The organism is Microvirga sp. Mcv34, assembly GCF_024519725.1.
Classification (GTDB): domain Bacteria; phylum Pseudomonadota; class Alphaproteobacteria; order Rhizobiales; family Beijerinckiaceae; genus Microvirga.
Window position 1 is genome coordinate 114784 of record NZ_JALJRK010000006.1, and the last position, 56328, is coordinate 171111.

Annotated in this window: 53 protein-coding genes, 1 tRNA gene and 2 pseudogenes (2 of these 56 cut by a window edge); 17 read left to right on the top strand and 39 right to left on the bottom strand. The window is 62.3% G+C overall.

The window, feature by feature from the left end; genetic code table 11:
• Together OC446_RS05780 and OC446_RS05785 are read right to left on the bottom strand one after the other, a co-directional pair.
• A protein-coding gene (locus tag OC446_RS05780) for a LacI family DNA-binding transcriptional regulator (RefSeq protein WP_410055015.1) crosses the window boundary here: on the bottom strand, positions 1 to 241 show its 5' portion. The gene continues 830 nt to the left of window position 1, outside the view; 241 of the gene's 1071 nt are visible here — the first part of the coding sequence; it begins with the start codon at positions 239 to 241; its stop codon lies beyond the left edge, outside the window.
• Positions 242 to 434: 193 nt separating this feature from the next.
• The gene (locus OC446_RS05785) at positions 435 to 866 is read right to left on the bottom strand and encodes a response regulator (RefSeq protein ID WP_262028102.1); all 432 of its coding nucleotides are present in this window, start codon (positions 864 to 866) and stop codon (positions 435 to 437) included.
• Positions 867 to 1134: 268 nt separating this feature from the next.
• Between OC446_RS05785 and OC446_RS05790 the strand changes: the two genes are divergently transcribed.
• Both OC446_RS05790 and OC446_RS30995 read left to right on the top strand, forming a co-directional pair.
• Positions 1135 to 2175: a helix-turn-helix domain-containing protein gene (locus tag OC446_RS05790; RefSeq protein ID WP_262028103.1), complete on the top strand. Its 1041-nt coding sequence runs from the start codon at positions 1135 to 1137 to the stop codon at positions 2173 to 2175.
• Between the two features lie 125 nt (positions 2176 to 2300).
• The gene (locus OC446_RS30995) at positions 2301 to 2582 is read left to right on the top strand and encodes a response regulator transcription factor (RefSeq protein WP_410055016.1); all 282 of its coding nucleotides are present in this window, start codon (positions 2301 to 2303) and stop codon (positions 2580 to 2582) included.
• Between the two features lie 68 nt (positions 2583 to 2650).
• On the opposite strand, the gene OC446_RS05795 is transcribed toward OC446_RS30995, so the two are convergent.
• The 5 genes from OC446_RS05795 to OC446_RS05815 form a co-directional block, all read right to left on the bottom strand.
• Positions 2651 to 3397, bottom strand: coding sequence for a glycerophosphodiester phosphodiesterase family protein (locus OC446_RS05795; protein ID WP_262028104.1), 747 nt, complete (start codon positions 3395 to 3397; stop codon positions 2651 to 2653).
• Between the two features lie 12 nt (positions 3398 to 3409).
• Positions 3410 to 4330: an ABC transporter permease subunit gene (locus OC446_RS05800; protein ID WP_262028105.1), complete on the bottom strand. Its 921-nt coding sequence runs from the start codon at positions 4328 to 4330 to the stop codon at positions 3410 to 3412.
• Between the two features lie 2 nt (positions 4331 to 4332).
• Positions 4333 to 5244 (bottom strand): ABC transporter permease subunit, encoded by a 912-nt coding sequence (locus OC446_RS05805; protein ID WP_410055017.1) that lies wholly within the window; start codon positions 5242 to 5244, stop codon positions 4333 to 4335.
• 68 nt (positions 5245 to 5312) lie between these two features.
• A complete protein-coding gene (locus OC446_RS05810; protein ID WP_262028106.1) occupies positions 5313 to 6632 on the bottom strand; it encodes an extracellular solute-binding protein in 1320 nt (439 codons plus the stop codon).
• A gap of 35 nt (positions 6633 to 6667) precedes the next feature.
• On the bottom strand, positions 6668 to 8050 hold the full coding sequence (locus OC446_RS05815) for a sn-glycerol-1-phosphate dehydrogenase (protein WP_262028107.1): 1383 nt from the start codon (positions 8048 to 8050) through the stop codon (positions 6668 to 6670).
• A 246-nt stretch (positions 8051 to 8296) separates the two neighbouring features.
• Here OC446_RS05815 and OC446_RS05820 point away from each other — a divergent pair, with 246 nt between their 5' ends.
• On the top strand, positions 8297 to 9298 hold the full coding sequence (locus OC446_RS05820; RefSeq protein WP_262028108.1) for a sugar-binding transcriptional regulator: 1002 nt from the start codon (positions 8297 to 8299) through the stop codon (positions 9296 to 9298).
• Positions 9299 to 9317: 19 nt separating this feature from the next.
• Here the strand turns inward: OC446_RS05820 and OC446_RS05825 are convergent.
• The 3 genes and pseudogenes from OC446_RS05825 to OC446_RS05835 form a co-directional block, all read right to left on the bottom strand.
• Positions 9318 to 9407: pseudogene (locus tag OC446_RS05825) on the bottom strand (4Fe-4S dicluster domain-containing protein); the annotation flags it as partial.
• Positions 9408 to 9521: 114 nt separating this feature from the next.
• Positions 9522 to 11216: an alpha-glucan family phosphorylase gene (gene glgP / locus OC446_RS05830; RefSeq protein WP_262028109.1), complete on the bottom strand. Its 1695-nt coding sequence runs from the start codon at positions 11214 to 11216 to the stop codon at positions 9522 to 9524.
• A 25-nt stretch (positions 11217 to 11241) separates the two neighbouring features.
• A complete protein-coding gene (locus OC446_RS05835; RefSeq protein WP_262028110.1) occupies positions 11242 to 12162 on the bottom strand; it encodes a 1-phosphofructokinase family hexose kinase in 921 nt (306 codons plus the stop codon).
• Positions 12163 to 12348: 186 nt separating this feature from the next.
• Between OC446_RS05835 and OC446_RS05840 the strand changes: the two genes are divergently transcribed.
• The 4 genes from OC446_RS05840 to OC446_RS05855 all read left to right on the top strand — a co-directional run bounded on the left by OC446_RS05840 (position 12349) and on the right by OC446_RS05855 (position 16338).
• Positions 12349 to 12822, top strand: a complete 474-nt coding sequence (locus tag OC446_RS05840) for a PAS domain-containing protein (protein ID WP_262028111.1) — start codon at positions 12349 to 12351, stop codon at positions 12820 to 12822.
• Positions 12823 to 12943: 121 nt separating this feature from the next.
• Positions 12944 to 13765 carry a universal stress protein gene (locus OC446_RS05845; protein WP_262028112.1) on the top strand — a complete coding sequence of 274 codons (822 nt, stop codon included), beginning with the start codon at positions 12944 to 12946 and terminating at the stop codon, positions 13763 to 13765.
• A gap of 23 nt (positions 13766 to 13788) precedes the next feature.
• Entirely contained in the window at positions 13789 to 14967 is a 1179-nt protein-coding gene (locus OC446_RS05850; RefSeq protein ID WP_410055018.1) for an ABC transporter permease, read from the top strand.
• Positions 14968 to 14985: 18 nt separating this feature from the next.
• Complete coding sequence (locus tag OC446_RS05855) at positions 14986 to 16338, top strand: nicotinate phosphoribosyltransferase (protein ID WP_262028113.1); 1353 nt, start codon at positions 14986 to 14988, stop codon at positions 16336 to 16338.
• Between the two features lie 2 nt (positions 16339 to 16340).
• Here the strand turns inward: OC446_RS05855 and OC446_RS05860 are convergent, their stop codons facing one another.
• Positions 16341 to 17369, bottom strand: coding sequence for a hypothetical protein (locus tag OC446_RS05860; protein ID WP_262028114.1), 1029 nt, complete (start codon positions 17367 to 17369; stop codon positions 16341 to 16343).
• Between the two features lie 130 nt (positions 17370 to 17499).
• Between OC446_RS05860 and prs the strand changes: the two genes are divergently transcribed.
• Entirely contained in the window at positions 17500 to 19008 is a 1509-nt protein-coding gene (prs, locus tag OC446_RS05865; protein ID WP_262028115.1) for a ribose-phosphate diphosphokinase, read from the top strand.
• Positions 19009 to 19059: 51 nt separating this feature from the next.
• Here the strand turns inward: prs and OC446_RS05870 are convergent, their stop codons facing one another.
• The 4 genes from OC446_RS05870 to OC446_RS05885 all read right to left on the bottom strand — a co-directional run bounded on the left by OC446_RS05870 (position 19060) and on the right by OC446_RS05885 (position 21392).
• Entirely contained in the window at positions 19060 to 19578 is a 519-nt protein-coding gene (locus OC446_RS05870) for an Hsp20/alpha crystallin family protein (RefSeq protein ID WP_262028154.1), read from the bottom strand.
• 159 nt (positions 19579 to 19737) lie between these two features.
• A complete protein-coding gene (locus OC446_RS05875; RefSeq protein WP_315986482.1) occupies positions 19738 to 20370 on the bottom strand; it encodes an HPF/RaiA family ribosome-associated protein in 633 nt (210 codons plus the stop codon).
• A 9-nt stretch (positions 20371 to 20379) separates the two neighbouring features.
• Positions 20380 to 21030: a phosphoribosyltransferase gene (locus tag OC446_RS05880; protein WP_262028116.1), complete on the bottom strand. Its 651-nt coding sequence runs from the start codon at positions 21028 to 21030 to the stop codon at positions 20380 to 20382.
• A gap of 83 nt (positions 21031 to 21113) precedes the next feature.
• A complete protein-coding gene (locus OC446_RS05885) occupies positions 21114 to 21392 on the bottom strand; it encodes a hypothetical protein (RefSeq protein WP_262028117.1) in 279 nt (92 codons plus the stop codon).
• 232 nt (positions 21393 to 21624) lie between these two features.
• On the opposite strand from OC446_RS05885, the gene OC446_RS05890 reads away from it, so the two are divergent.
• The 3 genes from OC446_RS05890 (at position 21625) to OC446_RS05900 (ending at position 24693) form a co-directional block, all read left to right on the top strand.
• Positions 21625 to 23679 (top strand): NAD(+) synthase, encoded by a 2055-nt coding sequence (locus OC446_RS05890; protein WP_262028118.1) that lies wholly within the window; start codon positions 21625 to 21627, stop codon positions 23677 to 23679.
• A 192-nt stretch (positions 23680 to 23871) separates the two neighbouring features.
• Positions 23872 to 24189 (top strand): c-type cytochrome, encoded by a 318-nt coding sequence (locus tag OC446_RS05895; protein ID WP_262028119.1) that lies wholly within the window; start codon positions 23872 to 23874, stop codon positions 24187 to 24189.
• A 12-nt stretch (positions 24190 to 24201) separates the two neighbouring features.
• Entirely contained in the window at positions 24202 to 24693 is a 492-nt protein-coding gene (locus OC446_RS05900; protein ID WP_262028120.1) for a CDP-archaeol synthase, read from the top strand.
• Positions 24694 to 24781: 88 nt separating this feature from the next.
• On the opposite strand, the gene OC446_RS05905 is transcribed toward OC446_RS05900, so the two are convergent.
• Positions 24782 to 25342 carry a GYD domain-containing protein gene (locus tag OC446_RS05905; protein ID WP_262028121.1) on the bottom strand — a complete coding sequence of 187 codons (561 nt, stop codon included), beginning with the start codon at positions 25340 to 25342 and terminating at the stop codon, positions 24782 to 24784.
• Between OC446_RS05905 and OC446_RS05910 the strand changes: the two genes are divergently transcribed.
• Entirely contained in the window at positions 25335 to 25559 is a 225-nt protein-coding gene (locus OC446_RS05910) for a DUF6894 family protein (RefSeq protein WP_262028122.1), read from the top strand. The two genes, OC446_RS05905 and OC446_RS05910, sit on opposite strands and share 8 nt — an antisense overlap.
• Positions 25560 to 25589: 30 nt before the next feature.
• Here OC446_RS05910 and OC446_RS05915 read toward each other — a convergent pair whose 3' ends face one another.
• The 4 genes from OC446_RS05915 to OC446_RS05930 form a co-directional block, all read right to left on the bottom strand.
• Positions 25590 to 25805 (bottom strand): hypothetical protein, encoded by a 216-nt coding sequence (locus tag OC446_RS05915; RefSeq protein ID WP_262028123.1) that lies wholly within the window; start codon positions 25803 to 25805, stop codon positions 25590 to 25592.
• Between the two features lie 317 nt (positions 25806 to 26122).
• A complete protein-coding gene (locus OC446_RS05920; RefSeq protein ID WP_262028124.1) occupies positions 26123 to 26338 on the bottom strand; it encodes a hypothetical protein in 216 nt (71 codons plus the stop codon).
• Between the two features lie 356 nt (positions 26339 to 26694).
• Positions 26695 to 29439 carry a PAS domain-containing sensor histidine kinase gene (locus OC446_RS05925; protein ID WP_262028125.1) on the bottom strand — a complete coding sequence of 915 codons (2745 nt, stop codon included), beginning with the start codon at positions 29437 to 29439 and terminating at the stop codon, positions 26695 to 26697.
• A gap of 235 nt (positions 29440 to 29674) precedes the next feature.
• Positions 29675 to 30346 (bottom strand): helix-turn-helix domain-containing protein, encoded by a 672-nt coding sequence (locus OC446_RS05930; RefSeq protein WP_262028126.1) that lies wholly within the window; start codon positions 30344 to 30346, stop codon positions 29675 to 29677.
• Positions 30347 to 30710: 364 nt separating this feature from the next.
• Between OC446_RS05930 and OC446_RS05935 the strand changes: the two genes are divergently transcribed.
• Positions 30711 to 31448 (top strand): response regulator, encoded by a 738-nt coding sequence (locus tag OC446_RS05935; RefSeq protein WP_262028156.1) that lies wholly within the window; start codon positions 30711 to 30713, stop codon positions 31446 to 31448.
• Between the two features lie 63 nt (positions 31449 to 31511).
• Here OC446_RS05935 and fdhD read toward each other — a convergent pair whose 3' ends face one another.
• A complete protein-coding gene (gene fdhD, locus OC446_RS05940; protein ID WP_262028127.1) occupies positions 31512 to 32390 on the bottom strand; it encodes a formate dehydrogenase accessory sulfurtransferase FdhD in 879 nt (292 codons plus the stop codon).
• A gap of 195 nt (positions 32391 to 32585) precedes the next feature.
• Here fdhD and selD point away from each other — a divergent pair, with 195 nt between their 5' ends.
• Complete coding sequence (gene selD / locus OC446_RS05945; RefSeq protein ID WP_262028128.1) at positions 32586 to 33632, top strand: selenide, water dikinase SelD; 1047 nt, start codon at positions 32586 to 32588, stop codon at positions 33630 to 33632.
• A 67-nt stretch (positions 33633 to 33699) separates the two neighbouring features.
• Positions 33700 to 34032, top strand: coding sequence for a hypothetical protein (locus OC446_RS05950; RefSeq protein WP_262028129.1), 333 nt, complete (start codon positions 33700 to 33702; stop codon positions 34030 to 34032).
• Between the two features lie 57 nt (positions 34033 to 34089).
• Here the strand turns inward: OC446_RS05950 and OC446_RS05955 are convergent.
• From OC446_RS05955 to fdnG, 7 genes and pseudogenes are all read right to left on the bottom strand, one after another.
• A tRNA-Sec gene (locus OC446_RS05955) sits at positions 34090 to 34185 on the bottom strand.
• A 114-nt stretch (positions 34186 to 34299) separates the two neighbouring features.
• A pseudogene (gene selB / locus OC446_RS05960) lies at positions 34300 to 36246 on the bottom strand (selenocysteine-specific translation elongation factor); the annotation flags it as partial.
• Positions 36129 to 37529 carry an L-seryl-tRNA(Sec) selenium transferase gene (gene selA, locus OC446_RS05965; RefSeq protein ID WP_262028130.1) on the bottom strand — a complete coding sequence of 467 codons (1401 nt, stop codon included), beginning with the start codon at positions 37527 to 37529 and terminating at the stop codon, positions 36129 to 36131. The gene selA and the pseudogene selB, both read right to left, overlap by 118 nt.
• Before the next feature lie 2 nt (positions 37530 to 37531).
• Positions 37532 to 38449, bottom strand: coding sequence for a formate dehydrogenase accessory protein FdhE (gene fdhE / locus OC446_RS05970; protein WP_262028131.1), 918 nt, complete (start codon positions 38447 to 38449; stop codon positions 37532 to 37534).
• A gap of 40 nt (positions 38450 to 38489) precedes the next feature.
• Positions 38490 to 39185 carry a formate dehydrogenase subunit gamma gene (locus OC446_RS05975; RefSeq protein WP_262028132.1) on the bottom strand — a complete coding sequence of 232 codons (696 nt, stop codon included), beginning with the start codon at positions 39183 to 39185 and terminating at the stop codon, positions 38490 to 38492.
• Entirely contained in the window at positions 39185 to 40135 is a 951-nt protein-coding gene (fdxH, locus tag OC446_RS05980; RefSeq protein WP_262028133.1) for a formate dehydrogenase subunit beta, read from the bottom strand. Before fdxH ends, OC446_RS05975 begins: the two co-directional genes overlap by 1 nt.
• A gap of 11 nt (positions 40136 to 40146) precedes the next feature.
• Positions 40147 to 43230, bottom strand: coding sequence for a formate dehydrogenase-N subunit alpha (fdnG, locus tag OC446_RS05985; RefSeq protein WP_262028134.1), 3084 nt, complete (start codon positions 43228 to 43230; stop codon positions 40147 to 40149).
• 235 nt (positions 43231 to 43465) lie between these two features.
• Here fdnG and OC446_RS05990 point away from each other — a divergent pair, with 235 nt between their 5' ends.
• Positions 43466 to 44719, top strand: coding sequence for an MFS transporter (locus OC446_RS05990; protein WP_262028135.1), 1254 nt, complete (start codon positions 43466 to 43468; stop codon positions 44717 to 44719).
• A gap of 19 nt (positions 44720 to 44738) precedes the next feature.
• On the opposite strand, the gene OC446_RS05995 is transcribed toward OC446_RS05990, so the two are convergent.
• From OC446_RS05995 to OC446_RS06010, 4 genes are all read right to left on the bottom strand, one after another.
• Positions 44739 to 46133: a sensor histidine kinase gene (locus OC446_RS05995; RefSeq protein ID WP_262028136.1), complete on the bottom strand. Its 1395-nt coding sequence runs from the start codon at positions 46131 to 46133 to the stop codon at positions 44739 to 44741.
• Entirely contained in the window at positions 46130 to 46792 is a 663-nt protein-coding gene (locus OC446_RS06000) for a response regulator transcription factor (protein ID WP_262028137.1), read from the bottom strand. The genes OC446_RS05995 and OC446_RS06000 overlap by 4 nt, the downstream gene beginning before the upstream one ends.
• Complete coding sequence (locus OC446_RS06005) at positions 46792 to 47304, bottom strand: PepSY domain-containing protein (protein ID WP_262028138.1); 513 nt, start codon at positions 47302 to 47304, stop codon at positions 46792 to 46794. The genes OC446_RS06000 and OC446_RS06005 overlap by 1 nt, the downstream gene beginning before the upstream one ends.
• Positions 47305 to 47550: 246 nt before the next feature.
• Positions 47551 to 47847, bottom strand: coding sequence for a hypothetical protein (locus tag OC446_RS06010; RefSeq protein ID WP_262028139.1), 297 nt, complete (start codon positions 47845 to 47847; stop codon positions 47551 to 47553).
• Positions 47848 to 48433: 586 nt separating this feature from the next.
• On the opposite strand from OC446_RS06010, the gene OC446_RS06015 reads away from it, so the two are divergent.
• Positions 48434 to 49132 carry a hypothetical protein gene (locus OC446_RS06015; protein ID WP_262028140.1) on the top strand — a complete coding sequence of 233 codons (699 nt, stop codon included), beginning with the start codon at positions 48434 to 48436 and terminating at the stop codon, positions 49130 to 49132.
• A gap of 88 nt (positions 49133 to 49220) precedes the next feature.
• Here the strand turns inward: OC446_RS06015 and OC446_RS06020 are convergent, their stop codons facing one another.
• The 7 genes from OC446_RS06020 to OC446_RS06050 all read right to left on the bottom strand — a co-directional run.
• Complete coding sequence (locus OC446_RS06020; RefSeq protein ID WP_262028141.1) at positions 49221 to 50177, bottom strand: MBL fold metallo-hydrolase; 957 nt, start codon at positions 50175 to 50177, stop codon at positions 49221 to 49223.
• Entirely contained in the window at positions 50174 to 51382 is a 1209-nt protein-coding gene (locus OC446_RS06025; RefSeq protein WP_262028142.1) for an NADH:flavin oxidoreductase/NADH oxidase, read from the bottom strand. The genes OC446_RS06020 and OC446_RS06025 overlap by 4 nt, the downstream gene beginning before the upstream one ends.
• Before the next feature lie 32 nt (positions 51383 to 51414).
• A complete protein-coding gene (locus tag OC446_RS06030) occupies positions 51415 to 53145 on the bottom strand; it encodes an FAD-dependent oxidoreductase (RefSeq protein ID WP_262028143.1) in 1731 nt (576 codons plus the stop codon).
• 150 nt (positions 53146 to 53295) lie between these two features.
• Positions 53296 to 53985 carry an EthD domain-containing protein gene (locus tag OC446_RS06035; protein WP_262028144.1) on the bottom strand — a complete coding sequence of 230 codons (690 nt, stop codon included), beginning with the start codon at positions 53983 to 53985 and terminating at the stop codon, positions 53296 to 53298.
• 10 nt (positions 53986 to 53995) lie between these two features.
• On the bottom strand, positions 53996 to 54745 hold the full coding sequence (locus OC446_RS06040; RefSeq protein ID WP_262028145.1) for an SDR family NAD(P)-dependent oxidoreductase: 750 nt from the start codon (positions 54743 to 54745) through the stop codon (positions 53996 to 53998).
• 205 nt (positions 54746 to 54950) lie between these two features.
• Positions 54951 to 55808, bottom strand: a complete 858-nt coding sequence (locus OC446_RS06045) for an IclR family transcriptional regulator (protein ID WP_262028146.1) — start codon at positions 55806 to 55808, stop codon at positions 54951 to 54953.
• Between the two features lie 32 nt (positions 55809 to 55840).
• A protein-coding gene (locus tag OC446_RS06050; protein ID WP_262028147.1) for an ABC transporter ATP-binding protein crosses the window boundary here: on the bottom strand, positions 55841 to 56328 show its 3' portion. 235 nt of this gene lie beyond the right edge of the window; 488 of the gene's 723 nt are visible here — the last part of the coding sequence; the start codon falls outside the window, past its right edge; the stop codon is at positions 55841 to 55843.

Sequence of the window (56328 nt, forward strand, 5' to 3'; positions counted from 1 at the left end):
TCAGGCTCCGGGCCAGGCGATTGACCCGGTATCCAAGAGTCTTGGCCGCTTCCTGAACACGATGCCTCACATCGGCCGAGACACTGGCGCCGGGCGTGAAGGTGCGCGAAACGGCCGAGCGGGAGACACCGGCGAGCCGCGCCACGTCCTCAGACGTCACGAAGCTTCGCGCTGTGCGGTCACGTTTCAGATGGTCTTCACGATCCGAAGACGTCTCTGGGGGGGCTTGCTCCGCGTCCATTGATGCCCTGTGTGCGTTCGGCAGCTAATATTCAGCATGCCTCCGAACTGACAAGGGAAATCTATGCACACGCATTCAGCCCAGGCAAGCGCGCACGAGGCCGGCGCCACACGGGTCCGCCCCGGGCAATCGTTTGGCCAAGATCGGTTGAGGCAGACACCATTGTCGACGATGCTATCCCGAGGAACGACTGTCACTGCGTTGATCGCGGCTTCAAGGCACGCTCGACCGTTTCCACGAGTTCGGTGAGCCGGTAAGGCTTGGCGAGGAAAGGCACACCCACCGACACACACCTCCCGTGGCAGATCCGGGAGCGGCCGGAGGTGAAGACGATTGAGATGAGCGGCTGGAGCGACAAGGCGACCTGCGCGAGATCGAAGCCGTCTCGGCCACCCAGATCGATGTCGGTGAACAGAATATCCACCGACTCGTCCCTCAAGATGACCTCGGCCTCCTCTGCGCTGGCCGCCGTGAAGACCTCGTAGCCCGCTTCGATGAGGGCTTCGGCCGCAAGCTCTCCGATGATCAACTCGTCCTCGACGACGAGAACGCGCTGACGCAGTGACTTGGGAGCTGGTTTCTTCGCCGGCTTGGGGCGAGTCCAAGGGGACAGCATTGGAGCCATGTACGCAACCTCACTGAACACATCCGTGTGGTTAACGAACGATCGTGGCAGGTGTTCGAAGCAGAATTCGCCAAGTCAGGATATGGTCACCAAAGAGTTAACGATCGGCTCAACCTTCCAGACGCTGTGATATCTCGCGGCGACGATCTTGCCGGAGACAGAAATTCTATTCGATCCTGCGGACAATACGTATTCCTTTTCCACCACGCTCCATTAACGTTCCCGTTCGATGAACAACATCATATGATCCTGGGGTGCGCAATCGATCATGTCCGGCCTCCCATCCTTCTCGTTCGTCGGCTCTGCGGCCTCGTCCGCCGAAGAGGCATTCTGGACATGGCGCAGCATCACATCGCCCCTGTTCGACGTATCGATGCCCGATTCACGAGCCGTCGAGGCTTTCGAGGTCGAAGTCGACAGCTATCATCTTGGGCCGCTCGTCTTTGGAAGCGTAAGCGCAAACGCTCAGCGGTTCCATCGCTCGCCACGCACGATCGCCCGCAGTGGGATCGATCATTACGTGGTCCAGCTCTACTCGCAGGGCGGCTATGCTGGAGAGGTCGACGGCCAAGACATCCAAGTGAAACCAGGCGATATCAGCATTCTCGACCTCTCCCGGACATTGCAGACCCAAGCCGAGCGCTTCCATAACTTGAACTGCATCGTTCCGAGAACCATGCTGGAGCCACTTCTCAGACATCCTGACGGGCTGCACGGCACCGTGTTATCGGGCCGGACCGGGCTCGGCCATGTCCTCGGCACCTATTTGCAGACGATTTACAAGACGGCCGGCTCGTTGAGTGCAGAGGATGGGGCAGCCATCTCAGAAGCGACGGCCAGCCTGATCGCCGGCTGCTTCGGCCCCTCAGCCAATTCACGGGAGACGGTCGCGACGGCCAAGAAAGGGGCCCTGCTCCTGACGATCAAGCGTTACATTGAAGCCAATCTCGCTGACCCGGATTTGACGGTCGAGAGCATGACCCGCGAATTCCACGTCTCGCGGGCGACGCTTGTCCGCATGTTCGAACCCCTCGGCGGACTGAGCGGCTATATCCGGGAGCGCCGGATGTTCCGCTGCTTTGCCGAACTCACCTCTCCCTCTCCATCCCATCGCTCCATAGCGGATCTCGCGTATTCATGGGGCTTCGGGAACGAGGCGGCCTTCAGCCGAGCGTTCCGGCGCATGTTCGGCATGTCGCCTCGCGAAGCCCGCGCTGAAGGAACGCTGGCCCGGGTCGCCGTCCAGCGGCACAGGCCCGGTTCGAGCGGCCCGGCTGTGGCACAGTGGATCCGCGATCTGCAGATGTGATCGACCCTGCCGCCTTCGACCCGTCGCTTGAGGCATACGGCACAGAGATTGCGCCGACCTGCAAAGTGAAACACCCCGCCTGACGCTATAATACGTTGAAACAGCGTTGCTGGGGGGCAGCTGCCATGACAGGAAATCTCATCTGCCTTCGCTGCAAACGAAGGCACCGATCTCATATACAGTCCAGAACAGATGCGTCCTCTACCGCTCTGTTCCCTCAAGAAGCGCAAGTGCTTTGTCTCGTCGCGAGCGGCGAAACGAATTCCGACATCGCACGTGCCCTGTCCTTGAGCGAATGCGCCGTCAAGCAGCACGTCAAGTCTCTGCTCTACAAGGCACGGGCCCGAAGCAGGCCGGGCCGCTCCGCTCCTTTGCAGGATCCCGCGCGGTCTCAGCGCCGATCCTGACGCGACATTGCGTCGGGGGCTGAATCTTCGCCCGCCCGACCCACGCCCGACTGCGGCGTCCGCCCTACTCAAGCGCTCTGAAGGTCGGATTTCGCCCGCAGCGCGAGGTCGGGACGATCGGTCGTGATTTGCCGGACGGGCTGGCGAAACCAGTAGCGGAGATCGGCTTCTTCGTTCGGCACCCACGCACCGAGCCTATCCGCTCCGAACGCGTCGGTGAACGCTTGCATGGTATGGATCAGAAGGAATTTTTCAACCGCCACAAAAATGCCCGGGATAGCCTGGAGACGATCGATGGCTCGATTCAGCCCTCCCAGCATTTCGCAGGAGCGCCGATCGACGGAAGCCAGCACCGGGATGTCCGGATCGAGCCGTCGGACGGTCTCGAGCACCTCCAGCATGAAGCACGTCAGAATCGACCTCGTCTCGAGGCCGTGGCGATGCACGGCCTCCAGGACCTTGGCCTCCATGCCGGCATAGGCATTTCCAACGGCGTCGGTCTTCAGCTCGATATGAAGTTCGAGAGCGCTGCCGGCGAGCACTTGCAGGACCTGATCGAGGCTCGGAACGGTTTCTTGGCAGTCACGCAGGGGAATTGCCTGGAGTTCGGCCAAGGTCCGGGCGCCGACTGGGCCGGATCCCGTCGTGGTCCGTTCCAGCGTCGGATCGTGGATCACGGCGAGCTTGCCGTCCGCCGTCAGGTGAACGTCGAACTCGACGCCTTCCACGTCGAGCTCCGCGAGCCTCCGGAAACCGTCCAGGCTGTTCTCGGGCCACAGGTTGCGCGCCCCGCGATGACCGATGATCATGACCATGAAAATTCTGCCTTACTTGCTGCTGTCGACGAGACCGCGCACGAACCAGCGCTGCATGATGAGAACCACCAGAACGGGCGGGAGCATCACCAGGAGCGCGCCGCTCATCGCCACGTTCCAGGCCGGTTCCGTGTCCGAGCGCGGGATGAGATGCTTCACACCGATGACGGCCGTAGCCATGTCTTTCTCGGTCGTGAAGAGCAGCGGCCAGAGATACTGGTTCCACCCATAAAGGAACAGGATGATCGACAAGGCGATGATGTTGGAACGCGAGAGCGGCAGAAGGATCGTCCAGAAGAAGCGCATGGCCGATGCGCCGTCGAGACGCGCCGCTTCCAGAAGCTCCTCGGGAACGGTGAGGAAGAACTGCCGGAACAGGAACGTGGCGGATGCCGATGCAATCAGCGGCAGGATCAGCCCCTGATAGGTGTTCAGCATGTTCCATTCGAGGGCAATCTCGATCCGGTTGCCCGTGATCCACTCCCAGAGCCCCTGGATGTTGAGGAGATCGATCACCCATTGGACCGGCAGTGCCGCATTCGCGACGGCCTCGTAGGTCGGCACGATCCTCACCTCGACCGGAAGCATCAGCGACATGAAGATCAGCCAGAAGGCCAGGATGCGAAATCGGAACCGGAAATAGGTGATCGCGAAGGCAGACAGCAGCGAGATCGCCACCTTGCCGACCGTAATGCCGATCGCCACGATGAAGGAGTTCAGGAGGAGTTGTCCGAAGTCCGCCTTGATCCATGCGGTCGCCAGATTCTCCAGGAAGTGGCCACCGGGCAGCCACGGCATCGGCACCTGCTGCACCTCTTCCATCGTCAGCGAGCCGGCGATAAAGGCGAAATAGAGCGGCAGGCAGACCAGCACGATGCCCCCGAGGAGGATCAGATGGCAGATCGCCGTGAGAATGGGGGAGCGTTCAACCATGATCAGATGCTGTAATTGACCTTGCGTTCAACATACTTGAACTGCAGGAGAGTCAGGAGGAGAGCGAATGTCATCAGGAGAACCGACTGGGCCGCCGAGGACCCGAGATCGAGATTGATGAAGCCGTCCTGATAGACCTTGTAGACCAGGATGTTCGTGGCTCCGGCCGGACCGCCTCGGGTAACCGCGTCGATGATGGCGAAGGTCTCGAAGAACCCGTAGACGAAGTTCATGGTTGTAAGGAAGAAAAGCGTGGGTCCGAGCAGCGGCAGCGCAATCTGGAAGAAGCGCCTGATCGGCCCCGCACCGTCGACCGCGGCGGCCTCCATCAAGGATCTCGGCACGGCCAGAAGGCCCGCGACGAGAAAGATATAATCGTAGCAGATGTGCTTCCAGGACGCTGCGAGCACCACGAGCAGCATGGCATCGGAGCCATTGCGGTTGGGATCCCACTGGATCCCCAGCGATTTGATGAAGAACGCGATGGGGCCCACGGCCGGATTGAACAGGAACGCCCACATCACGCCCGCGATGACGGGTGCGATCGCATAGGGCAGCAGGATCACGCCTTTGTAAGCGGACTGGAAGCGCACCACCCGATCCGTCGCGAAGGCGAGAACGAGCGCGACAGTGATTGTTACGACGTTCTGTGCCAGAGTGAACCAGATCGTTACCCAGATGGAGTTGCGGTAGCTGTCGCTCGCGAAGAGCGCCGTGAAATTGTCCAACCAGACGAAATGAACGCTGGCCCCGAACGGATCCGTCAGCAGGAACGCCTGCATGAGGGCCCGGATGGACGGGATGAAGAAAAAGAAGAGAAGAATGAGGAGCTGCGGCAGAAGCAGCAGGGCCGGCAGGCCCGCGGTCTGAAAATGAGCATGTTTCAGACCGGGTTCGTGAGTGGTTGCGACCACGTCTAATCTCCGCTCGACAGACAGGATGCGGCACTGATCCGGATTCGGACCAGTGCCGCTTCGCTCGATCAGTACTTGCCTTTGTTGAGGCGCTCGTACTGGCGGAGAACCTCGTTGCCGCGCTTCACGGCGTCATCCATGGCCTGTTGCGCGTCCTTCTTACCGGCGAACAGAGCCTCGACTTCCTCACGCTGGGCGAACATGGACTGGGTGAAGTTGCCGAAGTGGAAGCCGAGCGAATTGTCGGTCGGCGTGCCGCGGTTGAGCTGCTGGATGGCGATCTCGCGTGTGGGGCTCTCCTTGTAGTACCCTTCCGATTTCGCCATCTCGTAAGCCTTGTTGGTGAGCGGGACATAGCCCGTCGCCTTGTGCCACCAGAGCTGCGTCTCGGGCTTCGCGAGATAGTCGAAGAAGGCCGCTATCGCTTTCTCCTCCTCCGGCTTGTGCCCCTTGATCACCCACAGGGCGGCGCCGCCGATGGTGCTGTTCTTCGGCTGCCTACCTTCCTCCCACGGCATGAAGGTCGCGCTCCAGGCGATCTTCGAGTTGCGCTCGATACCGCTATGCGCTGCGGTCGACGCGAAGTAGGTGGCGCATTTTCCGGACGTGAAGAGCTGCTCGGGGCTGAAGCCCTGGCCGGCAATCTGAAGCACGCCGTCATCGAGCCATTTCTTCAGGCGAGCCACCTGAGGCACCACGAGCGTCTTGTTGTAGACGAACTCCGTGTCGAGCCCATTGTAGCCGTTCGCCTGCGTGGCGTAGGGCTGGTCGTTGATGGCGCTGTAATTCTCGATGAGGCTCCAGTGATAATCCGTCGCCAGTGCCGTTCCGCACTCGGCCGCGCCGGATTTCTTGATGACGTAGAGCTGCTTCTCGAACTCGCCCCAGGTCTCCGCCGGCTTGTCGAACCCAGCCTTCTGGAACTGGTCCTTGTTGTAGAAGAGGATCGGCGAGGATGAATTGAAGGGCATCGCCGCGAGCTTGCCCTTGTAGGAATAGAACCCAGCCACAGGCTTGATGAAGTCGGACCAATCCACCTTATGGCCCGTCTTGTCCATGAGATCCTGCACCGGGACGATGGCGTCCGAGAGCAGCATGGTCATGAAGCCGCGCTCGTAGATCTGCACGATGTGAGGAGGACGCTTGGCCCGATAGGCCGCAATGGTGCTGTTGATGACTTCGTCGTAGTTGCCCTTGTTCACCGCGACGACCTTGTACTGGTCGTTCGACTCGTTGAACTTCTTGGCAAGCTCCTCGACGCGCTCTCCGTTGACGCCGTTCATGGCGTGCCACCATTGCACCTCGACGGGCTCGGCAGAGGCGGCACCGGACATGATCAGGGCCAGCGCTCCGACGGCGATGCGCGGTATCGTCTTGTCATTTTTCATTCTGATGTCCTCCCATTTGATCCTTCTCTCCCGCTTCAGGGCGTCGAGATAGCGATCCCCTGCCCTTTCGAACGCCTTCCCCAGAAGCCTCCTTCGGCCATGAGGGCGGCAATCCCCTTGTCGAGCCAGCCCAGATCATCGAGAAGATCCAGGATGGTGAAGCGCCGGCGGATCAACCGCGCGCGCCGACATTCCTTCGCCAGCTGCGCCAGCGGCACCCCGAGGTCGCCGGGATGCGCCGCGGCGCCGGCCGCGCGAAGCCAGGTTTCCATTTCGTCGGGTGCAATGCAGTACCGGCGCAACTCTTCGCGCAGCGCCGGCCAGTCGGCGGCGAGCGTCGCCAAGCGCTCGGCCCGGCGCGGAGCCCGCTCCATCTTGACCCGCATCTCCGTCCGCGCGGATTCGGCAATGTGCGGATCAGAGAATGCCGCTTCGATCTCGGCCTCCACCGCCTCGGGTGTGGACGCGGCGCCACGCGCTTGCGCGATGACGTTTTCATCGATGTCCTGCGCCAGGAACCACTCGTACAAGGCGAGGATCGCCACGGTCCCGATCCCCACGCAGGCGCCGTGCGCCGCAGGCTCGCCCTCGTAGGTGAGTCGTTCCATCTCCCAGACGTGCGAGATGAGGTGCTCGGCCCCGCTCGCCGGGCGAGAATTGCCATGAGCCTGCATGGCGAAGCCTGAGACGAGCAGGCCGTTCATGAGATCGCCCATGGCGGCAGAGTTGCCGGCGCCGATTGCGTCAGGCTGCGACAGCCATCCACGCACATTGTCCTGAACAAGCGCGAACGGCTCGGGATTGATCGGCTCCTCGCCCAGCAGGTCGGCCAGCTTCCAGTCCGCGCCGGCGACGATCTTTCCGGCCAGGTCGCCATAGCCCCAGCCCGCCATGCGGGCAGGAGCCCGCGCGATCACATCGAGATCGGCCACCACGCTGACGGGCGGTGCGCAGTCCAGCGTGCGCTTGAAGCCGTCGTCGAGCAAGGCGGCGCCCGAAGCGGCATAGCCGTCCATCGAGGCCGCCGTCGCCACGCAGATATAGGGAACACCGGCGAGTTCGGCCGCGTATTTCGTGAGGTCGTTGATGACGCCCGACCCGACGGCGACCGGAGTTGTTCCCTGCGCCTTGATCGCGCCGGCGATATCTCTCGCGAGGGCGGCATGAGGCTTCACCCGCGGGGCGGCCTCCAGAAGGACCGGAGCGACACTCGCAAGACCGGCCTGTTCCAGGATCGCGTGCGCATCGTAGCCGGCAGCCTCCATGGTATTGCGATCGCCGACGATCATCGGCGCGCGGCCTCCCGCGGCGCGTACCGCATCGGGCAGGAAAGCAAGCGCCGAAGAGGAGACGAACACCTGACGTGTCGTCGTCGCCTTCCGTACCGCCTCGTTGAGAACCTGCGCCTGACCTGCCATTGACCCCTCACTCGCGATACATTTGCATATTGTGTATTACAATTGTATGACGATGACAACGGGGTCCTGGCCCCTTGCTCCCGCCGGTGGATTCGTTCGATGATGGCGCCGATACCTTGTTCCACCCTCACGAACGCCTCGGGATGATCGGAATGCGTTGCACCCGATGGTGCGGCGGACCCGGCTCAGCGGGAGCGCCTTGACGGCTTGATACAGGCTTCGGACAATCATTGCAGGCGCGCGACCATGCTGAACACGGATGACAATTCTCTCGAGGCGCGGGTTGCGTGGCTCTACTTCATGGAAGGCATGACCCAGGCCGACATCGCAGAGAAGCTCGGCATGACGAGACTTCGCGTGAACCGGATGCTGGTCGAGGCGCGCACGAGCGGCCTTATCAGCATCACCCTCAATTCGCGCTTTGCCACCTGCGTTGAACTCGAACAGATCCTCATTAGCGAGTTCGGCCTGAAGGATGCCGTCATCATTCCGACGCCGGATGATCCGGATCTCGTTCCGGTCCTGCTCGGTCAGGCGGCGGGCGAGTATCTGTCGAATTTCCTTGAGACGAATCGCGTCAAAGGTCTTGGGCTTGGCTGGGGTGCGACCCTGCGCGAGACTATCCGCAACACGCGGCCGGGCCGCTATCCGGACTTGTGCGTCAACTCGATGATGGGCGGGCTGACGCACGGCCTGGAACTCAACACCTTCGAGACGGCGAGCAGCCTTGCCAACCGCCTGAACGCCGAATGCCAGTATCTGGCCGCGCCCATCTATGCTGGCAGTCCTGCGTCACGCGACATCATCCTGTCGCAGGACGTGTTTCGCGAGGCCTTCGAGCGCATTTCAGCAAACGATGTCGCGGTGCTCAGCATCGGCGATCTCTCCCTCCGCTCCCTGCTGATCCGCTACGGTCTGCCGCGGGATGTGCCCACCGACGAGCTGCTGGCGCTCGGCGCCGTTGGCGATATCCTGGGGCAGTTCTACGATGCTGAAGGCCACGTGATCGACCATCCGCTCAACCTGCGCGCCATCGCCTTGCCGCTCAGCGAACTCTCTCGCATTCCGACCGTCGTCCTCGCGTCCGGCGGGCGCAACAAGATTCCTGCCATCGCGGCAGCCCTCAAGGCCCACCTCGCCTCCGTGGTCATCTGCGACGAGACCACGGCCCGGACGGCGCGTGACCTTGTTCTGGCCGGCGACGCATCTAAGAGATCGCCGCCGGGGAAACGCCGCAGCCGCGGATAGACGGGCGCTCTGCACGCCTTCACATATTGACGTAGTTGAGTCCGCCGCCTTCGGGGGTGACCCAGGTGATGTTCTGGTTCGGGTCCTTGATGTCGCAGGTCTTGCAGTGGGGCATCTGACGTCGAGTCTCCAGGCATGCTCGCCGATCAAGCCTGCTTCTAAAGCCACGCTGGTCGATCCAGGTTAAAGCCGTATAAGACAGATCGACATGCGGCACACCTTATCACCGCAGATAGGCTTCGCTGGCATAGCGGCGCATCATGTGCTGGCTGTTGAAGATCGGGCCGATCTTGCTGATCGTCTGCTTCATCATCCAGATCCAGCGGGACCTGTCCTGGGCGTAAAGCGGGAGGACAACAGCTTCTAGTTTCTCGTACAGCGCGCGGGCGTGATCCTCGCGGGTTCCCTCGGGCCGGTGGTCGATACTCCAGCCGGTGATACCCTCCTCGCAGGCTTCAAGCCACCATCCGTCGAGAATGCTGAGGTTGAGAACCCCATTCAGCGCCGCCTTCATGCCGCTCGTCCCGGAAGCCTCCAGGGACGGCAGCGGCGTGTTGAGCCAGATGTCGCTGCCGGCCGTGAGCGTCCGGGCGATCTCCATGTCATAATTCGGAAGGAAGACGATGGGGACGTCCCGCAGATCGTCGATATGGCCGTGGATCTGCTGAATGAGCGCCTTGCCCCCTTCGTCCCGCGGATGAGCCTTTCCGGCGACGACGATCTGCAGCGCGAACTCGCGATGGAGCCGCCTCACGCGCTCCAGATCCATAAACAGTAGGTTCGGACGCTTATATCCGGTCATGCGCCGTGCGAACCCGATCACGGGCGCTTCGGGATCGAAGTCTATCCCCGACTGCCCCTTGACTATCTCCAGCAGGTCGCGCTTGGCCTCGCGATGTGCGTCCCAGACATTCCCGTCGTCGAGTTGATCGGCACGCGACAGGACTTCCGGTTCGTGGCACCAATGGGGAAGGATACTCTGGAACAGGCGCGCGAAGGCCGGATGTGTCCAATGCTCCACATGCACGCCGTTGGTGATCGCCCGGACGCGATACCCGGGGAACATCCGCCGGGTCGTCTCCGCATGACGCCGTGCAACGCCGTTGACATATCCGCTGAGATTCAGCGCGAGCCGCGTCATGTTCAGGCGATCCTCTCCTGCGAGGCTCTTCAGCTCGTCGAGCGCCACGACGTCGCCAAGGACACGCGCCACATCCTCATAGGCGAAGCGGTCATGTCCCGCCTCAACCGGCGTGTGCGTGGTGAAGATGCATTGCCGGCGGACAGGGTCGGTATTGTGGGGCCGGGGCTCGAGCGGGTTGTCCGAAGGAGCGCGAGCGTGGCGGCGCAGAAGGTTTAGCGCAAGCAGGGCGGCGTGCCCCTCGTTGAGATGATAGGTCTCGATACTGAAGCCGAGCGCCCGCAACATGCGCTCGCCACCGATCCCGAGAACGGCCTCCTGCCTGAGCCGGTCGCACTCCCCGCCGCCGTAAAGCCGGTCCGTGACGGTGCGATCTTGAGTGGCGTTCTGATCGAGCCGGGTGTCCAGGAGGATCACCGGCACCTTGTATCCGAGGGGCGATGCAAGCTCGTACAGCCAGGGACGTATCCAGACGTCCCGCCCCTCCAGGGTGACGGCGACCATCGCGGGAACCTGCGCGGTCCATTGTTCCGGCTCCCACGGATCGGGCCAGTCGATCTGGCGCCCCTCCCCGTCGATCGTCTGGCGCAGATAGCCGTCGCGGCTGGCCAGCGTGACGAACACCATCGGGAGTTCCAGGTCGGCGGCGGAGTGCGCCACGTCTCCGGCGAGGATGCCGAGGCCGCCCGCATAGGTGTGCATCTCGGGCCGCAGGGCGATTTCCATGCTGAAATAGGCAATCCGCGTGCTCGGCAGATAGCTTTCGATCACCGACACGGCCTGTCTCCTTATTCGCGCCTCCTCAGTCCGCCGTATAGAGACGCTCGACATCCTCCCGCCTACAAAGTTCTGTTCCCGGCGTCATCAGCGTCGCGGCGCCCGCGGCCATCCCCAGGCGGACAGCATGGCGAAGATCCATGCCCTGCATGAGCCCGAAGACGATGGCGCCGACCATGCAGTCTCCCGCTCCGACAGCGCTCCGCACCGGAACCCTGAAGGGCGCCAGCCGCTCAGCTCCTTCGGCGGAAACGAGAAGGGCGCCATGGCCACCGAGGGAAACCACCATGACTTCGCAGATGCCCCGTGCAATCAGGCTCTGCGCAGCGGCCACCTGCGAGGCTTCGTCTGGAAGGTCCTCACCGACCCATTCCTTTAGCTCACGAAGGCTTGGCTTCAGGAGATATGCTCCAGAGCGTATCTGGCGCAGCGCATCGCCCGACGTATCGAGCACGAGGCGCGTTTCGAGAGACTTCGCCAAATCGGCCACTTGCTGAAAGAAATCCGCGGGAACACCCGGCGGCAGGCTGCCACTGGCGACGATGAAGCGGGTCCCGTCGGCAAGGCGGGCCAGATGAGCGAGGCAAGCCCGCCATTCCTCCTCGGAAAGCTTCGGACCCGGCAGCACGAAGCGATATTGCTGACCGCTCCGCCGCTCATCGACCGTGAAGCTCTCGCGCGTCGTACCCGCAATCGGAACGCGACAGGAGAGAAGGCGCTCCCGATCCAGCAGGGTATCCAGAGCCGTTCCGGCCGCCCCGCCGGCGGGGAAAATCGCGAGCGCATCGCCGCCGAGCCTGCGGATCACCCGCGCCACGTTGATCCCGCCGCCACCTGGATCGTATCGCGGCGGTCCGCAGCGAATCTTGTCCGTCGGCATGACCGCGTCGGCGCTCGTGGCGATGTCCAGCGCCGGGTTCATGGTCAGCGTCACAACCTGCGGCATTCGGCGCCTCCCGTGTCGCGCATCGGCGGCTCCCACCGGGACGTATCCGCCGCAGGATGGACCGCTTCCGGCATCGGCGGAAGATGTAACATGCCACCCCCTCCTTAAGGATCGCCGGGTATGGAGTTAAAGAAGCGCATCGCTTGTTCTATGATGGACGCGTCCGCTTCGCTGCGAGAGGGTGCCATGGAAACCAACCCGGCCGCTTTTTCGATGCCCGCAACGCTGGAGCCTGAACTGGCTCGCCTTCGGATCTACTGGAAGGATCTTCTCCGCGGGGAGAACGCCATGCCGTTCTCGGACGACATCGACCTTTCCCAAATTCCCGAGCTCGCCAGCCGCGTCCTCCTGCTGCAGGCTTTCGAGAGCCCGGTACGCTTCCGCTTCGAGCACGCCGGAGAGCATGTGATCTCCCAATACGGCACCCCGTTGGAGGGGATGTTTTCGGACGAGGTTCGGCAGCAAGGACCGCTGCAGGAACTTACGCGACAATGCAGCGCCACACTCGCGAGGCGCGCGCCTACGTATTTCCGATCTGCCGTGGAAGAAAATCAGGCCGCTTATGCGCGCCTTCTCCTGCCCACTTGGGGTGAGGGCCATATCATGTTGCTCCTCGGCGCCGTGGTCGACTCTCCCGAGGCGGCCAGGGTGCAAGCATAGAGAGCTCTCGCCAAGCCAAGTTTGCGTTAAGTCAAAGTCGCGGATCTCGTTCGTGGCATCTTTCTCCTAAAGGGCAAGCGGCGATTGATCGGCAATCGGCGTTGCCTCGTGGGAGAGGAGCATGGCTCTCAAGGATCTGTTGGTCTTGACCGGCACCAGCATGGAAGCCGCTGGGACCTATGCCCTCTCGCTCTCGGTCACTTGCGGCGCCTGTTTGACCGCGGCCGTTCCGACCATCGAGCCCTCGCTTCCTCCCGGCCTGGCCGCCGAGTTGCCGGACGACCTTCTCTCTCGCATGAAAGACGAGGTCGAGGCTGCAGCGGGCAGGGCCGTCGAGCAATTCGCACAAGCCGCGCGAGAAGCCGACACATCGATCGATATCGTGAGATTCAAGGCTATCGCCGGAGAGGTCGGCTATTCCCTGAGCCAAGTGGCGCGCTGCTTCGATGCCGTTATCCTTCCGCAGCCAAATCCGGACGGCACCGACACGTCTGACATCATCGAGTCATGCCTCTTCGGCTCGGGACGCCCTCTCATCATCGTGCCCTATATTCGCGTCCGCCCTGACATCACTTCGATCCTGATCGCCTGGGACGGCGGACAACCGGCCGCACGAGCCGTTGCCGATGCTCTGCCACTGCTGGCGCTCGCCCGCCAAGTGGACATCGTCACCATCGGCAAGGGAGAAAATGGCAATTCCCATCTCTCGGGCAGGATCCTGGCCCGGCATTTGGCCCGGCATGGCATCCAGGCCGAAGCGAAGCGGCTTCCCGTCGATGAGATCGATATCGCGAACATGCTCCTGTCCCATGCGGCCGACATGGATGCCGACCTGATCGTGATGGGCGGCTACGGCCATTCGCGCCTGCGGGAGGTCGTTCTCGGCGGCACCACCCGAGAGGTCCTCCGCTCCATGACCGTGCCGGTGCTCATGTCGCACTGAACCGGAGAAGAGGAGCGAGCGCCATGACTCTCGAGGCTTCCGTTCCCCTTCAAGACCGGCTGGACAGCTCCGACCGTCGCCCACCGGAATGGACCTTGAAGCAGGACCACAAGGAGCCCTTGGTCGAACTCTCGGGCGACTGGAGCGCGGAACAGGCCTCCGCCATGGAACTCGCCTTAGCGGACGTGATTGCCGACGTCCGAGCCTCACCAATGACGTTCGACCTTTCGCGCATCGACCGTCTCGACACCGTCGGCGCCTGGCTCCTCGACCGCACCCGTCACGACCTCAAGGCCAAGGGCTGCACCCTTGTCTTCATCAAAGCCCGGGACGAACACGGCATCCTGCTCGATGAGGTGGATCACTATGACGTTCCTCCCAAGGCGGAGGTGAAGCGCCATCGGGCGTTCGATCTGCTGGCCGCTCTCGGCCATGCGGTCCTGGACCTGGGCAGGGATGTCCTCTCCGGCTTGGCGTTCCTGGGCGAGTTCATGATGAGCCTGGGGCGCGTCGTCCTGCAGCCGAGGCGGTTCCGGGGAACGTCCCTGGTCAACCAGCTTGACTTCGTCGCCTTGCGGGGCGTTCCGATCATGGCGCTGATCTCCTTCCTCGTCGGCGGCATCATCGCCCAGCAGGGCATCTTTCAGCTGCGCCAGTTCGGGGCGAGCGCCTTCGTGGTCGACCTTGTCGGCATTCTCGTTCTCCGCGAACTCGGCGTTCTGCTCACGGCGATCATGGTCGCGGGCCGTTCCGGGTCCGCCTTCACGGCCGAACTGGGCTCCATGAAGATGCGAGAGGAGATCGACGCGATCAGGGTCATGGGGCTCGATCCGATGGAGGTGCTGATCATCCCCCGCCTCCTGGCCCTGATCATCGGTCTGCCGATGCTGACCTTCCTGTCGGACCTGTCCGCGCTGCTCGGAGGCGGCTTGGTCGCATGGCTGTACGAGGGAATCGGCCCGCACGTCTTCATGGCGCGCCTGAAGGAGGCGATTGCCCTCAACACGTTCCTGGTCGGCATGATCAAGGCGCCCTTCATGGCCTTGATCATCGGCATGATCGCCTCCATCGAGGGATTTGCCGTTCAGGGATCGGCCGAGTCTCTGGGACGGCACGTCACGTCGTCGGTGGTGAAGGCGATCTTCATGGTGATCGTCGCCGACGGCCTGTTCGCCATGTTCTTCGCAGCCATCAAGTACTGACGCAGGATGCCCGGCTCCATGATGAACGAGCGCTCGCACGGTGGACATGCGCTCTTCACCGACCTCTACGAGCTGACTATGCTGCGCGCCTATGGCGAACTCGGCATGGACGCCGTTGCCGTGTTCGACCTGTTCTTCCGCAAGTTGCCCCCGCAGCGGAACTATCTTCTGGCCTGCGGCCTAGACCCCTTTCTGGAGGATCTGGAGAACCTCTCCTTCAGCAAGACGGACCTTGCGTATCTCGCGTCGAATCCTCTTTTCTCCAAAGCCTTCATCGACCGGCTTGAGAATTTCCGGTTCACGGGCGACGTACATGCAGTGCCGGAAGGAACGCCGGTCTTTCCGAACGAGCCGATCCTCGAAATCGTCGCGCCCATCAGCCAGGCCCAGCTCATCGAGACATTCGTTCTGAACCAGATCGGCCTCCAGACGATTCTTGCCTCCAAAGCGACCCGGATCGTCGCAGCCGCCCAAGGCCGTCCAGTGGTCGATTTCGGCGCAAGGCGCGCGCAGGGGCTGGATGCGGCGATCAAAGGCACGAGGGCCTTCTTCATCGCGGGCGCCGCCGCAACCTCGAACGTGGCAGCTGGACAGCTTTGGGGCATTCCCGTTGCGGGAACCATGGCTCACAGCTTCGTCCAGGCCTGCTCATCCGAGGCTGAGGCGTTCCGGAAGTTTGCCGAGGTCTTTCCCGACACCATCCTGCTAGTCGACACTTATGACACCCTGGCAGGCGTGAGGCGGGTCGTCGCCCTTGCAAGTGAGCTCGGTGCCGATTGTCGCATCAGAGGCGTGAGGTTGGACTCAGGTGATTTGGTGGAGTTGTCCAAGGGCGCGCGCTCCATCCTCGATGCAGCGGGCCTGCAAGGTGTCCAGATCTTTGCCAGCGGTGGGCTCGATGAGCATAGGATCGCCGAACTTCTCTCCCGGGGAGCGCCCATCGATGCCTTCGGGGTCGGAACCAGCATGAGCGTTTCCGATGACGCACCGGCTTTGGACATCGCCTACAAGCTTGTCAAGTATGCCGGTCTCGGCCGCATGAAGCTCTCGGCAGGCAAGCGCATGCTGCCGGGCCGCAAACAGATCTTCCGCACGCGTCGGAATGGCCTATCCCAGGGCGATGTCATCGGCCGCGCTCAGGAGAATCTCGCAGGCGTCCCACTCCTGCAGCCCGTCGTGAAGGATGGCCGGCGGATCGCACCTGTTCCATCTCTGACAGAGATCCGGGACCACGCCCGTCGCTCCATCACGCAACTGCCCGAGAGTCTCCGCATGCTCGAAGCATCGACTTCGCCTTACCCGGTCACGATCAGTGACGATCTTCAGGAGCATGAACGGGAGGTTCGACGGAGGATCTTGGCTCAGATCTAGCGTCAAAATGGTGAGGAAAGCGCCTGCTCCGCTAAGTCGAGATACTTCCCAGCCTGCGGCGCCCATTTTCGAGGTTCGCGTGGAACGGGATCCAGCAGGTGAGCGAGCGAAAGCCTCGCCCTCAAGGCTGCGTGCAGGGCCGTGTAGGGGCCGAGAAGATCGCGCGGAACCGCGTCCCCCATGAGAGCTGCGACATGGTCGGTCAGAGCGGGTCCAAACCATGGCGCCTCCAGATGGGCGCATTCCATGCTGAGGAATGTCAGCTCGTCATAAGGGTCGACCAGGCGCAGGTCGCGGTTGAATTCAAGGCAATCGAAGATGATGATGGGCTCCGTCAGACAAATATGTTCCGGCCTGAGGTCGCCATGGCCGTCGACGACGCAGCCGGCTTGCGTCCGCTCCCGCAACCGGGGGCGGATCCTCTCGAGAGCGCGATCAAGCCGGTCGAGAAGCGTTGCGGCCCTTGGTCGGTTCTCCCAGAGGTCGGGATGAAGAAGCACGGCGCGATTCTCCGCCATCTCATGCGAAAAATGTCGGAAAGGTGTTTCCGGATCGACCGAAGGATGCTCGGCCCGTCGATAGAAATCCGCCAGGACATGGGCCAAGCGGAGGACGTCGCCCGTCCCGGCTCGTCCCTCCTTCAAGCAGACGTCGAGCATGAGACCGGCAGGAAGGCGTTTCATCTCGACGACCCAATCCACCACCTCATCTTGTCCTCCCAGGGCCATCGCACCCGAAGCCGAACAGGTGAGCGGAACAACGCCCCGATAGATACCAGGTGCAAGCCGGAGGTTCAGTCGCACCTCCTCGCGGCAATACCGTTCTCGCGCCTCGAGGGACGTAAAGTCGAGATATGAATAGCGCACAGGTTTCTTCAGCTTGAACACTCTCTCACCAGCGAGGAAGACCCAGGACATGTGGGTCTCCTTGGCGACGACATGGTCCGAGCGAAAAGCATAGGACGACGGCCTGCTCAGGAACTGAACCTTCGCCTCGAGTGTCGGTGCGTTTGCGCAAGTCAGGGCTGTCATGTGGAAAACCACACAGAATGTTGTGGCCTGAACCTGCCAGACAAGGGACGGGCTTCCATGACCATTGTCAAAGTGAGGTTCGGTGAAAGCATCTAAATTCCTAGCATCACTCACTCCTGCGAGGCGGACCATGACGACCTTCGCGATGACGGACCCAGCCCTTCGAAGGCTCTTCGAGCGATTGGATTTCGCCCCACAACCCAAGGACGAGACACTCGGCTGGCTGTTCTCCTACTGGACGGAAGAACGCGGCAGCCGTATCGCGCCCACTCTCCAGGATATGTCCCTATCGGATCTCGGCGAGTTGGCCGCGAGTGCCTTTATCCTGCAATACGAGCCTGAGAGCGATGCACCGATCCTGATGTTCGGCGGGGTTGCATTCGAAACCCTGATGGGAGCATGCGATCCCGGAGTCGTCGTTCTCGCCAAGGCTCCACGACGACGTGGCGCAGCCAGGCTTCGGCGACTATCCGAACTCGTGCGGAATCGTGCCGAACCGGTTCTGGTCGAGTTCGAGACGCGGGCGCTCGATCACTCGCGCATGAGAATTGAAATGGTTCTTGCCCCGCTGTCTCAGGACGGCCGCACCGTCAGCGGGCTCTTCGGCGGCTTGGCGCTCCGGCCGGTCCATGCCGGACGACCAACTCACTTAAAAACATCGAGCAGTCCGACGAAGGCTCAAACGCTTCTGTTCGCGTTGAAATCGGCGGCCGATCTTGGAGAACGCATCGCGCACCATCTAGATCAGCCGCTTCAGCCGCACGAAGAACGCGACTTTGAAGACGGCGAGCATAAGACCAGGCCGCTCGTCGATGTGCGCAGGAAGAATGTCGATGTGATCGCAGGGCTTCATGGTGATTCCCATCAGAGCTCCAACGACCGGCTATGCCGCCTGCTGTTCTTCGTGGGAGCTCTGAAGGACGCGGGAGCCGAGCGGGTCAGCGTAGTGGCACCCTATCTCTGCTACGCCCGCAAGGACCGGCAGACGAAGCCGAACGATCCTATCACGACGCGTTATGTCGGCCAGCTCTTCGAGGCACTCGGAGCCGATCGGATCATCACCATGGAGGTGCACAACCTCTCCGCCTTTCAGAATGCCTTTCGGTGCAGCACGACCCATCTGGACGCCTATCGAGCATTCGCTCACCATCTTGCCACCGTGGCCGGCGGCGACCGGATCGCCGTTGTATCCCCCGATATCGGCGGCGCCAAGCGAGCCGAACTCTTCCGGCGGACGCTGGAGGATATGATCGGGCGTCCGGTGTCCAAAGCCCTTGCAGATAAGCAGCGCAGCATGGGCGTGGTTTCAGGCGATCTCTTCGCAGGCGACGTCGCCGGCTGCACGGCAATCATTCTGGATGATCTGATCAGCACGGGCGCGACGATGGCGCGGGTTGCGCAGCAATGCCGCGAGCGTGGCGCCAGGCGGGTGATCGTCGCCGCGACCCATGGTGTCGGTGGGGTTGCGGCGCTTCCCAACCTGACGCAGCCGTCCATCGACGCGGTGCTTCTGGCCAACACGATCCCTCAGACCCCTGACTTCGTCTCTGCCTTGGATGGCCGGCTGACTATTCTTGACGTCTCGGAGATCTTTGCACAGGTGTTGAAGGAAGCAATGTCCGACGACGCTCTTCCATGATCCGCGTTAGTGTCGGGAGGGCCCTGATCACAACCCTCCCGATGACCGATCTTACGCGGCTTTCACGTCGATCTTCTTTTCCTTCTTGGCCTCATCGGTCTTGGGAAGCGCAACCGTCAGCACGCCGTTCTTGAAGCTCGCCTCGATCTTATCCGCATTGACGCCTTCGGGAATCCGGAAGCTGCGCTGGAATGAGCCGTAGCGCCTTTCCGACATGTAATAATTCGCCTCCCTCTCCTCTCGTTCTTCCTTTTTCTCACCTGAGATGATGAGGCTGCCATTCGCCAGCTTAACCTCTATGTTCTTACCATCGATGCCTGGAAGTTCGGCCGTGACCTCATATCGGTCGGTGCGCTCGACGAGGTCGGCGACAGGCTCCATGCCGCGCCCCTTGCTCTGCCAGAGCCGTTCGATCTCAGGCATGCTCCACCGGGTCGGAAACCCGAAGTCCCGACCGAATTCCTCGAAAAGATTGTCCATCTCGCGACGCATCCGCTCAAGCGGAAGCCAACCGGCCTCAACCGGTGCCGTACGTTCTTTCTTAACGGGAAGTTTCGTCGTCTCAACCATAGGAAATCTCCAATGATGCATCCCAGCCCACAACTTCAAAAAGTTGCGCCGATCGGATCGACGCCACTTTGCGTTCAATCAATCTGAGATCACATTCGGGCATGCCCTGGATCCATCGCGGGCGCTCCCATGCTCCGATAGGGAGCCCATATGATCGCCTCAGCGAAGCCCATGCTTTCCGAGAAGCCTAACGGTGCTGGCCTGAGGACCTATGTCTCCTGCTTCTTCGGAGAAGACCACCCGCATCCCTGGCTTGAGTTGCCCGAAAGCGTCATCGAGAACGCTGTTGCGATTGAAGTAGATCTCGCGACCATCAACGGATTCGAGAAATCCATATCCATCTTCGAGATGCATCTGTCTTACGGTTCCCGTCGGCTGAGGCGCATGCGTCTTGATCTCACCCTGCATGTGCCGGACCGCATCCTGAAGCTGCCGTCGGGCCCGGTTGAAGGAATCGTTGATGGCGAAGGCGGCATCGGCGAAACGCTCGTCTTCATGTGGTGTTCGATCGACGGTAACCTCACGTCCTCCGGGCAAAACCAGATGGATGTCGACCTGGTATTGTCCACCTGTTCGCTGATGCTGGCCGGATCCTTTCATCACCACGCGACAGGCCATGATGCGATCGAAGAACTTCTCTAGATCTGCCATGCGCTCCTCGACCAAGGCGCGCTGCCTCGCCGTCGGATCGAAGCCCTGGAATTCGATTTGAGCCGGACCCTGCATAATGATGCTCCTGCTCCGTTGACACGGGAATTTTTGAAAGCATGGCCCTCCCGGGCCTGCCATCATTGAGGATTGTCAAGAAGCTCCGGGTGGGAATCGATTGAGGAGGGTGATGACCTCCTCGTCGGATATCTGCTGGAAATCGTCATAATAGTTGCCGATGGCTCCGAAGAACGCATGCTCTTCGAGGCAGATGAGATCATCGACCTCGTCCCGAAGCTCCGCGAGAGTGTCCGAAGGGGCTACTGGAATCGCCAGCACAAGCTGTCTCGGTTTGCGCCGTCGGACAGCCTGCAAGGCTGCGCGCGTCGTCGCCCCAGTGGCGATCCCGTCATCGACCACGATCGCCGTCCGTCCCGTGACGATCGCCCGTTCCCGATGCCCCAGATACCGTCTGCGGCGGCGCTCGATCTCGGCCATCTCGGCATCGCAGACGAACTTGAACTCCGTCTCGGCAATCCCTGAAAGCCGGATGACCTCTTCGTTGCGCACCACGATGGGCGTCTCGCCATCGACGACCGCCCCCATGGCGAGCTCGGGCTGTGAGGGCACTCCTATCTTGCGTACGATCATGAGGTCGAGCGGTGCGCTGAGAACAGCGGCGACCTCCGCCGCCACGGGAACGCCGCCCCGCGGCAGCGCCAGCACGACCGGATCCTGGTCACGGTATTTCCCGAGCGCAGAAGCGAGCTTGCGACCGGCATCGGATCGATTGGAGAACGGCATCGGATCGCACCTCAGTCACTTCCATGCACTCATCGGCCCAACGCACCGTGCAGACGCGGCCGATGACTGACTTTGGCAATCCGTCAGGTGAATTCAGCCATAGGTCTGCTCTTTGGCAATCGGCTTGGAGTCCAGCGAAAGATGATTCCCTGGTTCGTGCGAATGATCAGGCAATTGTGCCCCTCGGCGAACCAGTGGAGACGCTCCGGGGCAACATCGTTCGAGCAGAAGAGGCGCCGAATGTCGTCATGGCTGATCTGGACTTGGCCCCCGCTGGCAAGCAGGTCCATCCTGGCCTGAAGGTCCGAGAGGGTGAAATCCTTGATCATCGCGAATGCCTCCACGCGAATGAACATGAGCATGAAGCCTCGGCCTGGATCTTGCGTCTCGTCAATCTGATGGTGGAAACCGAGCAGGACAGGCTCCCCGCCCACCAGCGTGGCGGAAAGGCTCCGACACCTGTGGAACCAACCCCATGGCGGATTGGATTCCTTGTGCTAGTTACTAGCCTGTCACGTTGTACGGCGGGGCCCCCATCAACCCGATGGCCTGGGGCGGCCCTGTCCATGAGGGCCAACCCTGATCGGACGCGGAATGATCTCGTTCTTTACACCCTACCGTCATGATTTTGTCCGCATAGCAGCTTGTGTTCCGAGGATCGAGGTTGCGGATCCGGCCTACAATGTCGACCGTACTCTCGAGCTGCTGCGCCAGGGACACCAGGAGCGAGTCGCCTTAATGGTGTTCCCCGAGCTTGGCCTGTCTGCCTATGCCATCGACGATCTCCTGCATCAGGATGCCCTTCTGGAAGCCGTCGAACAGGGTCTGGCCCGCCTAGCCGAGGAGAGCGCCAGCCTCTTTCCGGCCTTCGTGGTCGGCGCTCCTCTGCGCCTGGACGGCCGCCTCTACAACGCCGCCGTCGTCATCCATGCCGGGCGCATTCTGGGGGTAGTGCCCAAGGCGTACCTGCCGAACTACCGCGAGTTCTACGAGCGCCGGCATTTCGCACCGGGCGCGGGCATCCGGGGGCAGACGATCAGCGTCGCCGGCCGTCAGATTCCCTTCGGGATCGACCTCCTGTTCCGCTCGACGGGCAACTGCGCCTTCACGTTCCATGTGGAGGTGTGCGAGGATATGTGGGTGCCGCAGCCGCCCAGCACCACGGCCGCCCTGGCGGGCGCCGAGATCCTCCTCAATCTCTCGGCGAGCAATATCACCATCGGAAAGGCCGAGGACCGGCGCCTCCTCTGCGGCTCCCAGTCCATGCGCTGCGTCGCTGCCTATGCCTATTCGGCGGCCGGCCCGGGGGAATCCACCACCGATCTCGCCTGGGACGGCCATGGCGGCATTTTCGAGGACGGGCAGCGGCTGGCCGAGACCGAGCGCTTTCCGTCGGGATCCACCATGGCGGTGGCCGATATCGATCTCGGGCGCCTGCGCCAGGAACGCATGCGGCGGGTCACCTTCCGTGATTGCGCCGACGAGCTGAAGGTCGTCCCGGGTGATTTCCGCATTCTCCCCCTTCATCTCGATGCGCCGGAAGAGACGCTGCCGCTGCGCCGGCCTGTCGAGCGTTTCCCCTACGTTCCTGCGGATCCCGCCAAGCTCGCGGAGAACTGCTACGAGGCCTACAACATCCAGGTCCAGGGACTCGCGAAACGCCTGCAGGCCACGCGGACGGAGAAAGTGGTCATCGGAGTGTCCGGGGGCCTCGATTCCACGCAGGCCCTCCTCGTCTGCTGCCGCGCCATGGACAAGCTCAACCTTCCTCGCACCAACATCCTCGCCTACACGCTGCCGGGTTTCGCGACGAGCGAAGGTACGAAAGGCAATGCGTGGGCGCTCATGCGTGCGCTTGGCGTCAGTGCGTCGGAAATCGACATCCGACCGGCGGCGCGGCAGATGCTGAAGGATCTCGATCACCCCTTCGCGGAAGGTGAGCCGGTCTATGACGTGACCTTCGAGAACGTTCAGGCAGGGCTGAGGACCGATTACCTGTTCCGGCTCGCCAACCACCACCGTGGCATCGTCGTGGGCACAGGCGATCTCTCCGAGCTGGGTCTCGGCTGGTGCACCTATGGTGTCGGCGACCAGATGTCCCACTACAACGTCAACGCATCGGTGGCGAAAACCCTGATTCAGCACCTGATCCGCTTCGTCGCCGGCTCGGGCGATGTAACTGCGGAGACAGCCGAGATCCTGCATGCGATCCTGGCGACCGAGATCTCCCCCGAACTCGTGCCGCAGGACGCCTCCGGGCAGATCCAGTCGACCGAGGCCATGATCGGTCCCTACGCACTGCAGGACTTCAATCTCTATTATCTCACTCGCTACGGCTTCCGTCCCTCCAAAATCGCCTATCTCTCCTGGCATGCCTGGAAAGATCAGGAAGCGGGTACATGGCCGCCCAACATCCCGGACATGTCGCGCCGGGCTTACGATCTCGGCGAGATCAAGAAATGGCTGCGGGTCTTCCTCAGCCGGTTCTTCACCAGCCAGTTCAAGCGTACCGCCATGCCGAACGGGCCGAAGATCTCATCCGGCGGATCGCTGTCGCCGCGCGGCGACTGGCGCGCGCCGTCCGATGCAAGCCCCGGGGTCTGGCTCGCCGAACTGGAGAGCGGCGTCCCCGATGCCGAGCCCTCATAATCGCAGACTGCATCGGCCGTCCTGAAGGGTTGCGAATAGTCAAAGTTGGATCGTGCTTTCCGGCGCATTTTAAATATCTCTCGACCTGATGATCGCTGAGGGACGAAAGATGCGCCGTTGCACACCACCATCCGCCCCGCTGACCATCGCGCCGAAGCCCGCCGGCTCGGGTCCACGGCAAGGGAGCCGCCCATGAACCGCGGGCTTGCCATCTTTCTCCTCATGATTCCGGCCGGCTTGCAGGCCCAGGAATCCGGCAATCCGGAAGCGGGCCTCCGCGTGGCCCGCGAGGCTTGCGCAACCTGCCATGCGGTCGAGCCCGGCCAGAACCAGTCTCCCCGCACGCAGGCGCCGACGTTTGCCCGGATTGCACGAGTTCCCGGCATGACGACGACCGCTCTGACAGTCGCCATGAGAACCTCGCATAAGACGATGCCGAACATCATGCTGGAGCCTGGGGAACTCCGGGATGTGACGGCTTACATCACGAGCCTGCACAAGCACCCGTGACGGTGGGGCTCCATGGGCGATCTCAGACTGAATCTCACCGTTCTCGTTCTCCTGGGAGCCGCCAACGGCACGCCGATTTTCCTCAAAAGGCTTATCGGGGATCGTTTCGCGGCGCCCCTCGATTTCGGCCTGATCTTATCGGACAGGCAGCCGTTCCTGGGATCTTCAAAAACGTTCCGCGGCCTTGCGGTGTCGATTGCCGCCACGGCGGCTGTCGCCGCGATGCTCAAGCTCGGCTGGCGATTGGGGGCAGAGATCGCGGCCATTTCCATGATGGGAGACATTGCCGCAAGTTTTCTCAAGCGACGTCTGGGGCTCGCTCCTCATTCGCGCGCTTTGGGGCTCGATCAGATTCCGGAGGCTCTCCTGCCCCTCGTAATCCTGAGAGGCCCACTCGGCTTGAGCGGGCTCGAAATCGTTCTTCTGGTAATGGCCTTCATTCTGCTGGAGATATGGCTGTCCCGCCTGTTCTTCATGCTCCACATTCGCGACCAGCCCTATTGATCCGCATGATGCTCGTAGCCGATTCCGCCGTCTATGACGTGTGGAGAAAGTGGCCTCTGCTGCTTTCTCCACCCATCTCTTGACGCGCCTAGACGGTGCGCGGAGCTGCCGCTCCGGCCGGTTTGAAATGCGCGGCGACCTGCCCGGCTCGGGAGAAGGCCTGCTGCATATCCGCCGGTGTCATGGCAAGCGTCGTCTTCAGGCTTGAGACGCCTCCCGTCGCGGCTGCAACGATCGCCGAGGTCGCAACGCCCTCGAACGGTCCTTCCGATACGATCATGAAATCATAGTCGCCGAAGGTCATGTAATAGGCCAGGAGCTTACCGCCCGATTGGGCGAAAAGTTCGCGTATCGCGCCCTCACGATCCTCAGGCTTGGCCAGCATTCCTCTAATAGCATCCGGCGAGAAGCGGCCTTGAGTAATGAAAATCGCCATATCTGCCTCCTTCTTTGCCGCCGATTTTATTCTTTGCCAGAGAAACCGATGTTGCGATTTATCAAGGGCTTTGAGAGCGAGGGCAGCGTTCCTGACTTGCAGATGCCACACGTGATCCAGGCGCCCGTCAGATTGACAAATGGCAAGGCCGTCGAAGCCGCGATCAGGTAAGTGAAACGAAGCGGTGTTGGGGGCGATGACATCTATGCCCAAGTACTTCTTCAATATTGTCCTGGACGGTCAGTCGACATTGGATGGGCTGGGCCAGTTCCTTTCGGATGAAGATGCCGCGCGAGCGCATGCCCGCCACCTCACCATGCTCCTCGCGGATCGTTGCCGCGATCCGATGAACAGCTTTGTCGCCGTGAGCGGGATGGATGGGCGCTTGGTCTTCAAGGTCGCGTTTCAGCCATCCGAACCGCAGACGTGAGGAGTCAAACAAGGTTGTCGACGAACATCGTCAAAAAATAACGCAGGGTGCGCCTCCCAGCGGAATGAAGGCGATCTTGCGCCCTCTGTCCCACAATTCGACAGCATTGCCGTTGGCATATTCCCGGGCCTTGCTGATCGCCTCGTCGTCGGTTTGGCAGGTCAGTGCGTGAGCGATCAGAATCCCACCGTTGGAATCGATCACATAGGCGCGGTAAACCGGATGGCGGGTGAGTGAAGCGTCCATGGCGACCCTCGACCACCAGTATACGGTGGAAGACAGTTCTGGTTCAACACTCACGCTTTTAAACTATGTTAACGCATGGTGACAGGCGCCAAATTGTCTCTATTGGCCTACCTCAAAAGTCGCATCCACGCGCCGAGTCATCCTCAGGCCCGTCGCACCGAGTGCCAACCTAAAAGTGCCGGCGTCGTGACGTGGCGCGGGCCCGCGCCGCTTCGCCTTGGGCAAGCGCGAGAACGGAGAGAACGACTGCAAGCATAAGCGGAAACATCATAACAGCTGAGGCAAGCATGAAGCCTCTCCTCTGGAATGGAGAGCCACTACGGGCTCGGGATTGTTATCGAGACGGCAATGCCGACGATTAGGGGAAGGCCGACGACGCGCCTGGAGTGCGGCTGGGGCAGAGACGCCTTTTCGACCAGGCCGCGACGGCTGTGCTGCGCCCCCGTGGTGTCCCTGGACCCTGCCAGGATGATACGTAGATAGGCCAAGGTCTCATCGTTGTCATTGAGCGCGGACGCATCGAAAACGGGCATGACAGGCCCCATTCAGATCGAGTGGACACGGGCGAGAAGATCAATGAAGCGGGGGAGCTGCCTCGTCCCCATCATCGAATAGGGCCGCAAGGGGCGCATGACGCATGACGCCGTCCACACGCATCTGAATTGCGCTTCGGCTGAAGGCAAGCCCTGTGGCGAAATCCGCGGCACCCAGGAGAACCGTCAACGCCAGGGCGGCTCGCGCACCTGCACCGATGAGAGAAATTGGACGAGCGGCATTCATGGCTGGCTCCCGTCTTGATCCATGGACCATAAAAGCCTGCTTCTGTTACGCCCGAACCGCACAGCCGTGAAATCGTGTACCGCTTTGTGACGGTTTGTAATAATTTGGCTTATGAATCCAAGGTCGCAAGAACCTCCCGCAGGGTCCGAGCCAGCTCCAGGGTGCTGTAGGGCTTCTTGAGCCAGCGTGCGTCGGTCGCCTGGCCACGCCGCACCACATCCGGTTCGGCATAGCCGGACGTGAACAGCACCTTGATCGCGGGCCGCCTGATCCGCACGGCCTCCGCCAGATCTGAGCCGGTCATTCCGCCGGGCATTACCATGTCCGTAAACAGCAGGTCGATCTCCGGATGAAGGTCAAGCAGCGCCAGAGCCGCCGGGCCGTTCGCGGCATCCAGCACGCGGTAACCGAGATCCTGCAGACGGGCCGCCGTCATCCGCCGCACCCGTGGCTCGTCTTCGACCAGGAGCACGGTCTCGTTCTGCCCCCGCAAGGCATCCATGGGGGGCATGGGTGCGGGCGGCTCCGCGGGTTCCTCCAGGACTGCTGCCCGTGGCAGGTACATCCTGATCGTCGTCCCGTGACCAGGCTCGCTGTAGATCGTCACATGGCCGCCCGACTGCTTGACGAAGCCATAGACCATCGATAGTCCGAGCCCGCTTCCGGCTCCGACCTCCTTCGTGGTGAAAAACGGCTCGAACGCGCGCTCCTGGATCTCCCTGGGCATGCCCGTTCCCGTATCGGTGACGGCCACCAGAACATAGCGGCCGGCCCGGACTTCCGGATGCATCCGGGCGTAATCGGCCTCGAGTTCCGCATTCTCAGCCATGATCGTCAGCCGACCGCCGGCCGGCATGGCATCGCGGGCGTTGATCGCCAGGTTGAGGATCGCATTCTGCAACTGGCTCGGATCGACCAAAACCTGCCAGAGGTCGCTGTCCGAACGGCTCCTTACCTGGATCGTCTCGCCCAAGGTGCGCCGCAACAGGGGTATCATTTCGCCCAGGAGATCTCCGACATCGGTCAGCTTGGGCAGCAACGGCTGCCGACGCCCGAAGGCAAGCAGCCGTTCGGTCAGCTGGGCGCCATGCTCCGCCGTCTCCCGCGCCTCCTTCACCAATTCCAATTCTCGGTCGTCGGTCAACCGCATCTCGAGCATCTCGAGATTGCCGAGTATGACGGTGAGCAGGTTGTTGAAGTCGTGCGCGACCCCACCGGTCAGTTGGCCGACAGCCTCCATCTTCTGGGCCTGACGCAGCTCCTGCTCGACTTTCTGGGTCGCCGTGAGGTCACGGATGAAGCCGGTGAACATGTGCTGTGCGCCCACCTTCACCTCGCCCACGGCGAGTTCCATCGGAAACACGCTGCCATCCTTGCGTTGGCCGCTGACGACACGCCCGATACCGATGATGCGCTTCTCGCCCGTCAGCAGGTAGCGCTCCAGATAGCTGTCATGTGCCTCCCGATAAGGCGATGGCATCAGCATGCTGATGTTTCGCCCGATGACCTCGTCAGGCAAATAGCCGAACAGCGCTGATGCTGAGCGGCTGAAGGACTCAACAACCCCCTTCTCACTGATCGTGATCAGGGCCTCCGGCACCGTTTCCAGAATGGAATGAAGCCGCGCCTCGCGCTCGTGAAGGATAGCTTCTGAATGCTTACGGGCCGTAATGTCGACGGCGGCGGCGATCGCCCCGACCACGGCGCCCGAGCGGTCCCGCAGCGGCGAGGCATTGTAAAGCAGGTCAACGCGCCGGCCATTCTCGAAGCAGCTCGCCCATTCCTCGTTACGCACTTCTTCCCCTCGGATTGCCCGTCGCAGCGGCGCCTGATCGAGCGTGACTTCCAAACCGTCCCGAAGGATACGGCGCTGGGATAGTTTTCCAGCTCCCTGATCCGCCAAGCCGAAAACGATTGGCAGCTCGAGCAACTCGGAGGCAAGCCGATTGGCCCTCACCTCGCGTAGATCGGGATCATAGGTGAACCAGACCGCTACCGGGGCGGTCTCGATCAGGGCCTCCCACTCCGTCATCCGCGCCTGTAGGGCCGCCTCGGAAGCCTTGCGTTCCGTAAGGTCAAGTACGAAGACCGCGAAGGTTTGACCATTGTTGACCGAGGCCAGTTTCAGGAGGACCGGGATGCGCTCGCCGTTGCGGAGGTATTCCTTCTCGTACATGGACGACACGCCATGGGTCCGCGCCTCGGCAATGGCCCGCTCGTCGGCGGCTAGCCATTCGGGCGGCGTGATCTCGTCCCAGCGCACGCGGCCTGCACGCAGATCCGCCAAAGAGCGCCCGATCAAGTCAAGATAGGCCTTGTTGGCCTCGATCACCCGGCCGTCGGCATCCGACAGGATTGCCCCGATGGGGATCGCCTCCAGTATGGTGCGCAGCCGGGCCTCGCTCGCCCGTTGCTCCTCCTCGGCATGCTTGCGCTCGCCGATATCCTCGACGATGGACAGACGGTAGGGACGCTCGGGATGGGCTTCCGTCAGGGAGGAAGTCACGCGAACCCAAGCAGTTGCGCCATTCTTGCGCAGATATCGCTTCTCGATCCGGTAGCTGGGGATCTCGCGCGCCATGAGTTGGTGGGCGAGCGCCAGCACACGTGGTCGGTCCTCGGGGTGTACGATCTCCTCGAAGCTACGCCCGATCAGCTCATCTCTGGCATAGCCGAGCAGGGCGCACACGGCGGCGTTCACGTCGAGCAGGAGGCCGTTGCTATCCACGAGTTCGATGCCGACGACGGCTTGGTCGAATACCAGTTGAAAGAGCGAGTGATCGCGGGCTTCGGTCGGATGACTCGCTCCTCCGGACGGATCCGACGGATACTGCCCTTCGACGCTCTGGCCCATGCGATCCGATCCCTGTCCCCGTCCCAAACTTTTCAGACCTAAAGCGAAATCGCCGCCGGGGTCCAAGTGGTCACCGGAGATTTCACATCAGCCCGGGTTTTATTGCCCGCCCTCTCCGGCCGGGTTCCAGACTAGAGCATCGGGCGAAGAAACGGACTTGCGCATTTGGGACAGTCCCGATGCTTTCCGCCCACAAGCGTATCATTGGATGTGGAAGGCATGGCCTTCCGGGCAATCAGTGCGGCCACTTGGCCGGAGTCCAAGTCGGAGCCTGCGGCTCGGCATCGTCGAACTCGCCTGCAAGATGCTGCAGATTCGTCATCCGAAGCAAAACGATCCTGTGGCGTCCTTCCAGAGCGACCAATCCATCACGCTTGAGCTTCGACAGGACACGGCAAACGGTCTCGATGGTCAGGCCGAGATAATCGGCGATGTCTTGGCGGGTCATCGGCAGTTCGATGGTCACCGGACGCCTCCGGTCGGCTCCTGTCCGACGGGCCGCCGATACTAGGAAGTGGGCGGTCCGCTCCTCGGCCCCGAGCTGCCCCAGCACGATGATATGCTGCCGGGCAGCGCGGATCTCTTCAAAGACCTTCGCAAGGAGCAGCGGCTGCAATGGCCTGACCTCCTCGCCCATCGCCCGCAGGCGGGCGCGGCTCAGACGCCGCAGCCGTACAGGCGTGACAGCCTCGGCCGTGTAGCAATACGTTCCCTCGCAGGAGAGACCGAGCGTCTCGCCGGCAAACCTGAAGCCCATGATCGCCCGTCGGCCATCGGGCAGGATGCGGTACAGGCGCAGGCAGCCCTCGACGATCTGGCAGATGTCGGAAGCCGTATCGCCCTCCCAGAACACCCCCTCCCCGGCCGCGAACTTGTCGGCCGGCTGGCCGGCGAACAAACAATCCAAGGTCAAAGGCTCCGTTGGCCCGTCGAACACCGAGGGAACTGCACTTCCAGCTGAGGGAAGGAGGTGGGAGGAGTACATGGGATGCTCCGATCACGATCCTGACTATCGTGATCAAAGCAGGTGAATGTCACATCCGTGCCGCTCTCCCGTACGATTATGTGTCGGCTTGTAACAGTCCGTAACGGGATCCTGCATACCGCCCCGCACACATCCATCGAAGACGGCTGCAGAGGTTGAATGGTGTCTCAGGGCCGACCGGCGGCTCGACCGTGGCAATTCAGGAGGATTCCCAGATCTCGGGTTCGTCGGATAACGTAGCGGCACCGACGTCAAGAGCGACGGAACTCACGGACCTTGGCCGGTGATGACAGATGCGCCGCATATTCTCATTGTTGATGACGATGCCAAAATCCGTCAGATGCTCACCCGCTATCTGACCGACGAAGGCTTTCAGGTCAGCGCGGCCGCCAATGGCGAGGCCATGCGGGAGTGCCTGGCCAAGGCGAGGATCGACTTGGTGCTTCTGGATCTGGTCCTGCCCGGAGAAGACGGCTTTCAGCTCGCCAAGGACGTTCGGGCGCGACCGAGCACGGTCAGGACCGGCATCATCATGCTGACCGGTCGGTCGGACATGGTCGACATGGTGGTCGGCCTGGAGGTAGGTGCGGACGACTACATCGCCAAGCCGTTTCATCTGCGCGAGGTCCTCGCCCGGATCAGAAGTGTCCTGCGCCGGACCCAACCATCCTTATCTGCGGAACCGGGCCCCATGGTCCGACAGGAAGCAGGCGAGGTCATCCGGTTCGACGGATGGCGGCTCGACCTGGGACGGCGTGAACTGAAAGCACCGGACGGCTCCGACATTGCGCTCACCACGGGAGAATTCGAGCTCCTGGCGACCTTTGCCCGGCACCCTGGCCGGGTACTGAACCGCGACCAGCTGATGGACCTGACTCGCGGGCGGCATTGGGAGGCTGTCGATCGATCTATCGATGCCCAGGTGGCGCGCCTGCGGCGCAAGATCGAGCCTGACCCTAAACACCCCATGCTGGTGAAATCGGTGCGTGGCGTGGGCTACGTGTTCACGGGACACATTCAGTAGATCCGGATTCGGCCTGAAGGTCCTCAAGCCGCTCCATTCCTTCTGAAGCGGTAGAAGCTGCGGTCACGCTTCCGGGCGCCTTCCAGAGGACGGCACACCGTCGACGCCGTGGATGCGTTCCATTCCATGAAAGACCGTCATGGAATCGCGACGGGCGATCCCGATGAGCGCAATGTCGAGATGTCGCGCCCGCTCCAAGGCAAGCGAGGTGGGCGCCGAGATCGAAACGAGAGTTCTCGCCCCGAAGGCGGCCACTTTCTCCACCAGCTCGAAGGAACAGCGGCTTGTGACGACGACGAAACCGCCGCCAGGCTTGGTGCCAGCCCGGCATGCCGCGCCGATGAGCTTGTCGAGAGCATTATGACGGCCGACATCCTCGCGGACGAAGCGGATCGTTCCATCGAGATCGGCCCAGGCGGCTGCATGGACCGCATGGGTCAATTCGTTGAGAGCCTGCCGGCGGTCGAGGCCGAGGAGAGCCGAATGGATCGCATGCAGGGCAACGACTGGTGCCGTTCCTTCGGGCGGTCCGGCCTGGGGCAGCGCCTTGAGATCGTCGATGCCGCATAACCCGCAGCCCGTCCGGCCCGACAGGGCGCGTTTGCGCGCGAGGTGCTCATGCAACCTGTCCGGAATCAGATCGACGGCGAGCCGAAGGCCGTGCTCGTCCGGCTCGATGCGGATGCCGCGAATATCCTGCGGATGTTTGATGACGCCTTCGGTCAGGCTGAAGCCTAAAGCGAAATCCTCCAAGTCGGAGGGCGTCGTCATCATGACGGCGAACGGAATTCCGCCATAGACGAGATTGACCGGCACCTCCGACGGAATGGCCCGTGCTCCGCGCGATACTCCGGTCCCATTGAAAGGGATGACCGTGATCGGCGCCTCAAGAGTGGTGGGATACACGGAACCCTCATTCTCCTGTTCCTGAACCGGCTTCATCGCCCCCCCTGCTTCCGAGCGCATTCACGGCCATTCATCGATTGCCTCCCCATAGGGGCATCGTACGTTTCGAAACGCAAGGATACAGCCCCTCGCCTAAGCGCCTCGCTTCTAGGGCAACGCCTGGGAGATCGGCGTGGTTGCCTTATGGGCAGGGACCTGAAACCATGATCTGGCAGTGGGAGGAGGACGGAGATGGATACACAGAATGTTCGGCTCAGTCATTTGTCACATGGCGGCGGATGCGGCTGCAAACTGGCACCGTCCGTCCTCCAGCAACTCCTCTCCGAACAGCCGGCGGCCGGACCGTTCCGCCAACTTCTCGTTGGCACCGAGACGGCCGACGATGCGGCCGTCTGGCAATTGGACGAGGAGACCTGCATCATCGCTACCACGGACTTCTTCATGCCGATGGTGGATGACCCTTTCGACTTCGGGCGTATCGCGGCCACCAATGCCATTTCCGACGTCTACGCGATGGGTGGCCGCCCGATCATGGCGCTCGCGATCCTCGGCATGCCACTGGGCAAGATAGCGCCAGCGACCGTCCGGAACATCCTAAGAGGCGGAGCAGCGATCTGCGCCGAGGCCGGCATTCCGGTGGCCGGTGGGCATTCCATTGACTGCCCCGAGCCGGTCTACGGCCTTGCGGTAATCGGAACGGCGAAGCCCGGTGAGATCCGCCGCAACAACGGTGCACAGGCCGGAGATGCGCTGATCCTGACGAAGGCCCTCGGCGTCGGGATCTATTCGGCGGCCTTCAAGAAGGACGCACTCTCGCCGGAGGCCTACGCGGAAATGATGAATTCGGTCACCCTGCTGAACAGGATCGGCGCGGAACTCAGCCGGGATCCCGACGTCCATGCCATCACGGATGTAACCGGCTTCGGCATTCTCGGCCACGGCCTCGAAATGGCCCGCGGGTCGGGCCTGACTCTGAGCATCGACCATGCCCGCCTGCCCCTGCTCGGGGAGGCGGCATCGCTTGCCCGGAAGGGCTATGTGACAGGCGCCTCGACCCGCAACTGGGACAGTTACGGAGATGGCATCCAGCTGCCTGACGACATCGAGTTATGGCAGAGGCAATTGCTCACGGATCCCCAGACCTCGGGCGGGCTCCTCGTCGCCTGCGCGCCGGGGCGGGCAGAGCATATTCTCGGACGCATCGTCGAGGCGGGCTATCCATCGGCCCGGATCATCGGCGACGCGGAGACGGGTTCCCCGAAGGTCAAGGTGATCTAGGTCCTGCCGGAACCCGCCGTGCCTCGCCACGTTGCTCCAACAGCTTAGCCAACAGGAGCCGGATGCGATGCGTGCCCCCCTGATCCTTTTCATTGCGGCCGTCGGCGTGTCGACACCGTGCTGGGCGCAGAGTGCAGCACAGAACCCCTGCCCGGAAGAGCCTGCGACCACGGCCGCCACGGCGCCCGATCCGAACAGCCAAGCCTCCGGCACCTCGCCCGGGACGGCAGGATCCTCCGGCTGGACGGGAGGCTTGGGCGGCTCCTATATCGGGACGGCTCCGAAGGGTCCCACTCCGCAATCGCCATCGGATCACCCGGCGACTGCGAGTGGTCTCGATCCGATGAAGAACGCCGCGGCGCCTGCCGCAACATCCCGCGGATGCACACCATCCCGTTGATCTCGGCACTGGCGACAGCTGTCAACGCCGTTCTTGCGGGAGGCCGCTGGGGAATGATGGCGGAAGAGAGTGGGAGTCGAACCCACCTAGGACCGGCTCGCGGCCCCACCCGGATTTGAAGTCCGGACGCCCCACCGGGGACGCCTCTCCTCCATGAATATCGTCGATTGGCGGAATCGCGCGGAAGAGATCCAGCCGATGGGGATTGATGCGACGAAGATCGCCGCGACGCAAGGTAACGCCGTGACGGTCGAAGAATTCCAGGATCTGGATGGCGACCTTACGCCCGTTCTGGACGCAGTCCCGGAATTGCGCCGCCGTGAATTGTCCGCCCGGCGCCTGAATGCCGAGATCCCGGATGATCCCGACCATCTCGGCCACCGTACCCCGCAGGAAGAAATGGTCGTGAGCGACCTCGTCGAGTTGTCCGAGGCGGCTCAGAAGTTTGCAGAGGCGCCGGATCTCGTTCTCCGGCACACCCATCAGGTCAGCGATGTCGCGCACGCGGGGAGGACGGAAGCGCTCTTCGCCCCCGAGAAGAGGCTTGATCGCATGCCATGTGTCCTCCTCCCGGTCGTCGAGACGCACCTCGTGCCACGGCAGGCGCACCCATGAGCCGTCGAGCCTGATCCTTCCGGTCGCGACGAGGGCCTGCAACGCAGCGCGGAAGGCCGGTACCGGCAGGCGCGGCTCGCATTGAAGGCGCAAGCGCTCGAAGCCGATACCCTGGAGATCCGGGTTCTCCCTGTGGAATGCATCGAGCCTGCCGATCAAGCCGGCCTCGAAGGAAATCCAATGCTCTCTTGCGAGGGCCAGAAGGGCCGGGCCTGCGGCAAGGCACACGCATCCGAGCCTGCCGGCGATGTCTGTCACGACGCCGAGGGGCATCGCTCGGTCCCGGGCGAAGGTCACGAGGTCGAAGAACCAGGGCTCAACCGAGGTCAAGCTCCTCATGGCGAGGACGGGATCAGCCTGCGCCAATGCGGAGATCTGCGCACGCCGCCCCTCGCCACGCCGGTGACGGGCGGGGGCCCGCAGGTCGATGAAGAACCCGCCGCCGATGGTCCGCTGAGCGGAGGTGTCGCGCACGACGAAACGGTCATGAACCGCAGCGGCGATCGGCCGGTCGAGGACGATCTGAACGATGCTGCTCTCACCCGGCTGCATGGGCTCATCCTGCAGAAGGACGATCCGCGCCCCGACCTCCGCGGCCGCATGATGCAGACGAACGGGAAACCATTGACCGACGGGTTTCCTCTCGCTCGGGAGAATGTGCAGGCTCGCATCGATCCGGTCGGTCGGCGCATGAAGTTCGGGTGCGAGCACCATATCGCCGCGGACAATGCTGTCCTTCGATATTCCCTCTCCGGCGAGATTGAGGGCACAGCGCTGCCCCGCAGCGCCTCGCTCGGCAGAACGGTTCTGGGCGTGGATCGAACGCACGCGGGCCGTGCGCCCCGAAGGGCTGACGACAAGCTGATCGCCGACGGTAACCGACCCGGAGAGAACGGTCCCCGTGACCACCGTGCCGGCGCCGGACAGGACGAAGCTGCGATCGACCGACAAGCGAAAGAGTCCCGCCTCATTCCGCTCCCTCTGCGTCGCAGATATTGACTGCAAGTGCAGCTTGAGCGTCTCGATTCCTTCACCGGTAACGACAGACACGGGAAGAATCGGACACTCCGTCAGAACCGTGTCTGCGAGAACATCGCGGATCTGCGCGATCGCCTCCGCGCGGCGCTCCTCACCGGCAAGATCCGCTTTGCTGAGCACGACGACGCCCCGGTCAACACCCAAGATGTCGATGATCGCCAGATGTTCGAGCGTCTGCGGCTTCACCGCGTCGTCGGCGGCAACCACAAGCATGACGAAATCGACACCGCTGGCGCCCGCAACCATCGTATGGACGAAGCGCTCATGGCCGGGCACGTCCACGAAGCCGATCACATCGCCGTTGTCCTGGGGCCAGTAGGCGAAGCCGAGATCGATGGTGATGCCGCGCGCCTTCTCTTCCTTGAGGCGATCCGCGTCGATCCCCGTCAAGGCTTTGACGAGGGCCGTCTTGCCGTGATCGATATGACCTGCCGTGCCGACGATCATGGGCCAGCCTCGAGACGTAGGGATGCAAGGTTGTCTCGGAATGCGTCCTCGTGCTCCAGGCACCGGAGATCGAAGACGAGCGCTCCCTCGGCCACGCGGCCGATCACAGGCCATGGCAAGCTTCTGAAAGCCGCGCTCAGAGCGTCAACCGCCCGCCCTCCACCTTTCGGCCGGATGACAATTCCGAAGCTCGGGATCGTGTCAAGCGGCAGCGCCCCAGAGCCGATCTGGCTTGAGCATGGCGCGCCTTCGACGACCGCGCTGTCACCTAGGATTTTTGCTAGAACAGGGGCGAGGCGAAAGGCCTGCTGCCGCACGTCTTCCACATTTCGCGCGAGGAAGCTCATGGTGGGAAGTCTCTGCGCGAGCCGGTCCGGATCGCGGTAGAGCCGCAAGGTCGCCTCGCAGGCTGCGAGCCTTATCTTGTCCACCCGCAACGCCCGCTTCATTGGATTGCGGTTGATGGCGGCGATGAGATCCTTCCGGCCAACGATGAAGCCTGCCTGCGGTCCACCGAGAAGCTTGTCGCCGGAGAACGTGATGAGATCCGCTCCCTCCTCCACGGCCTCTCGGACGGTCGGTTCCTTTCTGAGGCCGAACCGGGAGAGATCGACGAGCGTTCCCGAGCCGAGATCGTTGACGAAGGGCACGTTATGTCGCCGCGCGAGCTTCGCGAGATCGCGGGAGCCGACCTCCGCCGTAAAACCTTCGATGCGGTAGTTGGAGGTGTGAACCTTCAGGATGAGACCGGTTTCGGGCCCCATCGCATCCGCATAATCGCGCGGATGGGTGCGGTTCGTGGTGCCGACCTCGCGCAGGCGTGCTCCCGCCCGTGCCATGATCTCTGGCATGCGGAACGCGCCGCCGATCTCGATGAGTTCGCCACGTGAGACGATGGCTTCCCTACCCTGCGAAAGGGTATTGAGGGCAAGAAGCACCGCAGCTGCATTGTTGTTGACGAGGGTCGCATCCTCCGCGCCCGTCAATTCGCAGACGAGCGCGCGGATATGATCGTCCCGCTCCCCTCTCCTGCCGCTCGCGAGATCGAATTCCAGAGAAACGGCCTCGCGCATGGCGGCCGTCGCGGCTTTGACGGCCTCTTCCGCTAGAACGGCGCGACCGAGATTGGTGTGGAGCACCGTACCGGTCAGATTGAAGAGCGGTTTCAGCCGCGGTTGCGCCCGCGTATCGAGAAGGGCTATGACCGCAGAGACGATGGTCGCATCGTCGAACGCGATTCCAGGACGCATTTCCTCGCGCAGAACTGCAAGGGTATCACGAACGGCCTGCGTGGTTTCCGCACGTCCGTGCTGCTCGACGAGTGTCGCGACATCCGGCTGCCGCAGCACGCGATCGACCGAGGGAAGGTAGCGCAGAGAGGGAGCGGCCTCGGCCATCACTAAACTCCGAGCAGGAATGGATTGAAGCTCCCTCGGCGGTATTCTCCATCCTTCAAGAGAAGGTCGAGCGCGAGGCTGGCGATATCGTCAGCCACCGGGTCGAGAGCCATGTCCTTCTGCTGGTAAAGGATTTTGACATAGCCGCGGCAGGTATCGCAGCACTCCGCCTTGATCGTCCCGGCGCTCCCTTCAATCTCCTGGTAGCCGATCCCCTTGCCTGAGCCGCAGAGCACGCATTTCACACGAACGACGTTCCAGAGCGTCCCGCACAGGGAGCAGGAGCAATAGCGTGTCCCTTCGGCTTCCATCCATCCGACCACGAGGGACGAGGCCGGCGCGCCGCCGCAGCAGGGGCATGCACTGTCGCTGATCCGGGTGAGCTTATCCTTGTCGAGCCTTGCCGCCAGACGGGTGAAATGGACCTGCAATCCCGCCGCCACATAGACGTGCTCGGCGATGGCGTCGGCCGGGATGGAATCCGCGAGAACGTTGCGCACCATGATGCGAACCTCGTCCGGCGAGGCTGCCTTCACCCGCGAGAGAGCCGCTTGAGCCTCGTCCGGCTTGGCCAGGGGCGCGACCACATCGAAAAGGCGATTCAGGGTTGTGCCGATGACATCGTCGACGTCGACCTGATTGCGGTCGAGCGGCGGCATGCCGAATTCACGGGCGCGGTCGAGCGCGTCGGGAGGTGGAAGATCGGGCTCTGGCAGGCCGCCCTGAATGGCGCTCTGGGCCGCCGCGATGCCTGCTACGAAGCGCAGGTAAGGCGCAAGCTCGCTCGTCTGCGCCAACGACTCGAGGCGCTCCCTTCGCGCTTCGAACAATCGTCGCGGATCGGGCAGCCTGGCGAATGGAGGAGCGGGAACGCGGCCGATGGAGGCCGGATTGGGATCGACGGAACCTGGATGTGTCATGTAACCTCACGAACCGCACGGGTCACGTGTCATCATGCGCCTACTCGGCAGGCGTAGCCGGCTTCTTCACCTTATGACGCTCCGCCAGCTCCTTCAACCAGAGCCGGTGGTGCTTCCAGGCCCAGCCGCCCGTCACCGAGCCGCGCGTCATGGCCCTCAGCGTGCCCCGTGCCCAGATCGCCGCATAGACGTGGGCGATCCAGATGCAGATCAGCGCGATGGCGGTGAGTGAATGAACAAGCACCGCGACACGTTTCTGGGGAATAGTGGTCCAGTCGAAGAAATATTGGTCCCATATCGCAAGCCCGGTCACGATCAACGCGATAATGAGGAGAGACATGGCCCAGAAATTGAACTTCTGGATCGGATTGTAGCGACCGACCGGCGGCACCTTCTCCTCGTCGCCCTTGATCATGTCGCCGGCATGCGCGAGCCAGTCCCGATCCGCCTTCTCCGGCAGGTTGGCGCGCCAGAAGCGGATGAAAAGGCCCGCGAAGCTGAAGAACAGAACGACGCCGATCCAGGGATGCAAGGCCCGGGCGTTTTGCCCGCCTCCGAACAGGCCAGTCAGGAAGAACAGCGAGGGATGAAAGAAGGCGAGACCGGACAAGGCAAGAAGGATGAGCGATATCGCCGTGATCCAGTGATTGGCCCGGGCGGCCCGATTATACCGATCGACCACGACCGGATTGCCGGGATGGATCGCATCCTCCTTCTCGATGCTCGTCTGTGCCATCAGGTTTTCTCCTTCACGAGATCCTCGGCCTTCTCCTCATCCTCCCGCGTGACTCGGTTGGGGCTGACCAGCGCCGAATGGAGAACGCCCGCCGCCGCAGCGAGCCCCAGGGCGGCAAAGCCGAGATACTTGGCCATTCCCTTCCAGGCATTCACGACGGGGCTGACCTTCGGATCCTTCGGCAGGTTTGCGTAGATCTCCGGTTGGTCGTTGTGATGCAAGACGTACATCACATGCGTTCCGCCGACACCCGGCGGGTCGTAGAGGCCGGCATTGTCGTAGCCTCGGGATTTGAGATCCTCGATCCGGCTGTCGGCCAGCTTCTTCATGTCGTCCTTCGTGCCGAAGGTGATCGCGTGAGTCGGGCAGGCCTTCGCGCAGGCAGGCCCTTGCCCCACGGCGACGCGGTCGGAACAGAGGGTGCATTTATAAGCCGTATGATCGACCTTGGAGATGCGCGGAATGTTGAACGGGCATCCCTTGATGCAGTAGCCGCAGCCGATGCAGTTCTCATGCACGAAATCCACGATGCCGTTGGAATACTGCACGATGGCTCCGGGCGCCGGACAAGCCTTCAGGCAGCCGGGGTCCTCGCAATGCATGCAGCCGTCCTTGCGGATCAGCCACTCGAGATTGCCCGTCTGCGGATTGTCCCACTCGGTAAACCGCATCAGGGTGAACATGTCCGGCGTCAGGTCATGCGGGTTGTCGTAGACGCCCGTGTTGGTCTCGATGGCCGGATGGGTATCGTTCCACTCGATGCAGGCCGATTGGCAGGCCTTGCAGCCAATGCACTTCGACACGTCGATGAGCTTCGCGACCGGCTCCAGCTGACGCGCGGGCGGCGGCACCGTCGAGGCTGAGCGGCGCACGAGATCCCGCTCCGTCAGGTTTGTGTTGGTCGCGGCGACCGGTGGGTTACTGGTTGCGGTGTGAGGACTTGGTTCCATTCCGCTTCTCCTCAAACCGAGACCGGTGCCGTCGTGGGCTCGATATTGACCAGGAATGCCTTGTATTCAGGCGTCTCGATATTGGCATCTCCAACGAAAGGCGTGAGAGAGTTCGGCCCCCAGCCTTTTCGTGCCTGGCCCGTAAAGCCCCAATGCAGCGGAATGCCGACCACATGAACGGACTTGCCGTCGCAGATGAGAGGCTTGATCCGCTTCGTCACGACGGCCTTGGCTTTCACCTCGCCGCGCTTGGACCAGACCCGCACCCACGATCCGTGCGCGATCCCCTTTTCCGCCGCGAGCTGCTCGGAGATCTCCACGAAAAATTCCGGCTGAAGCATCGCGTTCACACGATTGTGCTTCGTCCAGTAGTGGAAATGCTCCGTCAGGCGATAGGATGTCGCCGCATAGGGGAACTCCTCCGACGTAGCGAACTGCGCCACGTCGCTCTGGAAGATCCGCGCGACGGGATTGCCCCGGATCTTCGGAGCGATCACGTTGGCGATCGGAGCCTCGAACGGTTCGTAATGCACCGGGAACGGCCCTTCCCGCATGAGACCGCGGGCGAAGAGACGGGACACCCCCTCCTGGTTCATGATGAAGGGACCGACCTCGTCGGGCTTCGCAGTAGGCGCGATGTCCGGAACGTCGTAGCCGGACCATTTTGTCCCGTCCCAGGCGATCAGCTTGCGCGTCGGATCCCACGGGTTGCCCTGCAGGTCCGCCGAGGCGCGGTTGTAGAGAATGCGCCGGTTGAGAGGCCAGGAGAACGACCAGTTGGGATAGGCGCCCGTATCGTCCGGATCGGTATTGTCGCGGCGGGCCATGTTGTTGCCGGCCTCGTTGAAGCAGCCGGAATAGATCCAGCAGGCACAGGCCGTGGTGCCGTCGTCGCGCATCACCGAGAAATTGACGAGCTGCTTGCCCTTCTCCAGCACGACCTTGGCCGGATCCGCCGGATCGGTGAGGGCTTCGACAGCGTAACCGTTGAGCTCCTTAGCGAGCTCTTCCGGAGAAGGCTCTTCCAGATCCTGGTAGTTCCAGGTGAGATTGAGGATCGGATCCGGGAAGGCTCCGCCTTCCTTCTCATAGAGCGCGCGTAGGCGCCTGTAGATCTGCGCCATGATCCATGTGTCGTGCTTCGCCTCGCCGGGAGGGCTGCCGCCCGCCCAGTGCCATTGCAGCCAGCGGCCCGAGTTGACGAGCGCGCCCTCATCCTCGGCAAAGCACGTCGAGGGCAGCTGGATCACCTCAGTCTGGATCGAGGACGGATTCACATTGTTGTACTCGCCATGGTTCTCCCAAAACCGGGACGTTTCCGTGTCCAGAGGATCCATGGTCACGAGCCACTTCAGCCGCGACAGTGACTCCGTGATCTTCTGGCGGTTCGGGAAGGCCAGAAGCGGGTTGAAGCCCTGGCAGAAGTATCCGTTCACCTTGCCTTGGTGCATCATCTCGAAGGTGCGCAGCACGTCATAGGCCGGTACGTCGAGCTTGGGCAGGTATTGGTAGGCGAACTCGTTCTGCGCCGTCGCCGCATCACCCCACATGACCTTCTGGAAACTGACGAAGAACTTCTTGTAGTTCTGCCAGTAGCTGGTCTGGTTCGGCCGCAGCGGCTTGAACGCACGGCTCGACATGTAGGTCGCGAAGTCGGTCTCCCGCTCTACCGGAATGTTCAGGTAACCCGGGATCAGGTTCGACATCAGGCCGATATCGGTGAGGCCCTGAATGTTCGAATGGCCACGCAAGGCATTCATGCCGCCGCCGCGCACGCCGATATTGCCAAGGATGAGCTGCAGCATCGCCATGGATCGGATGTTCTGCGATCCCTTAGAATGCTGCGTCCAGCCGAGCGCATACATCGACGTCATGGTCTTGGTCGGAGACGAGCACTCCGAGATCATCTGCGCCACCTTCAGGAACTTGTCCTTGGGCGTGCCGCAGATGCGCTCGACCATTTCCGGCGTGTAGGTCGCCACATGGGCCTTGAGCAGGTTCCAGACGCAGCGCGGATTCTGCAGCGTGTCGTCGACCACGGCAAAGCCGTCCGGCCCGATCTCGTACTCCCAGGTCGAGCGGTCGTAGTCACGCTTGTTCTCGTCGTAGCCCGTGAACAGGCCGTCGTTATAGGCGAAGCCCTCCTTCACCACATAAGCCGCATTGGTGAAGGCCTTCACGTATTCCCACTGCACCTTGTCGTTCTGGATGCAGTAGTTGATCACGCCGAGCAGGAAGGCGATATCGGTGCCCTGCCTGATGGGTGCGTAGAAATCGGATACCGAGGCCGAGCGCGTATAGCGCGGATCGACGACGATCAGCTTCGCGCCGCGATTGGCCTTCGCTTCCGTGACCCATTTGAATCCGCACGGATGCGCTTCAGCGGCATTGCCGCCCATGATGACGACGAGATCCGTATTCCGAATATCCGTCCAAGAGTTGGTCATCGCGCCACGACCGAAAGTTGGGCCCAGACTGGACACCGTGGGGCCGTGTCAAACGCGCGCCTGATTATCGAATGCGACGATTCCCGTGCTGCGGACGACCTTGTAGGTCAGCCAAGCTGTTTCGTTCGTGGTGGCCGAGGCCGCCAGGAAGCCGACCGTCGTCCAGCGGTTGACCGGAACGCCGGCCGCGTTTGAGGCAATGAAATTCGCGTCGCGATCGTCCTTCATCAGCCGGGCGATGCGGTCGAGCGCCTGATCCCACGAGACCCGCTCGAACTTGTCGGAACCCGGCTTGCGGACCATCGGGTATTTCAGCCGGGTCTCTGCCTTCACGAAATCCTTGAGGGCTGCGCCTTTCGGGCAGAGAGTGCCACGGTTCGTCGGGTGGTCGGCGTCGCCTTCGATATGGACGATCTCGGCCGTTTCGCCTTTCCGAAGGTCTCCCTTCGAATACATGATGATGCCGCAGGCCACGGAGCAATACGGGCAGGTATTGCGCGTCTCCATCGTGTTCGTCAGCTTGAAGGGCCTGATGGCCGCGGCCTGAGCCGCCTCAAGATCAGCGAACCCGAAGGCTCCCATCGTAGTCCCGGCAACACCCACGCCTGCAGCCTTGAGGAAGCCGCGTCGTGAGAGTTCCATGTTCATGGTAACCCTCCCTTTGATTTCGCACTGCAACAACTTCTCTGCTTAAAATAGGTTAGTTTCGAACATTTCTAGTGTCAAACATCGCGCCCTGAAACGACCCGTCCAGCGCATGAAGCTCGGCTTGCGTGGGACGCATCGGATCGGACCGGCATCGGCAAAAATGTCAGGTCCCCTTTTCCATCTGATGCGCTAGAGAGGCTCACGCCATATCCAAACAGGGGTTAGGGCACTCGCAATGGGGTCAAGGGGCTGGGCGGCTTTCCGCCATCGGGATTTTCGGTTGTTCTGCGCGGCTCGGTTCGCCATGGCGCTTGCCGTGCAGGTCCAGACCGTCGCCGTCGCGTGGCTCGTCTACGACTTCAGCGGCTCCGCGCTGAGCCTCGGCCTTGTCGGGCTCGCGTCGTTCCTGCCCACAATGGCCCTCGTGCTCGTCACCGGCCTCGTCGCGGACCGGTACAGCCGACGGAGGATTCTCCTTCTCGTCTTCTCGGCGATGACCCTGACCTCCCTCGGCCTGTTGGCACAGGTGAACGCGGGGGTGCCGAGCCTCTGGCCGATCTACGGCCTTCTCGTCACGTTCGGCGCCGCCCGAGCCTTCGGCAATCCCGCCGCGCAGGCGATCGTTCCGGCCCTGGTGCCCACGGGCGATCTGGCGAATGCAATCGCCTGGAACTCTTCCGTCATGCAGGTGGCCACCATCAGCGGTCCGGCGGTTGGAGGCATTCTTTACGCGGTTCATCCGACAGCACCGTTCCTGGGATCTGCCGTCTGTTTCGGGCTGGCGGCTCTGCTCATCACCGCCCTGCGCCTGCGCCCTGCCGAGGCCAAGCGCGAGCCTGTGACCTGGTCCCGCCTCGTGGCGGGTCTCGTCTTCCTGCGCACGAGGCCACTGCTGCTGGGCGCGATCTCCCTGGACCTTTTCGCCGTTCTCCTCGGGGGAGCGACGGCCCTGATGCCCATCTTCACCCGTGACGTGTTCCATGTCGGGCCATGGGGTCTTGGCCTCCTGCGCTCCATGCCGGCCGTCGGGGCCGTCACCATGGCCGTCGTGCTGGCCCACTCGTCCCTTCTCACCCGCCGCGCAGGTCTACGCATGCTGCAGGCCGTCGGCATCTTCGGACTGGCAACCATAGGCTTCGGATTGTCCAAGAGTTTCGGCCTGACGCTCGTGCTGCTCGCGATCCTAGGCGCTGCCGACATGGTCAGCGTCGTCGTGCGCCAGACTCTCGTTCAGGCAGAGACCCCGGACGAGTTGCGGGGGCGCGTGGCCGCGGTGAACACGGTGTTCATCGGCGCCTCCAATGAGCTGGGCGAGTTCGAGTCGGGGACGCTGGCTTGGCTGATCGGGGCTCCCGCGGCCGTCGTTCTCGGCGGCATCGGGACCTTCACGCTCGCGATTCTCTGGCGCTTCTGGTTCCCCGACCTCGCCCATCGGGACCAGCTCGTCCGCAGCGAAGTGACGAGGAGCGCCGAACCTCAGAAAGCATAGCGGTTCAGCGTCATCCTCTTTAAGAACTCATCGACACGGCGCTCTCCGACGGCACGGGGACCTGCCCCGGCCGGCACAGGGGAATCTCGAATACGATGCGGCAGCGCCCATTGCCCTTGATATCGACGTTCGTCCCGTACTCTGCCAGAATATCTTCCACGATCCCGAGGCCTAGCCCGCTCGAGTCCGGATCGGAGCGCGCCGGCACGCCGCGCTCGGGCCTCTCGCCGCGAGCATGGCCGGAGAAGCCCGGTCCGTCATCCTCGACGCTGATCCGGGCCTTGTCGCCCAACCTCGCGGTCTGGACCACGACCCGGGTCTTCGCCCATTTGCGAGCATTGTCGAGCAGATTGCCCATGACCTCGCCGAAATCATGAGGATCCATGTCGACGGCCAGATCCGCCGGAATATCGGCTTCCCAGATCAGCCGCTCGCCTCTGGGCATGTGCTGCATCAATCGCAGGAGGCGAGCGATGGTCTCGCCCACCTGCGTATAAGCGCCGCAGCCCACGGATGCGCCACTCGTCTGGGCCCGCGCGACCTCCCGCTCGACATGGGTGTAGATCAGCTGCAGCTGCTCCTGCATGCATCCTGCCACATCCTGCAGGCCAGCCTGCTTGAGCCGCCTCACCTCCGCGCGAAGAATGGTCAACGGCGTCTTCAGACCATGCGCCAATGCACCGGCGCGGTCTCGAGCCTTGCGGACGAGATCTTCCTGTCGGTCGAGGAGCTTGTTGATACTCTCGACGAGCGGCTCCACTTCGACGGGAAAGCGTTGCGTCATGCGCCGGATCTGGCCCGTCTGGACGGCACTCAGTTCTTGCCCTACGGCCCGCAAGGGGCGCAGACCCAGCGAGAGCTGAAGCCAGGCAAAGAGGACGAGCACCGCGGCAATCGGGATGAGGACTCGTGTAACATCCCATCCGAAAGCTTGGCGCAGCTCGACGACCTGCCCGTGATCGAGGGCGACGGACAGGTTGACGCGGCGAGGCCCCTGCTCACCGTCCACCGTGACCTCCCGCTCGATCACGTAGAGCTCTGATCCGTTGGGTCCCTCGATCTCGAAAGCCTTATCACGGTCGGCATCCTCACGCGGGCCAGACAGGGGGAGTTCCTTGTCCCAGAGGGAACGTGACCGCATGATCGAGCGGCCGCCCTCGGCGACCTGCCAATAGGCCCCGCCATACGGCTGGTGATAGCGCGGATCCGTCAGCTTCTGGGCTATCCCGCCCTCCCCCGCCGTGCCGAAGGCCGTGGCAAGTTCAGTCCAATGGATGTTGAGATCCTGCTCCACATAGCGGAGCACCTGCCGCTCGAAGAACACAACGAGGGAGGCTCCAGCCACCGCAATCGTGACGAGGGTGGATGTTACGGCGACGACGAGAAGCCGCAGCCGGATGGAATTGCAGATCATGGCGCAGGCGTCTCCATGATGTAGCCGTGGCCGCGCCGGGTTCCGATCGTGTTCGTCCCGATCTTGCGCCGAAGCCTGGCCACGAGTGCCTCGACGGCATTGCTTTCCGGCTCGTCGGAACCGTACACATGCTCGACGAGCTCACTTTGGGCGACGACGCGATCCCGGTTGTGGGCCAGATATCGGAGCAGGCGGAACTCGAGGGGCGACAGCTCAACGGCTCTTCCATTGAGCATCACCCGCAGCCGCCGCGTGTCGATGCGCAAGGCGCCGATCTCGATCAGCGGCGTGACGTGACGCCCGACCCGCCGCAGCAGGGCAGCCAGCCGGGCCAGCAACTCCTCCATCTCGAACGGCTTGGTCAGGTAATCGTCGGCACCGGCATCGATGCCCTCCACCCTTTGCAGCCAAGAGCCCCGGGCCGTCAGCACGAGGATCGGGACGGTGCTGGCCTCGTCCCGCAGCCGCCGCACCACGGATAGGCCATCGAGCTTCGGCAAACCCAAGTCCAGGATGAGTGCATCGTAGTCTTCGGTGGAAGCTCGGAACCAGCCCTCCTCCCCATCGCGAACGACATCCACCACATACCCGGTGCCGGCCAGGGCATTCTGGATGTCGCGGGCGATGGCCGGCTCATCCTCGACGAGAAGAACCCTCATTAGCGTCTCCGGATCTGGAGGATCTGACTGTTGCTGGCATCGACGACCACCTCCTCATAGCGCCGATCTCGGGTGAGAATGAGAAACTCATAGCGCCACTGGCCGCTCCAGGATTGCCGGAGATCGACCTCCAGGACTTGACCTGGAACGGCTCGCGAGACATTCGGCAGCACCGTACTCAGGGCGAGGGCCCAACCCTGCGAGACGGCCTCACGGGCACTCTCGGACGAGGTCCTGCCCCAGCCGCGTTGGGCAGCTTCATCCCCGCCGCGCCCCCGGCCTCGTCCGCCATCATCGCCGCCCTGGCCCTGGCTCCCGTCATCGCCGCTCCGGCCACGTCCTCCGTCATCTCCGCCTCCCCGGCCGCTGTTGTCTCCGCCCCCATGGCCGCCGCCCCCTCCTCCACCGCCGCCATTGCCATCCTTGGCGAACACGGTGGAAGGCCAGGAGCCCTCCAGAGCGGTGAACGCCAAAGTAGCCGCGAACATGAGGATGAGGTGACGTCGGATCATGAAATCTTCCAAAGCGATCCAGCATAGCACGGCGAACCTGATATTTCGCTGACATCACCCATCAGGTTCGCATGCCCGGTTCCGTTCAGATTGCTCCTGCACCGGCGCTGATCTGTCGCGTCGGATGAACGGAGGAATAAGATGTCGAAGCCAATCAAGAGCGGACCGAGCGTCCTGGTCCTGGGTGCAGTTCTGGCGTCGCTGACAGCCGCGATCGTTCCGGCCGCCATCGCAAGTGCCTATTTGTCACCGGCACTGGCACGTGACGGCGGGCGCGGAGGAGACGACAGCGGCGGTCGAGGCGGCCGTGGGAGCGACGACAACAGCGGCACCAGAGGTGGAGATGACAGCGGCGGGCGCGGAGGACGCGGCGGAGACGACCATGGACGCGGCCGGAGCAGCGATGACGGCGGCAACCGCGGCGATCCCGGACGCGGTCGCGGTCGCGGAGCGGACGATGGCGTGGGCAGCAGCCGTGAGGACAGCGCACGCAATCACAGCCGAGCCGACGACCGGTCTCGGACACGAAACGAGGATCGACACCAGACCCGGACCCGCACACGCGGAAAGGACGATCTCGCCGAAATGCGTCAAGTGCGGGGACGCGGGGCGGATGACGCAGGCGTTTCGGAGAACAATGGGGGGCGCCGGGACCGAGACAGGCGCTTCGAGCCGGGAGATGACCGCAGGATCAATGGCCGGTAAATGAGCCGGAGCGGTTCGCGTTCTGACGGAAGCGCAACTTCTTCGGAAGCTCGCGACCGCTCCACTCAATCTCAGCCTCTGGATTTTGTTTGAACCCTCGTCCGAAAGTTATCCCCGAAAGCATGGGAGGGGTGTTTAGACGAATGTGATTTACATGACTGACCAACTGACAGGTCAGCCGCTACGTTTTCTGGACCCGTGGGGGTGTAAGCAGTCCAATTCCGGGTGGCGCAAATAATAACCAATATGTCGATTTCAAGCACGCGACTTAGAACCAACCTTTAATATAAAAAATATGTAGTATTAACCAAATTTATACATATTAACATGATGGAATTTAACATAAATTAAATTGATCGAGTCGAATACCATCATCCTAAGATTGCACAGTACATGTCAGCTCCAAATTTCCTGGAGAAAAGTCATGGACGCACATATTTTGCTCGACAGGCTGATCTCTGATCCTGCAGCAACTTTAAAATCTTTGCTGATTATTGGCCACCTCATAGGATTGATCCTTGGCCTTGGAACAGCAACATTGCTCGACATATTTATTGTCAAATTCATTATTCGCAGAATAGTCAGCGAAGATCACTACACCGTAATTAGTTTTTTCTCAAAAATAGTTGTATTGGGCTTAATAATTCTCTGGATGACAGGTATAGGATTCCTCGTTTTCTACAGCTATTTCGATCCTATCAAGCTGTCCAACCAGAAAATCTGGGCCAAACTTATTGTCGTCAGCGTTCTCACCCTGAACGGCCTCTTCATTCATCGGACAGTGTTGCCGCTGATCCGTGAGAATATCGGGCGCATGCTCTTCGATGGGTTCAGCTCAGGCCAACGCTTTTTACTGTTAACCTCTGGTGGAATTTCGGCAACGTCCTGGTATGTCCCCTTCATCCTCGGGGCCTTCCCTCAATTCAACTTTCTACCGGTGTTGCCAGTCGTGCTGATCTACGTGGCCATACTCCTGACCGTTATTGCAGCAACTCAACTCTTTACTCTGATAACCACACCTTACGACCGCTCTGTGATAGCTTCCCACGCTGGCGAGGGTTCCCGGAAACCTCTGGCTGCTCTTTCCCAAGGCAATTCCGGCGTCCTAACGTCACGGGCGTAGCGCTCCTGAGACAGTCCCTTCAGCAGGTCGTGGCCGCGGCTCGTCCGCACGAGAGAGGTGCGCACCTCTCTCGTGCAGCTCGAAACATTCAGCCCTGGAGCTGAGCCCACATGTCGCGGTCGCGTTCGGCGGTCCAGATGACGGGATGATCGATGCCGGAGGCTTCGTCGAAGGCGCGCGAGACGTTGAAGGGCAGGCAATGTTCGTAGATGGCGAAATTGCCGAATTTCGGATCCATAACGTCGCGCGTGGTGGCAAAGGTTTCCTTCAGGGAGCGCCCGCGCGCCACGGACAACTCAGCCGCGCCATAAAGCGTGTTGACGAAGTCCCGCGTCATCGCCACGGCCTCGCGCACCGCCTGGTCACCCTGCAACGCATCACCCCGGCCCGGCGCGATGGCGTTGGGCTGGAAGTCGAGGATGGCATCGAGCGTCTGAGGCCATTCGCGCAGGTGAGCGTCGCCGCAATAGCAGGCCGAATGATACTCGACCAGATCGCCCGTGAACATCACCTCGGCATCCGGCACCCAGGCGACGATATCACCGGCCGTATGACCAGCACCAAGATGGAACAGCTTGACCTCGCGCTTTCCTAAGAACACCGACATGCCGCTTTCGAAGGTTAATGTCGGCCACGTCAGGCCCTCGGGAATGCTGCTCTCGCCGCGGAACAGGCGCGGGAAGCGGCCGATCTCGGATGCCTTGTCCTGCTCGCCGCGCTCGACGATGAGATCGTAGGTGGCGTTCGACGCGATGATTCCCTGGGCCTGATAAGCGGATGCGCCGAGCACGCGCACGGCATGGTAGTGGGAGAGAACCACATACTTGATCGGCTTGTCGGTCACGGTACGCACGCGGGCGATCACGTCCTCGGCCATGGCAGGCGTGGCCTGGGCATCGATGACCATGCAGCCGTCATCACCCACGATGATGCCGGAATTGGGATCCCCCTCGGCCGTGTAGGCATAGAGATCCGGCCCGATCTCGGTGAATGACACCGTCTTGGCGGCCATGTCCCCCGTAGAGGCAAATGCTTTGGCACTCATTGTCCTGTTTCTCCCAGCTGATGGCCGGAGCCTGTGAGGCTCCTGACGCTGTTGTCGGTAAACTTGAGCTTCTTCATGAGTGGGGCTCGCTTTGCAAGCCAAGGGCCATGCTGGATCGGCCAATCCTCGAACCCATCATCATGCCCGAGCGCGTGAGCCGCGTGGTGAGGCCAGTAAGGATCGTAAAGAGCCTGCCGGCCGATGGCAATCAGGTCCGCCTTGCCGTCCTGGAGGATTGACTCGGCCTGTTGGCCGTCAAGGATGACGCCGACGGCCTGGGTCATGACATTGGCCTCACGGCGAATACGTTCCGAGAATGGAACCTGGAAACCGAGGCCTCGCGGCACGTTCATGTTGCGCGTTTCGTCCGAGAGCCCGCCGGAGGAGCAATCGATCACATCCACCCCGATAGCCTTGAGCTCTCGGGCAAACACGATGGAATCTTCCAAATCCCATCCGTCTTCGGTTCCGTCGACGGCCGAGATGCGCACGAAGAGAGGCTTCTCTTCCGGCCAGGCAGCCCGCACGTCGGCGGCGATCTCAAGACCGAGCCGCATGCAATTCTCGCGCGAGCCGCCATACTCATCTTCACGATGATTGGAGTGTGGCGAGAGGAACGACGCCACGAGGTAGCCGTGTCCGAAATGCAGCTCCAGGACATCGAAGCCGGCCCGCTCCGCGCGCTCGGCGGCATCGACGAACATCCGCCGGGTTGCGGCGATCTCGTCGATGCTCAGCTCCTCCGGCACGGACCATTCCGGCCCGGCCGCGATTGCGCTCGGGGCGACACGCCGCCACGGCTCGCCTGTCTCCTGCAATTGCTCCACCGTGAGTGCCCTACCGCCCTCCCACAGGGCTTGCGAACCGGCTTTTCGCCCTGCATGGGCGAGCTGCACCCCGATGGCAGCGCCGTTCTCATGAACAAAATCGACGATCGCCTTGAAAGGAGCAATCTGCTCGTCCGACCACAGTCCGAGATCGCGAACGCCGATCCTCGCGCTCTGCGCAACGGCCGTGCTCTCGACGAAGATCAATCCTGCTCCACCCAGGGCGAACTTACCGAGGTGAACCAGATGCCATGCTCCCGCAATTCCCCGTTCAGCCGAATGCTGGCACATAGGCGAGATGACGGCGCGGTTCTTGAGAGTGAGCCCCCGGACCGTCAGGGGCTCGAAGAGACGTGGCCTTTGGTACGCCAGTTTCATTGCTCGCTCTCCGGAACTGTTGATAGGCACCCTCAAGCCGCCGGCCGGCTCGCCGTCGACGCAGCATCGACACCGGCGAGATGCCGCCCTGCGATGAAGCCGAAGGTCATGGCCGGCCCGAGAGTGATACCGCCGCCGGGATAATTGCCGCCCATGATGCTCGCCATGTCGTTGCCCGCGGCATAGAGGCCGGGAATAACGGTTCCGCTTTCATCGATCACTCGCGCGTCGGCATCGGTGCGCAGGCCTGCGAAGGTGCCAAGATCGCCGGGCACCACCTTCACGGCGTAGAACGGGCCGTTCTCGATGGGACCGACGCATGGATTGGGCTTGTGGTCCGGATCGCCGAGATAGCGATTATATGCTGTGCTGCCGCGTTTGAACTGAGGATCTTCGCCCCGGCGCGCATCACGGTTGTAGGTCGCGACCGTCAGCTCGAAGGTTGCGGCATTGATGCCGATCTTCTCCGCCAGTTCGCGCAGGGTGCGTCCCTTCACCAGATAGCCGTTCTGCAAAGCAGGTGTCAGAGGCACCGGGAAGGGCTTCACGAAGCCCAGTCCGTAGCGACGGATCGTCGGATGATCGACGATAAGCCAGGCCGCTTTTTCCGGATCGTCGCCACAGGCATTGACCATGGCCTGAACGAAATCGTGGTAGGAGTTCGCTTCATTCGTGAAGCGCTGGCCGCTCTTTGTAACGGCAATGACTCCGGGCTTGCCGCGATCAATGAAGTGCGGGAACGGCCCTGACGTGCCATCGCGGCGCGGAACGAGGGAAACCGGAACCCAGGCGGCCGCATTAGGAAGGCCGTCGATTGCCTTGCCGCCGACCCGCTCGCCCAGACGGATTCCATCGCCTGTGTTGCCGGGAGGGGCCGGAGACCAGTGCTCGGCGCCTGTCGGCGCATGCGGGAACAGCTCCTTCCGGCGCAGCATGTCCTGCGGGAACCCACCAGCCGCCAGCACCACGCCACGACGGGTGCGAACTTCGGTCATTCCATCCTCGGTTTGAACGAAGGCCCCCTTCACGGCGCCGTCCTCGACGATCAGATCCTTCACGGGTGACGAGGTCCAGATTGGGATGCTCTGGTCCAAGGCCGACTTGGCGAGACGACCGATGAGTGCGTTGCCATTTGTCAGCCGCATCGCACGACCGTGGGAGACGAGATCACGCCCATACTTCGCCAGTAGCACACCCACATAGGCAGCCGATTTGACGGAGCGCGTCACGTTGAAGAAGTGCAGCAGTTCCTTGCCCGATCCGATCATCATACCGAGGAAGGTGATCTCCTTCAGCGGCGGACGAAGGCGCGCGATCTCCTTGCCAAGCTTGCGGCCGTCATAAGGCGTCGCCACGACGGAGCGGCCACCCGACATGCCGCCGGGCGCGTCGGGATGATAGTCGGAGAAAGCTGGACCGAGGGTGAAATCCATCTCGGTCTTCTCCTGGAAGAACTCGATCATCCTCGGGCCGTTGTCGAGAAAGGCGTCGACGCGTGCGGCGTCGAAGTGGTTACCCGCCTCGTGCTGAAGATAGGTGCGCGCAGCCTCGCGGGAATCTTTGAAACCTTCGCGCTTCGCCAGCGGATTGCAGGGGATCCACATCCAGCCGCCCGAGCGGGCGGTCGTCCCGCCGAAGACCGGTTCCTTCTCCGTGATGATCACGTCGAGACCGTGAAGCTTGGCCGTCAGCGCGGTCGCGAATCCACCGGCGCCGGACCCGACAACCAAGACATCGCAGGTGACAATTTTCGTGGGCTTCATGGCGTTCCTCATATCTCGCCCCGCTCTATCATCCGATGAGCGCTTCTGATTCAGCGTTCACGAATGCGTCTGTTGAATTTGTTTTAGACGAACGCATTCGCTATTTCAAGATTGTTTGAGACCCTTCGGATGTCCCGTTCCGCTCGCTCGTCAGATCACTTCATGGGTTTCCACGAGGAACGTGGTGATCTCTTCGATGAAGCTGAGTGCATGAGTCTGCGAAACGTTCGCCGCAGGAGAGCGGAAAGCTGCTTCGATATCGGCAACTGAGCGGAACCAAAGCTCCACCATGCCGTCGATCGGAAGTGCCTCGTAGGACGCGGACTGTCCCAAGCCAGCGCTCCGGCCTGTGAGGAGATTCTGCGTGTAGCCCATGAGGTTCGGAAACTTTCTCACAGCGTCGGCATGGAAGCCCCACCATTCCGACTTGAACTGCTCGGGTGTCAAACCTCGCTTGCGCGTCAGGATCGACATGCGCTTGACGAGTGGCCCAGCTGTTGCTTCCACCGGCACGACGACGTTCTGCTCGGCCGTGATCAATCCCGTGCCGCCGACGAAGCGCACATGGTCCTCGGCGACCTCACGATAGGCGTCGGACGAGATCGCCCGATGCATGTCGTCGAGGCTGTCGAACCACAGTTCCGAAATTCCATCGACCGACCACGCGCCCCGGGCATGGTCGATGGCAAGCTGACTGCGATCGACCACGTGGTTCTGATGATAACGCCTCAAGCCCGGCAGGCGAGCCGCCAAGGGCCCGTGCACGTCCCGCCAGTGGCTGCGGAAATCTTCGCTGCTCAAGCCCGGCTTGCGGGTCAGAAGTCCCATACGAACGATCATGATGTTTCCCTCAGACGGCGAGATAACCACCGTCGACGACGAGCGTCGTTCCCGTCACGTAGCTCGACATATCGGATGCCAGAAATACGGTCGGACCGATCAGCTCCTCGGGCTCGCCGAAACGGCCGAGAGGGATGCGCGCCAGGAAGCGCTCAGCCCGCTCAGGATTGGTGCGCGTGGCTTCGGTCATGGGCGTGTTGAGCGTGCCTGGCGCAATCGCATTCACGCGGACACCGTCCTTGGCAAGCTCCTGCGCGAGGTTCTGCGTGAGCATGCGCACGGCAGCTTTCGAGGTCGAATAGCTGATCGACGTGGATGTCGACACGAAGGATGCGATCGACGCCATGTTGATGATGGCTCCTTTCGTTGCCCGCAAGGCGGCGACGAAGGCCAGAGTCACATTGAGCGTACCGTCGAGATTGACCTGCATCGCGGCGTCCCACGAACGGCGCACGTCGGGGCTGTCGATCGTGTTGCGCGGACATATGCCCGCGTTGTTGACGAGAACCGACACTTGGCCGATGGCTGCCTCGACCTCGCGCGCCAAGGCCATGCAGGCTTCGGCATCGGCCACGTTGAGCGTGTAGGACCACGCCTCGCCGCCTGCTTGGACGATTCCCTCGGCCGTCTGCCTCGCAGCTTCGCCATTCAGGTCGGTCACGATGACCCGGGCTCCTTCCGCGGCGAGGCCCCGCGCAATGGCAGCGCCGTTTCCCTGGCCGGCACCGGTGACGAGTGCGATACGCCGTTCGAGCAACATCTGTTTCGGCTCCCTGGTTGTGATTGGTGCAGTCGCCCGGACGTGACCCATCGAGCGTTTGAATGAAATAATCATATGACGAACGCGTTCGCAAATGGCGAATAGTCGTAGATATTCGATTGCGCCGCGCGTCAGGCTTCCGCGCAGAAGGGCACGCTCCGAGCCGGAGAGTATGAATTACCGAATATGACGAATGAGAATGGGGTTAAGCGCGACGACGGCGCTTGGTGATTGGCGCCACGACGATCTCTGCCTCTTTCGTCCGGATCGTCTCGCCGTCCGCCTGCGGTGCGTAGCCAAGCTGTGCCGAAAGCTTTCGGGTGAAGGCCAACAGGGCCTTTGCATCGGCGCTCTTGGGGCCGATGTCGAGAACGCCTGTGGGTCCGATCAGCGTGATCGCGAGCTGCATCTGTCCGCTGTAATCGAACACCGGAGCCGCAATGCCGTTGATGCCGGTGACGGGCTTGCTCTCCGTGGTCGCATAGCCGAGCCGCCTGGCCGTCGCCACCTCGGCTTCCAGTTCCTTGCGCGAGGTCGAAGCGCCGACGCCTTGAATGCGAGCTCCCTTCCGGAGCTCTTCGGCCAATTGCGCCTCGATGATCTTCGGAGGCATGAATGCGGCAAAAACCTTGCCCGTCGCCGTGCCGGTGATCGAGAACACGGTTCCCGTGCGCACGTTCACGTGGACCTGGTCGCTGCCCTCCTGGACCTGGACGATGGTGGCGCCGTGGGTTCCCCACACGGCAATCGTCACCATGAGGCCGATCTCTTCGGCGAAGTCGACGACCGCCTGAGCGGCGAGGCGCAGCGGGTCGAAGCTTCGCAGGCGCGCAATGCCGAGCTGCAGGGCGAAGGGGCCGAGCTGATAGCGCCCGCTCGCGACATCCTGCTCGACGAGCTCCAGCTTGCGGAAGCTGACGAGATAGGCATGCGCCTGAGCCGGAGCGACATCCGCCAAGGCGGCGAGCTCGCGCAGCATCAGGGGCTTTCCGGCCTTCACCATCGCGGCGAGGATCCTGCCCCCGACCTCGACCGATTGTACGCCGCGTCCGTCGATACTCATGGCTCAATCCAATCTTCCCAGAGACAGCGGCGTCACGCCGTGCCGTGGGATACCCCGAGATAGGCCGCGCGGACCTTCGGATCGTGAAGGAGCTGCTGCCCTGTCCCGGATAATGTCACATTGCCGGTCTCAAGAACATAGGCCCTGTCCGCGATGGCCAGTGCCATATTGGCCATCTGTTCCACAAGAAGGATCGTGATGCCGGACCGGCGCAGGGATACGATGATGTCGAAGATTTCCTGGATGATCTTTGGTGCGAGGCCGAGCGAGGGCTCGTCGAGCAGGAGCAGCCGAGGCTTGCCCATGAGGGCGCGGGCGATGGCCAGCATCTGCTGCTCGCCGCCCGACAGGGTCACGGCCATCTGGTTTCGGCGCTCGCGCAACCGGGGAAACAGCTTGAACTGCTCCTCGACCTCTGCCTCCAGGGCGTCGTTGGACAGCCGCCGGAAATAAGCCCCCAGGGTCAGGTTGTCGTAGACGCTCTGGTCCGGGAAGACCTGCCTGCCCTCCGGAGACAGGG

What these genes read in the sequence shown, in the direction of transcription:
- OC446_RS05845 (WP_262028112.1), top strand. Translation starts at nt 12,944, where the DNA reads ATGGCTCTCAAGGATCTGTTGGTCTTGACCGGCACCAGCATGGAAGCC.
- OC446_RS05890 (WP_262028118.1), top strand. Translation starts at nt 21,625, where the DNA reads ATGATCTCGTTCTTTACACCCTACCGTCATGATTTTGTCCGCATAGCA.
- OC446_RS05855 (WP_262028113.1), top strand. Translation starts at nt 14,986, where the DNA reads ATGATGAACGAGCGCTCGCACGGTGGACATGCGCTCTTCACCGACCTC.
- OC446_RS05990 (WP_262028135.1), top strand. Translation starts at nt 43,466, where the DNA reads ATGGGGTCAAGGGGCTGGGCGGCTTTCCGCCATCGGGATTTTCGGTTG.
- OC446_RS06000 (WP_262028137.1), bottom strand. Translation starts at nt 46,792, where the DNA reads ATGAGGGTTCTTCTCGTCGAGGATGAGCCGGCCATCGCCCGCGACATC.
- OC446_RS05900 (WP_262028120.1), top strand. Translation starts at nt 24,202, where the DNA reads ATGGGCGATCTCAGACTGAATCTCACCGTTCTCGTTCTCCTGGGAGCC.
- OC446_RS05870 (WP_262028154.1), bottom strand. Translation starts at nt 19,578, where the DNA reads ATGGTTGAGACGACGAAACTTCCCGTTAAGAAAGAACGTACGGCACCG.
- OC446_RS05875 (WP_315986482.1), bottom strand. Translation starts at nt 20,370, where the DNA reads ATGATGGCAGGCCCGGGAGGGCCATGCTTTCAAAAATTCCCGTGTCAA.
- selD (WP_262028128.1), top strand. Translation starts at nt 32,586, where the DNA reads ATGGATACACAGAATGTTCGGCTCAGTCATTTGTCACATGGCGGCGGA.
- OC446_RS05885 (WP_262028117.1), bottom strand. Translation starts at nt 21,392, where the DNA reads ATGCTCATGTTCATTCGCGTGGAGGCATTCGCGATGATCAAGGATTTC.
- OC446_RS05835 (WP_262028110.1), bottom strand. Translation starts at nt 12,162, where the DNA reads ATGCCGCAGGTTGTGACGCTGACCATGAACCCGGCGCTGGACATCGCC.
- OC446_RS05795 (WP_262028104.1), bottom strand. Translation starts at nt 3,397, where the DNA reads ATGGTCATGATCATCGGTCATCGCGGGGCGCGCAACCTGTGGCCCGAG.
- selA (WP_262028130.1), bottom strand. Translation starts at nt 37,529, where the DNA reads ATGGCCGAGGCCGCTCCCTCTCTGCGCTACCTTCCCTCGGTCGATCGC.
- OC446_RS05925 (WP_262028125.1), bottom strand. Translation starts at nt 29,439, where the DNA reads ATGGGCCAGAGCGTCGAAGGGCAGTATCCGTCGGATCCGTCCGGAGGA.
- OC446_RS30995 (WP_410055016.1), top strand. Translation starts at nt 2,301, where the DNA reads ATGACAGGAAATCTCATCTGCCTTCGCTGCAAACGAAGGCACCGATCT.
- OC446_RS05915 (WP_262028123.1), bottom strand. Translation starts at nt 25,805, where the DNA reads ATGGACGCTTCACTCACCCGCCATCCGGTTTACCGCGCCTATGTGATC.
- OC446_RS05860 (WP_262028114.1), bottom strand. Translation starts at nt 17,369, where the DNA reads ATGACAGCCCTGACTTGCGCAAACGCACCGACACTCGAGGCGAAGGTT.
- OC446_RS05935 (WP_262028156.1), top strand. Translation starts at nt 30,711, where the DNA reads ATGACAGATGCGCCGCATATTCTCATTGTTGATGACGATGCCAAAATC.
- OC446_RS05880 (WP_262028116.1), bottom strand. Translation starts at nt 21,030, where the DNA reads ATGCCGTTCTCCAATCGATCCGATGCCGGTCGCAAGCTCGCTTCTGCG.
- OC446_RS06005 (WP_262028138.1), bottom strand. Translation starts at nt 47,304, where the DNA reads ATGATCCGACGTCACCTCATCCTCATGTTCGCGGCTACTTTGGCGTTC.
- OC446_RS05790 (WP_262028103.1), top strand. Translation starts at nt 1,135, where the DNA reads ATGTCCGGCCTCCCATCCTTCTCGTTCGTCGGCTCTGCGGCCTCGTCC.
- OC446_RS05950 (WP_262028129.1), top strand. Translation starts at nt 33,700, where the DNA reads ATGCGTGCCCCCCTGATCCTTTTCATTGCGGCCGTCGGCGTGTCGACA.
- OC446_RS05920 (WP_262028124.1), bottom strand. Translation starts at nt 26,338, where the DNA reads ATGCCCGTTTTCGATGCGTCCGCGCTCAATGACAACGATGAGACCTTG.
- OC446_RS06025 (WP_262028142.1), bottom strand. Translation starts at nt 51,382, where the DNA reads ATGAAACTGGCGTACCAAAGGCCACGTCTCTTCGAGCCCCTGACGGTC.
- OC446_RS06035 (WP_262028144.1), bottom strand. Translation starts at nt 53,985, where the DNA reads ATGATCGTTCGTATGGGACTTCTGACCCGCAAGCCGGGCTTGAGCAGC.
- OC446_RS05815 (WP_262028107.1), bottom strand. Translation starts at nt 8,050, where the DNA reads ATGGCAGGTCAGGCGCAGGTTCTCAACGAGGCGGTACGGAAGGCGACG.
- OC446_RS05800 (WP_262028105.1), bottom strand. Translation starts at nt 4,330, where the DNA reads ATGGTTGAACGCTCCCCCATTCTCACGGCGATCTGCCATCTGATCCTC.
- fdhD (WP_262028127.1), bottom strand. Translation starts at nt 32,390, where the DNA reads ATGAAGCCGGTTCAGGAACAGGAGAATGAGGGTTCCGTGTATCCCACC.
- OC446_RS05820 (WP_262028108.1), top strand. Translation starts at nt 8,297, where the DNA reads ATGCTGAACACGGATGACAATTCTCTCGAGGCGCGGGTTGCGTGGCTC.
- fdxH (WP_262028133.1), bottom strand. Translation starts at nt 40,135, where the DNA reads ATGGAACCAAGTCCTCACACCGCAACCAGTAACCCACCGGTCGCCGCG.
- OC446_RS05810 (WP_262028106.1), bottom strand. Translation starts at nt 6,632, where the DNA reads ATGAAAAATGACAAGACGATACCGCGCATCGCCGTCGGAGCGCTGGCC.
- fdhE (WP_262028131.1), bottom strand. Translation starts at nt 38,449, where the DNA reads ATGACACATCCAGGTTCCGTCGATCCCAATCCGGCCTCCATCGGCCGC.
- OC446_RS05995 (WP_262028136.1), bottom strand. Translation starts at nt 46,133, where the DNA reads ATGATCTGCAATTCCATCCGGCTGCGGCTTCTCGTCGTCGCCGTAACA.
- prs (WP_262028115.1), top strand. Translation starts at nt 17,500, where the DNA reads ATGACGACCTTCGCGATGACGGACCCAGCCCTTCGAAGGCTCTTCGAG.
- OC446_RS06040 (WP_262028145.1), bottom strand. Translation starts at nt 54,745, where the DNA reads ATGTTGCTCGAACGGCGTATCGCACTCGTCACCGGTGCCGGCCAGGGA.
- OC446_RS05850 (WP_410055018.1), top strand. Translation starts at nt 13,789, where the DNA reads ATGACTCTCGAGGCTTCCGTTCCCCTTCAAGACCGGCTGGACAGCTCC.
- OC446_RS06030 (WP_262028143.1), bottom strand. Translation starts at nt 53,145, where the DNA reads ATGAAGCCCACGAAAATTGTCACCTGCGATGTCTTGGTTGTCGGGTCC.
- OC446_RS06045 (WP_262028146.1), bottom strand. Translation starts at nt 55,808, where the DNA reads ATGAGTATCGACGGACGCGGCGTACAATCGGTCGAGGTCGGGGGCAGG.
- OC446_RS05910 (WP_262028122.1), top strand. Translation starts at nt 25,335, where the DNA reads ATGCCCAAGTACTTCTTCAATATTGTCCTGGACGGTCAGTCGACATTG.
- OC446_RS05895 (WP_262028119.1), top strand. Translation starts at nt 23,872, where the DNA reads ATGAACCGCGGGCTTGCCATCTTTCTCCTCATGATTCCGGCCGGCTTG.
- OC446_RS05840 (WP_262028111.1), top strand. Translation starts at nt 12,349, where the DNA reads ATGGAAACCAACCCGGCCGCTTTTTCGATGCCCGCAACGCTGGAGCCT.
- OC446_RS06020 (WP_262028141.1), bottom strand. Translation starts at nt 50,177, where the DNA reads ATGAGTGCCAAAGCATTTGCCTCTACGGGGGACATGGCCGCCAAGACG.
- OC446_RS05785 (WP_262028102.1), bottom strand. Translation starts at nt 866, where the DNA reads ATGGCTCCAATGCTGTCCCCTTGGACTCGCCCCAAGCCGGCGAAGAAA.
- OC446_RS06015 (WP_262028140.1), top strand. Translation starts at nt 48,434, where the DNA reads ATGGACGCACATATTTTGCTCGACAGGCTGATCTCTGATCCTGCAGCA.
- OC446_RS05975 (WP_262028132.1), bottom strand. Translation starts at nt 39,185, where the DNA reads ATGGCACAGACGAGCATCGAGAAGGAGGATGCGATCCATCCCGGCAAT.